Annotated in this window: 51 protein-coding genes and 1 pseudogene (1 of these 52 running past the window's edge); 21 read left to right on the top strand and 31 right to left on the bottom strand. The window is 37.9% G+C overall.

All coding sequences use genetic code 11. The features are described 5' to 3' along the window. A partial coding sequence (locus ACFILH_RS08205; RefSeq protein WP_375667641.1) for a pertactin-like passenger domain-containing protein occupies window positions 1–4,773 on the bottom strand: 4,773 nt, incomplete at its 3' end. A 572-nt stretch (window positions 4,774–5,345) separates the two neighbouring features. Between ACFILH_RS08205 and ACFILH_RS08210 the strand changes: the two genes are divergently transcribed. Then, window positions 5,346–6,635: an MFS transporter gene (locus tag ACFILH_RS08210; RefSeq protein WP_273791063.1), complete on the top strand. Its 1,290-nt coding sequence runs from the start codon at window positions 5,346–5,348 to the stop codon at window positions 6,633–6,635. Here ACFILH_RS08210 and ACFILH_RS08215 read toward each other — a convergent pair. The 3 genes from ACFILH_RS08215 to ACFILH_RS08225 are packed head-to-tail and all read right to left on the bottom strand — an operon-like array spanning window position 6,632 to window position 7,510. After that, entirely contained in the window at window positions 6,632–6,895 is a 264-nt protein-coding gene (locus ACFILH_RS08215) for a hypothetical protein (RefSeq protein ID WP_273791119.1), read from the bottom strand. The two genes, ACFILH_RS08210 and ACFILH_RS08215, sit on opposite strands and share 4 nt — an antisense overlap. Continuing rightward, window positions 6,885–7,064 carry a hypothetical protein gene (locus ACFILH_RS08220; RefSeq protein ID WP_375630745.1) on the bottom strand — a complete coding sequence of 60 codons (180 nt, stop codon included), beginning with the start codon at window positions 7,062–7,064 and terminating at the stop codon, window positions 6,885–6,887. Before ACFILH_RS08220 ends, ACFILH_RS08215 begins: the two co-directional genes overlap by 11 nt. Continuing rightward, entirely contained in the window at window positions 7,064–7,510 is a 447-nt protein-coding gene (locus ACFILH_RS08225) for a DNA polymerase III subunit chi (RefSeq protein ID WP_273791065.1), read from the bottom strand. The genes ACFILH_RS08220 and ACFILH_RS08225 overlap by 1 nt, the downstream gene beginning before the upstream one ends. A gap of 397 nt (window positions 7,511–7,907) precedes the next feature. Between ACFILH_RS08225 and lptF the strand changes: the two genes are divergently transcribed. The 6 genes from lptF to rsmA all read left to right on the top strand — a co-directional run bounded on the left by lptF (window position 7,908) and on the right by rsmA (window position 15,447). Beyond that, the gene (gene lptF, locus ACFILH_RS08230; protein ID WP_375630747.1) at window positions 7,908–9,098 is read left to right on the top strand and encodes an LPS export ABC transporter permease LptF; all 1,191 of its coding nucleotides are present in this window, start codon (window positions 7,908–7,910) and stop codon (window positions 9,096–9,098) included. Next, window positions 9,095–10,186 carry an LPS export ABC transporter permease LptG gene (gene lptG, locus ACFILH_RS08235; RefSeq protein WP_375612925.1) on the top strand — a complete coding sequence of 364 codons (1,092 nt, stop codon included), beginning with the start codon at window positions 9,095–9,097 and terminating at the stop codon, window positions 10,184–10,186. The genes lptF and lptG overlap by 4 nt, the downstream gene beginning before the upstream one ends. Next, window positions 10,187–12,547, top strand: coding sequence for an LPS-assembly protein LptD (locus tag ACFILH_RS08240; RefSeq protein ID WP_375630751.1), 2,361 nt, complete (start codon window positions 10,187–10,189; stop codon window positions 12,545–12,547). It abuts the gene before it with no gap. Between the two features lie 109 nt (window positions 12,548–12,656). After that, window positions 12,657–13,613: a SurA N-terminal domain-containing protein gene (locus tag ACFILH_RS08245; protein WP_375612927.1), complete on the top strand. Its 957-nt coding sequence runs from the start codon at window positions 12,657–12,659 to the stop codon at window positions 13,611–13,613. Then, window positions 13,613–14,626 carry a 4-hydroxythreonine-4-phosphate dehydrogenase PdxA gene (gene pdxA / locus ACFILH_RS08250; protein ID WP_375630753.1) on the top strand — a complete coding sequence of 338 codons (1,014 nt, stop codon included), beginning with the start codon at window positions 13,613–13,615 and terminating at the stop codon, window positions 14,624–14,626. The genes ACFILH_RS08245 and pdxA overlap by 1 nt, the downstream gene beginning before the upstream one ends. Next, entirely contained in the window at window positions 14,617–15,447 is an 831-nt protein-coding gene (gene rsmA / locus ACFILH_RS08255) for a 16S rRNA (adenine(1518)-N(6)/adenine(1519)-N(6))-dimethyltransferase RsmA (RefSeq protein WP_375630755.1), read from the top strand. The genes pdxA and rsmA overlap by 10 nt, the downstream gene beginning before the upstream one ends. A 29-nt stretch (window positions 15,448–15,476) precedes the next feature. On the opposite strand, the gene gmk is transcribed toward rsmA, so the two are convergent. The 7 genes and pseudogenes from gmk to ACFILH_RS08290 all read right to left on the bottom strand — a co-directional run bounded on the left by gmk (window position 15,477) and on the right by ACFILH_RS08290 (window position 21,886). Continuing rightward, window positions 15,477–16,154 carry a guanylate kinase gene (gmk, locus tag ACFILH_RS08260; protein WP_375657717.1) on the bottom strand — a complete coding sequence of 226 codons (678 nt, stop codon included), beginning with the start codon at window positions 16,152–16,154 and terminating at the stop codon, window positions 15,477–15,479. Between the two features lie 299 nt (window positions 16,155–16,453). Continuing rightward, a pseudogene (gene mltG / locus ACFILH_RS08265) lies at window positions 16,454–17,562 on the bottom strand (endolytic transglycosylase MltG). A gap of 96 nt (window positions 17,563–17,658) precedes the next feature. Further along, the gene (gene fabF / locus ACFILH_RS08270; protein ID WP_375637388.1) at window positions 17,659–18,921 is read right to left on the bottom strand and encodes a beta-ketoacyl-ACP synthase II; all 1,263 of its coding nucleotides are present in this window, start codon (window positions 18,919–18,921) and stop codon (window positions 17,659–17,661) included. Between the two features lie 101 nt (window positions 18,922–19,022). Beyond that, window positions 19,023–19,259, bottom strand: a complete 237-nt coding sequence (locus ACFILH_RS08275) for an acyl carrier protein (RefSeq protein ID WP_004860281.1) — start codon at window positions 19,257–19,259, stop codon at window positions 19,023–19,025. 261 nt (window positions 19,260–19,520) lie between these two features. Then, window positions 19,521–20,258, bottom strand: a complete 738-nt coding sequence (gene fabG / locus ACFILH_RS08280; RefSeq protein ID WP_273791075.1) for a 3-oxoacyl-[acyl-carrier-protein] reductase — start codon at window positions 20,256–20,258, stop codon at window positions 19,521–19,523. A gap of 18 nt (window positions 20,259–20,276) precedes the next feature. Then, complete coding sequence (gene fabD / locus ACFILH_RS08285) at window positions 20,277–21,221, bottom strand: ACP S-malonyltransferase (RefSeq protein WP_273791076.1); 945 nt, start codon at window positions 21,219–21,221, stop codon at window positions 20,277–20,279. Between the two features lie 77 nt (window positions 21,222–21,298). Then, complete coding sequence (locus ACFILH_RS08290) at window positions 21,299–21,886, bottom strand: undecaprenyl-diphosphatase (RefSeq protein WP_375625018.1); 588 nt, start codon at window positions 21,884–21,886, stop codon at window positions 21,299–21,301. A gap of 335 nt (window positions 21,887–22,221) precedes the next feature. Between ACFILH_RS08290 and rpsF the strand changes: the two genes are divergently transcribed. The 9 genes from rpsF (at window position 22,222) to ACFILH_RS08335 (ending at window position 31,141) form a co-directional block, all read left to right on the top strand. Continuing rightward, on the top strand, window positions 22,222–22,629 hold the full coding sequence (gene rpsF, locus ACFILH_RS08295; RefSeq protein WP_273791078.1) for a 30S ribosomal protein S6: 408 nt from the start codon (window positions 22,222–22,224) through the stop codon (window positions 22,627–22,629). Next, a complete protein-coding gene (rpsR, locus tag ACFILH_RS08300; RefSeq protein ID WP_012754957.1) occupies window positions 22,629–22,877 on the top strand; it encodes a 30S ribosomal protein S18 in 249 nt (82 codons plus the stop codon). The genes rpsF and rpsR overlap by 1 nt, the downstream gene beginning before the upstream one ends. A 148-nt stretch (window positions 22,878–23,025) precedes the next feature. Then, entirely contained in the window at window positions 23,026–24,006 is a 981-nt protein-coding gene (locus tag ACFILH_RS08305; protein WP_375630761.1) for a hypothetical protein, read from the top strand. A 25-nt stretch (window positions 24,007–24,031) separates the two neighbouring features. Continuing rightward, window positions 24,032–24,628 (top strand): 50S ribosomal protein L9, encoded by a 597-nt coding sequence (gene rplI, locus ACFILH_RS08310; protein WP_273791080.1) that lies wholly within the window; start codon window positions 24,032–24,034, stop codon window positions 24,626–24,628. A 594-nt stretch (window positions 24,629–25,222) separates the two neighbouring features. Continuing rightward, window positions 25,223–26,713, top strand: coding sequence for a replicative DNA helicase (locus tag ACFILH_RS08315; protein WP_273791081.1), 1,491 nt, complete (start codon window positions 25,223–25,225; stop codon window positions 26,711–26,713). A gap of 6 nt (window positions 26,714–26,719) precedes the next feature. Then, window positions 26,720–28,096, top strand: coding sequence for a DNA repair protein RadA (gene radA, locus ACFILH_RS08320; protein ID WP_375630763.1), 1,377 nt, complete (start codon window positions 26,720–26,722; stop codon window positions 28,094–28,096). A gap of 142 nt (window positions 28,097–28,238) precedes the next feature. After that, window positions 28,239–28,820, top strand: a complete 582-nt coding sequence (locus ACFILH_RS08325) for a CvpA family protein (protein WP_273791083.1) — start codon at window positions 28,239–28,241, stop codon at window positions 28,818–28,820. Window positions 28,821–28,895: 75 nt separating this feature from the next. Continuing rightward, complete coding sequence (purF, locus tag ACFILH_RS08330) at window positions 28,896–30,389, top strand: amidophosphoribosyltransferase (protein WP_375630765.1); 1,494 nt, start codon at window positions 28,896–28,898, stop codon at window positions 30,387–30,389. Between the two features lie 2 nt (window positions 30,390–30,391). Beyond that, window positions 30,392–31,141 (top strand): SDR family NAD(P)-dependent oxidoreductase, encoded by a 750-nt coding sequence (locus ACFILH_RS08335; protein ID WP_273791085.1) that lies wholly within the window; start codon window positions 30,392–30,394, stop codon window positions 31,139–31,141. 70 nt (window positions 31,142–31,211) lie between these two features. Here the strand turns inward: ACFILH_RS08335 and pssA are convergent, their stop codons facing one another. The 5 genes from pssA to cysS form a co-directional block, all read right to left on the bottom strand. After that, complete coding sequence (gene pssA / locus ACFILH_RS08340) at window positions 31,212–32,051, bottom strand: CDP-diacylglycerol--serine O-phosphatidyltransferase (RefSeq protein ID WP_375657719.1); 840 nt, start codon at window positions 32,049–32,051, stop codon at window positions 31,212–31,214. An 8-nt stretch (window positions 32,052–32,059) separates the two neighbouring features. Next, a complete protein-coding gene (locus tag ACFILH_RS08345; protein WP_273791087.1) occupies window positions 32,060–32,758 on the bottom strand; it encodes a phosphatidylserine decarboxylase in 699 nt (232 codons plus the stop codon). 117 nt (window positions 32,759–32,875) lie between these two features. Beyond that, window positions 32,876–34,759 (bottom strand): ABC transporter ATP-binding protein/permease, encoded by a 1,884-nt coding sequence (locus ACFILH_RS08350; protein ID WP_273791088.1) that lies wholly within the window; start codon window positions 34,757–34,759, stop codon window positions 32,876–32,878. A 114-nt stretch (window positions 34,760–34,873) separates the two neighbouring features. Then, complete coding sequence (locus ACFILH_RS08355; protein WP_375630770.1) at window positions 34,874–35,545, bottom strand: DUF421 domain-containing protein; 672 nt, start codon at window positions 35,543–35,545, stop codon at window positions 34,874–34,876. A 39-nt stretch (window positions 35,546–35,584) separates the two neighbouring features. Next, a complete protein-coding gene (cysS, locus tag ACFILH_RS08360; RefSeq protein ID WP_375657720.1) occupies window positions 35,585–37,093 on the bottom strand; it encodes a cysteine--tRNA ligase in 1,509 nt (502 codons plus the stop codon). 497 nt (window positions 37,094–37,590) lie between these two features. On the opposite strand from cysS, the gene ACFILH_RS08365 reads away from it, so the two are divergent. After that, on the top strand, window positions 37,591–37,959 hold the full coding sequence (locus ACFILH_RS08365) for a TIGR02301 family protein (protein ID WP_273791091.1): 369 nt from the start codon (window positions 37,591–37,593) through the stop codon (window positions 37,957–37,959). A gap of 419 nt (window positions 37,960–38,378) precedes the next feature. Here ACFILH_RS08365 and ACFILH_RS08370 read toward each other — a convergent pair whose 3' ends face one another. Further along, window positions 38,379–39,707 (bottom strand): dihydroorotase, encoded by a 1,329-nt coding sequence (locus ACFILH_RS08370; protein ID WP_375643101.1) that lies wholly within the window; start codon window positions 39,705–39,707, stop codon window positions 38,379–38,381. A gap of 64 nt (window positions 39,708–39,771) precedes the next feature. On the opposite strand from ACFILH_RS08370, the gene ACFILH_RS08375 reads away from it, so the two are divergent. Next, entirely contained in the window at window positions 39,772–40,644 is an 873-nt protein-coding gene (locus tag ACFILH_RS08375; RefSeq protein WP_375667643.1) for a YgfZ/GcvT domain-containing protein, read from the top strand. Next, the gene (locus ACFILH_RS08380) at window positions 40,637–41,254 is read left to right on the top strand and encodes a YfbR-like 5'-deoxynucleotidase (RefSeq protein ID WP_375630780.1); all 618 of its coding nucleotides are present in this window, start codon (window positions 40,637–40,639) and stop codon (window positions 41,252–41,254) included. The genes ACFILH_RS08375 and ACFILH_RS08380 overlap by 8 nt, the downstream gene beginning before the upstream one ends. Before the next feature lie 592 nt (window positions 41,255–41,846). Here the strand turns inward: ACFILH_RS08380 and panB are convergent. From panB to rpoZ, 11 genes are all read right to left on the bottom strand, one after another. Next, a complete protein-coding gene (panB, locus tag ACFILH_RS08385) occupies window positions 41,847–42,662 on the bottom strand; it encodes a 3-methyl-2-oxobutanoate hydroxymethyltransferase (protein WP_375612945.1) in 816 nt (271 codons plus the stop codon). Further along, on the bottom strand, window positions 42,659–43,519 hold the full coding sequence (panC, locus tag ACFILH_RS08390) for a pantoate--beta-alanine ligase (protein ID WP_375667645.1): 861 nt from the start codon (window positions 43,517–43,519) through the stop codon (window positions 42,659–42,661). The genes panB and panC overlap by 4 nt, the downstream gene beginning before the upstream one ends. A gap of 23 nt (window positions 43,520–43,542) precedes the next feature. Then, window positions 43,543–44,289, bottom strand: a complete 747-nt coding sequence (gene recO, locus ACFILH_RS08395; protein WP_273791097.1) for a DNA repair protein RecO — start codon at window positions 44,287–44,289, stop codon at window positions 43,543–43,545. A gap of 26 nt (window positions 44,290–44,315) precedes the next feature. Continuing rightward, complete coding sequence (gene era / locus ACFILH_RS08400; protein ID WP_273791098.1) at window positions 44,316–45,221, bottom strand: GTPase Era; 906 nt, start codon at window positions 45,219–45,221, stop codon at window positions 44,316–44,318. Then, window positions 45,214–45,921: a ribonuclease III gene (gene rnc / locus ACFILH_RS08405; protein WP_273791099.1), complete on the bottom strand. Its 708-nt coding sequence runs from the start codon at window positions 45,919–45,921 to the stop codon at window positions 45,214–45,216. Before rnc ends, era begins: the two co-directional genes overlap by 8 nt. Next, a complete protein-coding gene (lepB, locus tag ACFILH_RS08410) occupies window positions 45,902–46,714 on the bottom strand; it encodes a signal peptidase I (RefSeq protein ID WP_273791100.1) in 813 nt (270 codons plus the stop codon). Before lepB ends, rnc begins: the two co-directional genes overlap by 20 nt. Window positions 46,715–46,794: 80 nt before the next feature. Further along, the gene (gene acpS, locus ACFILH_RS08415; protein ID WP_273791101.1) at window positions 46,795–47,196 is read right to left on the bottom strand and encodes a holo-ACP synthase; all 402 of its coding nucleotides are present in this window, start codon (window positions 47,194–47,196) and stop codon (window positions 46,795–46,797) included. A gap of 27 nt (window positions 47,197–47,223) precedes the next feature. After that, window positions 47,224–47,832, bottom strand: coding sequence for a DUF2062 domain-containing protein (locus tag ACFILH_RS08420; RefSeq protein WP_375630786.1), 609 nt, complete (start codon window positions 47,830–47,832; stop codon window positions 47,224–47,226). 96 nt (window positions 47,833–47,928) lie between these two features. After that, complete coding sequence (gene pyrE / locus ACFILH_RS08425) at window positions 47,929–48,507, bottom strand: orotate phosphoribosyltransferase (RefSeq protein WP_375659955.1); 579 nt, start codon at window positions 48,505–48,507, stop codon at window positions 47,929–47,931. Window positions 48,508–48,523: 16 nt separating this feature from the next. Beyond that, complete coding sequence (locus ACFILH_RS08430) at window positions 48,524–50,749, bottom strand: bifunctional (p)ppGpp synthetase/guanosine-3',5'-bis(diphosphate) 3'-pyrophosphohydrolase (protein WP_273791103.1); 2,226 nt, start codon at window positions 50,747–50,749, stop codon at window positions 48,524–48,526. Between the two features lie 128 nt (window positions 50,750–50,877). Further along, the gene (gene rpoZ / locus ACFILH_RS08435; RefSeq protein WP_273791104.1) at window positions 50,878–51,276 is read right to left on the bottom strand and encodes a DNA-directed RNA polymerase subunit omega; all 399 of its coding nucleotides are present in this window, start codon (window positions 51,274–51,276) and stop codon (window positions 50,878–50,880) included. Window positions 51,277–51,845: 569 nt separating this feature from the next. On the opposite strand from rpoZ, the gene ACFILH_RS08440 reads away from it, so the two are divergent. Continuing rightward, window positions 51,846–52,514 (top strand): uracil-DNA glycosylase, encoded by a 669-nt coding sequence (locus ACFILH_RS08440; protein ID WP_375630891.1) that lies wholly within the window; start codon window positions 51,846–51,848, stop codon window positions 52,512–52,514. A 48-nt stretch (window positions 52,515–52,562) separates the two neighbouring features. Here the strand turns inward: ACFILH_RS08440 and smpB are convergent, their stop codons facing one another. Together smpB and dapA are read right to left on the bottom strand one after the other, a co-directional pair. Continuing rightward, window positions 52,563–53,039 (bottom strand): SsrA-binding protein SmpB, encoded by a 477-nt coding sequence (smpB, locus tag ACFILH_RS08445; protein WP_012231306.1) that lies wholly within the window; start codon window positions 53,037–53,039, stop codon window positions 52,563–52,565. A gap of 18 nt (window positions 53,040–53,057) precedes the next feature. Next, entirely contained in the window at window positions 53,058–53,942 is an 885-nt protein-coding gene (gene dapA / locus ACFILH_RS08450) for a 4-hydroxy-tetrahydrodipicolinate synthase (protein WP_375630790.1), read from the bottom strand. A gap of 250 nt (window positions 53,943–54,192) precedes the next feature. Here dapA and ACFILH_RS08455 point away from each other — a divergent pair, with 250 nt between their 5' ends. Beyond that, window positions 54,193–56,283 carry a lytic transglycosylase domain-containing protein gene (locus ACFILH_RS08455; RefSeq protein WP_375667646.1) on the top strand — a complete coding sequence of 697 codons (2,091 nt, stop codon included), beginning with the start codon at window positions 54,193–54,195 and terminating at the stop codon, window positions 56,281–56,283. A 1,058-nt stretch (window positions 56,284–57,341) separates the two neighbouring features. Here ACFILH_RS08455 and ACFILH_RS08460 read toward each other — a convergent pair. Beyond that, window positions 57,342–57,671: the 3' portion of an energy transducer TonB gene (locus ACFILH_RS08460; RefSeq protein WP_375667648.1), read on the bottom strand. It continues 441 nt past the right edge of the window; only the last 330 of its 771 coding nucleotides appear in the window; its start codon lies beyond the right edge, outside the window — the gene reads right to left on this strand; its stop codon occupies window positions 57,342–57,344.

Raw genomic sequence — 57,671 nt, forward strand, 5'->3', positions numbered from 1 at the left:
TATATGCTCTGTCGCAATACTCTCTTTAGATTTAATCGCATAGGTCCATAAAGCTGCATTCTTTTTACTTTTATCTAGAATCCCTCTTCCCGCACGCACTGTTTGCATTTCGTTGTGAAACACCATCGCTGGAGCTACAGACATAGACAATACTGCATCTGTAGAGGGCGTAGTCAAAAAGTGAGAAACTGAAAGCGTCTCACTCAATTGTGGAGAAGGTTGTTCTTTATGAACTGGACGCACAATCATCTGATCGGCTAAAGAGTGAGAAGATTCTGAAACAGCAGTTTGTTGCTCTTCAGCAGAAAGAGGATGAGAACTCGCTGGACCTGAGACTTCAATAACGTGACTTCCAAGAGAGGAAACAGTTGAAGAAACAAAAACTGGAGATCTTTGACTCAAGTTTTGGCGGTTTTTTCTTCGACGTGGCAATTTAATAACATGTGCTTGTGGTGCTGCAATCGTTGAAAGAGAAGAAACTGATTGATTTTGATTTAAATGCCGCACAGATCTGCTTCTACTACGTGGTAAACTGTTGAGAAATGAAACATTATCAATAAATACTGCAGATAAATACCAAACTTTTTCACCCCCATCCTCATCAATTCTCTGTTTTAAACCATACGTATAGGTTCCGCCATCAATAGTTTTAACATTTGCACCAGAAAAGCTTCTCAGGGTAAAATGTGCGCCACCACTTTGATCAAAAATTAAATCAAGTCCTGCTGAAGAAGGATCAACAATTTCAATACCAGAATCTACGACACTTATTGTATGAAAACCACTCCCATTCTCAATAAAGAGGTAATCACCTTTTTCTTCTGCAAGGCTAACATTAAAGTTAAAATGTAGACTCCCTGCTAGATTATCAATGTAAAGCTGAGAGTAATATAAATCATCTTCAAAAGAGGTAAAAATGACTTTTCCTACACCGCTTAACTGCTGAATGCGTGTACTTTTGTCGTCAAACCCACGAGCAACGGAGTATAATTGAGCGTCTTCTCCATTTAATTCAATGTTTTCTACTATAGTTTGTTGACCATCGTCTCCAGCATCAAGATGGAGCCCACCAAAATCCTGAACTTTTATTTCTCCTCCTAATATTGCACCAGGAGAAATCCATGAATTAGCATTACCTTCAATCGTTAGATTCTTTACAATTCCACCTGCATAGACTTCTTGAACACCACCAGTGCGTAAAATGACTGTATTTGCTTCACCTCCTGCTAAAACACGCTGCACACCCTCTGAAAAGATTTCAGCATTTACAGCTAAACCGCCGGCTTTTTCTGCAAAGTTATCATCATTAGGAAACCACTTAGCAAGAGTTTGTACTCCTCCACTCATCACTTTTGTTCCCACAGCCATCCCATCATCATATACATTCTGCTGTCCCGGCGTATCACCTTGACCATAAAGTGTCGTGTTATAAGCACTGCTCCCCACAATTCCACCATTTACATAACCATTTCCGAAAACAAGCTGCTCCCCACCATAAACTTCAACTCTCAATGCAGAGCCTCCCCCCTCCACTTTTTGTTTTCCACCCTCGTAAATAATCGTAGATTCTGAGACCCCCTGTTCCCCTACAATCTCAGTACCACCATTTTCAATGGTTGTATTTTTACTGAAACCACCAGCTTCAACATAAAGTCTTCCTGATCCCTGAATTGTATTATTAATAGACTTCTTAAGAACACCTTGCTCTCCATCATCAGAGACATAAACTACGTTATCATCACCGAGCAAAGAGCTTTGTAGAATTCCTCCTCCTTCCCCAATGCTGTAATGAATTACATCAGAGATACTAAAATCTTTTGACGATGTCATATTTTCTTCTTTTTCAGGAAGCTTATCTATAGGCGACTCCACATGAGGTGAAGGAATTACAGGAGCAGAAGTTATTTGTGATGTAGCCAAAGACCAAGTCTTTCCCCCATTATCATCTTTTGTCTTTAAGCCATATATGTAGGCTCCACCATCAATCGTACTCGTCTCTTCACCAGAAAAATCTGTCAGAGTAAAATGCGCATTTCCGCTTTGAACATGAATTAAATCAAGCTCCAAAACTAAATTCTGATCTTGTAGAGGAGAATTGGTCATTTCAACACCAGAATCGATAACACTTATGGTGTGATTACCTGATCCTTGTTTTATCAGAAGATAATCACCGCGCTGTTCTGCAAAATTAGTATGCAACCTAAAATGTAAACTCCCTGAAAGATCATTGATCTCAAGTTTAGAGTAATGTGGATTAAACACGGTAGAAGTAAAAATAACACGACCATTCCCACTCAGATTCTCAATCAAAGAACTTTCACCATCTATATTAGAGGCAATCGCGTACAATTTTGTATCTCTGCCATTTAAGACAATTTTTTCTACTTCAGTACGAGATCGCTCAGCACCAGCATAAAGATAAATCCGTCCAGAATCATGAATCATAGTGCTTCCTTCTAATGTTGCACCAAAATGTAACCACGATTGTGCTTGATCTTTAATTATTAAATCCTTTACATAGCCTCCTAAATCTATTGCTTGGAAAGCATTCCCTTGTAAAAGAACGCCAATCGCGATTCCCCCCGCTAAAATGTGTTGCTCTCCACCAGAAAAGACCTTCGTATCAAATGCAAAACTGCTATAATCGTTTAGATCCTCTTCTACATAAAGATTTTGTATCCCTCCTTCCATGATCTTTGTGTTAAAAACCTCTCCATCATCGTACACATTCTGGTATCCTAGCACTCCATTTTTACCAGAAACGATAGTGTCATAGGCACTGCTTCTTACCATCTCACCTTTGATATCAGACTTTCCTGAAACAAACTGCTCACCACCGTAAATTTTAGCCCCTTCAGCTTTTCCCCCATCTTCAACCTTTTGTTGCCCACCTTTATGAACAATAGTATCCTGTGAAAGACCCTGTGTTTTAATAAGCTCAGTGCCACCTCTTTGAATTGTCGTATACAAGCTAAAACCACCGCTATAAACGGAAAGCTTTCCACCATCTTTAACTGTATTACTAATTGAAGTTTCTCCATTGCTATCAACTTCCTTGCTACTCGTGTCAAAGCTAGGATCTGCAATAGAAACAGTTGTTCCTTGATCAATTGTGAGTTCTGTAAGTAAATCACTTGATGAACCAGTATATGGTTTCAATACACTATCAAAAACTTGAGAAGTTGTCTCATCAATGGTGTGGTTTGCATCTAAGTACCAAACTTTACCAGTACCCTTATTGTTTCTATGTTTCAAACTGTACCGATAGGTTCCGGCATCAATAGTTCCGATTTTTTCACCAAAAGTGTTTGTCAGAGTAAAATGGGCATTTCCGCTGCGATCAGTAATTAATTTAAGCTTTTTGTAAGAAGAATTTGTAATTTCACGCCCAGAATCAGCCACACTTATTGTGTGAGAACCAGAGCCCCTTTTTTTAATCACAAGATAATCACTAAGCTGCTTGGCAAAATTGACATTAAAATCGAAATGTAAAGAACCTGAAAGATCATCAATATTAAGTTGAGAATAGAGCTTATTCGTCCCTAAAGACGTAAAAATAACTCTGCCACTTCCTTTTAAATTCTTAACATTAATCTCAGGTTTTTTGCCGTTATCTTCAGACGCAATAATGTATAGTTTGCTATCTTCTCCATTTAAATTAAGATTTTCTACTTCCGTAACAGCTTCACCATTCCCAGCATAAAGATAAAGACTACCAAAATCATGAACATTTGTATTTTCACCTAATATCGCACCAGCAAAACCCCATGACCTTGCTTGATGATTAATAGTTAGATTATCCGCATATCCAGAATCATATATATTCTGAATAGCTCTATCGTATAAAGTAACTTCACTCGCATTCCCTCCTGCAAAGATATTCTGCATACCATTTTTAAAAAGTTCGCTACTCAGTGCAAAAGCCCCCTCATTAATTGTAAAATCTTCATCTTCTGTATCGGCTGTATCAGCATCTTCTGAGAAGCCGTTATGAAAATTCTCTTCACCATAAAGATTCTGGACACCGCCTCTCATAATCTTTGTGTCAACAGCCATCCCCCCACTATAGACACTTTGTAGTCCTAGTATTCCATCTTCAGCATAAATTTCGGTGTTATAAGCACTACTTGCCTTATCTTTACGCAACAAACCAGATCCAAGACTTCCCTTACCAAAAATAATCTGCTCGCCACCATAAATTTTAGTACCTTCTGCATTTGCACCACTCTCAACAATTTGTTTACCCCCTTTTTTAACAGCGGCATATTCTGAAATGCTCAAGTTTTGGACAAACTCAATCCCACCATGCTCAATTGTCGTATCCCTGCTAACACTTGCTGCATCAATGTAAAGTTTTCCACCCTCCTGAACCGTATTATTGATAGAATATCCAGCGTCTTCATAATTAAAGCTATTTACTTTTTTACCAGAGTCCTCAGAATCACGGTCAGTAATATAAACGGCAATATCATCATAAATTATTGAATTTGTGAGTACTTCAAAGAATAGGTTTTCTAATCTCTTCCTCCCCTCTTCTGAAGGATTACTTCCTTCTGCTCTCTGTTTATTCTCTATCCTTTTTGATCCCCCCTTTTTTTCTTTTAATCCCCTTACTTCCGATAACAACTTTCTTGTCTCTTCTAGATGTTCACTGATACTTACTGGTGTTAATAACTTTTCTCTTGGTGTAGCTACTCCATCTGCACTCGCAATCTTGACAAAAAAACCACTGGTCATTAATGCATAAAAACTTAATTTCATTTTGCGGTGCATTATTCACACTCCATAATTTCAAATTTAAATTCCCCCATTTAGAAAAAAGTGCATAGACAAAAACAACACAACGTAATTGCTCAACCTCATGTCTTTTAAGATAGCAAAGCATACGATGGATTAAGCTCTGATAGACGAAATATACACCTTGTGCTTTAAAATGCATACACAACTAAAAGATTTAATTTATTTTAGATACACTTTAAAAGTGTTGCAATTGCATCCATAAAAAATATTTTTAATATTTTGAGACACTAAATACTGATCTACGAATAAGATTGATCCCTTAATAGATAAAAATGGCATTAAACTTTAAAGGAAACAGCAATGTGAATGAGAGCTGCGTTTATAGCCACCTATTGCCATCTTCTACAGCATTTAAAGCAGCGTCTTTATTTTATTCATTTTGGATAATATCTAGAGCACTTATTCATACTCATCAGTCCATAATCATTGTTCTAATATATAACGAAGTGTCATAATATTGACTCGACACTGATTTGAAATTTCTATACTTATAGTCAGTTAACTCGTTATTTGATTTGTCATATACTGAAAGGGACATTCTATTCATGTCTATAAACTCAGAAATGAAAGCTACAAGCAACAGAAACTCCCCTCGTCGAATTTTATTTGCAAGCCTTATTGGACCAACAATTGAATTCTTCGATTTCTATGTCTTTGGCACTGCCGCAGCTCTTATATTTCCTCATGTGTTTTTTCCAACACAAAATGATCAGACTGCCATTTTACAATCTTTCCTCATATTTGGAGCAGCCTTTTTTGCCCGCCCTTTTGGATCAGTTGTTTTTGGACATTTTGGGGATAAAATTGGAAGAAAAGCAACACTTATTGCTTCTCTTCTCACAATGGGTCTTTCAACAGTCATTATTGGTTTTCTTCCTACTTATGAAATAGCAGGGTGGTTTGCCCCTTTCCTCTTAACCTTGTGCCGTATTGGACAGGGAATGGGATTAGGAGGAGAATGGGGAGGCGCTGTTTTACTCGCAACAGAAAATGCCCCTCCAGAAAAGCGCGGCTGGTATGCGATGTTCCCCCAATTAGGCGTTTCAATAGGTTTGTTTTTATCTATTGCTGTTTATTTAGCTCTGTTGCATTTCCTTGATCGTGCGGAACTTTTAGCTTGGGGATGGCGTATTCCTTTTATTGCTTCAGTTGTTTTTATGATTATAGGATTATGGGTCCGTCTTTCAATTAATGAAACTGTTCAATTCAAAAAAACTCTTGAAAGTAAAGAACATGTCAAAGTTCCTATCATAGATGTCTTTTTAAAATGTCCACGAATCCTATTTCTTGGAGTATTTTCTGGTATGGCAACTTTTGTTTTGTTTTACTTGGTTACTACATATTTGTTAAGCTATTCAACAAACCATCTGCAATTGCCATTTCATCAAGCTCTTCAAATCGAAATTGTCGGTGCTATTTTTTGTGGGATTTTTACTGTCATCACTGGAAAACTCGCTGACCGTATTAGACGTAGAACTTTGATGATTTGGATTACAATCATCACCGGTATTTATTCTTTCGCAATTCCTTATTTCTTAAATTCTGGAGTTATAGGAGTCCTTGCAATGTCTGTTATTGGTTTGTCTCTCATGGGAATGATATACAGTCCTCTTGGTGCTGTTTTGGCTTCACCATACCCAACAGCAATCCGATATACCGGTTCTTCTATCACTTTCAATTTATCTGCTATCATAGGAGCTTCTCTCGCGCCTTATATTGCAGAATATCTGGTGCAACATTTCGATACATCTTATATCGGTTATTATTTGCTTCTTGCTTCTTTTATTTCACTGATTTGCTTCGTCGGATTTACAGATGATGAAATATCCAACTAAAATATAATAACGAAGAATAAAATAAGGACTGGCGGCAAAAATGCTGCCAGTTTTGTTTTTAAAGACAGGGGTTGAGGTATTTTCCACCACAATATTCCCGCAAACAATGCACTCAAAAAGAAAAATAAAAAATCTGCAATATTACTCATATAAGCAACAGCAAACATTTTTGATAAGATATGCGTTGTCCCCAACCACGACACGCAAAAGAAGGACAACATCACAGCCCATAAAATAAGCAAAATTCGATCAATAATCATCATCATGGCGTTTCGTTTTTTTAATTATAGGCCATATCTTTAGCATGCCTAAAAGAAAAATCACAATAAAAACCCAACGCCCTCCCCCTGAACCTTCCGTAATAAAAAGTGCTGGATTTACTATTCCCAGCAATCCTATAAAAATCAGAGCAATAGATACGAGACGCATTAAACCTGTTTTTCCCAGCGACGATCTTCAGTCTGTTGCCAATACGTTAAATTATGATTTTCCATTTTATATTTTTTCCACTGTGCACGAACGAGATTCAACTGCTCTTCACTTCTACCATCAAATATCACGACAAGCCGTTGATAAGCATCAATATCCGAACAAACAGCTCCCTCTATGAGAAAACGAACCTTTGAATCATTCGGATTTTCTTGTCCTGTCGTCAGAAATACAGGCTGAAAGTTTGAATATTGATCACACTCCGTTCCATGTCCAATAAATGATTCATCAGCATAAACCCATAAATGTATATCTATAGAATCGCGTTGTTCTTTACTCACACATTGTATTGTTACTTTACCAAAACGAGCCAATGCACGCTCCACAAGCGTCGGCAAAATATCCTTCAGCGTTGACTGCGTCAAATGATAGAATAAAATATCCAATCTCTTAAGCCTTCATCATTCTTTATAAAAAAGCTAACATCTTTTTAAAAAAACTTCTATATCTCTAATACAAAGGAAACGGTTCAAGATATAAACCCTCTTTTTTGATGGAGATGCATCATCTTTTTGCACGTGTCTTTAAAAGACAATAATTTTTATTTTCAACGTTAATAAAAAAGTTTTTTAAGTTATTTTCTAGATTCTTTGTAGACTATAGTTGAAAATAAAATATAATGTACGGAAAATTTAAAGAGGACCTCATAGGCAATTTTATATTATTTATTTGGTAAAAATATCCAATTCATGAAAGGATATTTTTTCAAACTTTATTACATTTTAACCGAAAGCAGTAAAAATATTTGCTATCGAATTAAAGACTGAGGATTTTCCCCAATTTATGCGTATTATTGAGTTCTACATCCTGAAACGTGTCCTTGTTTTGTTTAGTTCTGTCATGATTGCAGCAGTGGGCGTTAGTTGGACTATACAAATTCTTGCACGGATAAACTTTCTCACAACAAGTAAACAAACACTCCTCACAGTCTTACAATTTTCACTTTCATTGGTTCCTTCTGTTATTTTTCTTGTCATTCCATTTGCATTAGTGATCGCAGTTACAACCATCCTCTCAGCAATGCATCAAGACTCAGAATTTGCTGTCATCAATGCCTCTGGTTTTCCTAAAAGTACTGTTTGGAAACCTATCCTTCTTCTTGCTATTGTTGCATCCTGTATCTCCTTTTCTATAGCTAATTTTGTTGTTCCTCAAGCGCGTCTTCATATGCGACAAATGCTAGCAAGCGCTCATTTTGATCTTATTAATCTATTCATTAGTGAAGGGAGCTTTCAAAAACTCGCCAATAACCTTTACATAGAAATTGGCGAACGAAATCCAAACGGAACACTTGAACGCCTTTTCATTGCCGACCAGCGTGATCCTAAGACTGATCTTTTTTATTATGCAACAGACGCATCCATTGTGAGCAATAAAAACGGCAGTTTTCTGGTTCTCAATAACGGTGAAATAGAAAGAGTCAATCATCAAAATAACAGTGTTTCAATCGTGCAATTTAGCTCATATACTTTTAGCCTAGGAGAGTTTATCCCCAGTGATAAAACACCTACTCTTTATCCAAAAGATCAGTCTCTTTCTTATTTACAAAACCCTGACCCAAAAGATCCCTACTATCAACGAAAACCACTCCAATATAAAGCTGAATTTCACCGCAGATTAACACAATGGCTCTACCCTATTGTTTTTTCACTTATTGCATTAGCAGCGGCAGGAGATGTACGCTCCCATCGACAAGCTCGTCATTCCGCAAATCTCTCGGCAATTGCCCTTTCTTTTCTGGTGTATTGGATAGGATATTTTTTCGCAGAAAAATCAAAAAGCGATCTTGCATACGTTCCTCTCCTTTATATTATACCCATAGGAACAAGTGCATTTGTCTTTTTTATGCTTTTAACGAATCATAAAATTGGGCTTCCCACAAAAGTTAATGAGATACTTCAAATCGCTTTTCAAAAAATAATGAACAAATTTGAACAGCGAAAATCTCAAGATTCCTCGGATAAAATATCATGATTGGGTGGACACTTGGACGATATTTTTTTATACGGTATCTTAAAATAACTTGTTATTTCTGGGGAAGCATTTTTGTTCTTGCTCTTTTAATCGATTTCACAGAGAATTCCGGTAGGCTATCTTCCCTTCCGCATTATACAGCAAAAGATGCATTTTTCCTCTCTGCTTTACGCATCCCTTTTATCATGCAACAACTTATCCCTTTCATTGCACTCTTTTCTGCAATGGCAACGCTTATCTCGCTCAACAAAAAACTTGAACTTGTAGTGACTCGTTCAATCGGTGTTTCTGCATGGCAATTTCTTATGCCAGCTTGTTTTGGAGCTTTTCTTTTGGGATTATTTTCAATTCTTCTCATTAATCCACTTGCTGCATGGGGATTTTCTCAAGCAGAAAAAAAGATGACTGAATGGCGCAATCACAATGTACTAACACCTCTTCACAATACAAGTATCCACTGGTTAACACAACGTACAAATTTAGGCAGAACAACCATTGGCGCCAAATCTATCACCGATCAAGGACTTTCTCTTCTCGATGCAACCTTTGTACAATACAATGACAACGCAACCGTCAAAAATTGGATTAACGCCCCAAAAGCAACCTTGACTAATGGATTTTGGCTATTAACAAATGGAACAATCTATAAAATAGGGCATCCTCCTGAAAAATTTACCGTGTTGCAAATAAAAACCAATCTAAAACCTGAATTTTTAACGGAACGTTTAGTGAATCCCGCAACTATTCCATTTTACCAATTGCCAAAAAAAATTATGATTGCACGTTCATTTGGCTATTCTGCTAATAATTTTGATATGTATTTTCAATCTTTGATTGCATTACCGGCATTGCTTGTGGCAATGACCCTCATTGCAGCAACTGTATCTTTAAATTTTACACGTTTTGGGCAATCTAGAATGTTGATTCTTGGTGGCGTAATAGCTGGGTTTATGCTTTATGTTATTTCCGTACTTGTTCAAGCTTTTGGTAATGCTGGATATATTCCACCAATTATTGCAGCTTGGACACCCGTTGTTATTGCGTTATTCTTAGGAATCTCTTTTTTACTTCATAAAGAGGATGGCTAAGTGAAAGCATTAACACTTAAAAAAACTATTTTAACAAAATTAAGTGCTCTCGCTTTTAAAAGTGTTATAGGGGTTATTTTAGGAAGTGCTTTGTCTTATTGTGCGCACGCTCAAAGCCTTCTATCTCCTTCTCAAAGTCGCATTCAAAATCCGGAACCTCCTCTTTTGCTCTCTGCGGATGAACTCATCTACAATCGTGATGAAAACACTGTTTCTGCACACGGTAATGTTCAAATCGAATATGATGGCAATAAAGTTGTCGCTCAAAAAATTATTTACAATCAAAAAACAGGACGGCTTATAGCACAAGGGAACGTTGAAATTACTCAAAAGGATGGTAATAAAATTTATTCCAACCAAATTGATATGACCAAAGATCTTGGCGAGGGTTTTGTAAACGCCTTACGTATTGATACAGCCAACAATGTTCACTTTTCAGCCCAAAATGCTACACGCAAACACAACCACATAACAGTCTTTGAAAATGCAACCTATACAGCCTGTGAACCTTGCTCTTATAAACCAGATCGAGACGTCCTATGGAAAATTAAAGCAAGAAAGATCATATGGAATAATAGCATCAAAAAAATTCGGTTTGAAAATAGCAGTTTTGAAGTTTTTGGTGTACCGATTATAAAATTTCCAAATTTTGAGATCTATGATCCAACTGTTAGGCGTGCTAGCGGTCTGCTTACTCCTCATTTTTTTTATACTGATTATCTCGGTATGGGGATAAAGAATTCTTATTTCTGGAATCTCGCCCCCCATTATGATTTTACCCTTTCTTCTACGGTTTATACCCAACAAGGGCTTTTAACCGAAGGGGAATGGCGTCAGCGTTTAAAAACGGGACGTTATAACATTCGCTTTGCTCATATATATCAAATGAAACCGCATAGATTTGATAATGATACGATTGATGCCCAACATAAAAACCGTTATATGCTGGCGACAAAGGGGGATTTTCGTATTAATTCACACTGGACTTATGGATGGGATATTCTTGCACAATCAGATCGGCATTTTAGTCGTGCCTATAAACTTGAAAACTATAACAATCCTACACAACTTTCTCAGATCTATCTGAATGGTCTTGCAGGAAAAAATTATTTTGATATGCGTTTTTATCATTTTAAAGTTCAAGATTCAATATTGAATGATCCTCATTATGAACGTCACTCTCGGCAAGCGTGGGTCTTACCACGCATCGATTATTTTTTCACACCAGATGAACCCATTTATAATGGAGAGCTTACCTTCCATAGTAATATGCAATCAGTTTATCGTCGCCATGCTGACTTCAGTTCACCCGACCAGAACGGAAACCCTCTCAACACAGTAAAACTTTCTGGTATGGCTGGAAATAGTTTGCGTTTAACAAACGAGCTTCAGTGGAAAAAGCGCTTCAACACGCACAACGGACTCATCTTAACCCCTCTTCTCTCTCTACGAGCTGATATCATTACAACCAATGCAAGAGAAAATCACACAGATTCTATAGAAAACAATGCCTTATCCGCAATTCATGGTTCAGCAATTCGTGGCATGGCAACAGCAGGGTTGGAACTACGCTATCCCTTCCTCATTACAGCTGATCATTCTACACATATTATAGAACCAACTGCACAAATTTTTATACGCAATAATGAACAATATATTGGACAAATTCCTAATGAAGATGCTCAAAGCTTTGTCTTTGATGCAACCACTCTCTTTCAACGAGACAAATTTTCTGGTTATGATCGTGTAGAAGGTGGTACAAGAGCCAATATAGGTATAAGATATTCTGGAAGCCTTAATGATAATTGGTCTCTTTATGGTCTCATTGGACAATCCTTTCATCTAGCAGGAAAGAATTCTTTTGCAGAAAAGGACTTTATCAATGTCGGTACTCATTCTAGCTTAGAGGCAAAACGTTCAGACTATGTTGCAATGTTTGGTACAACCCATAAAAGTGGTTTTTCCTTAGAAACGCGTGGACGCTTTGACAAAAAAACAGGAAAAATCCGCCGTAGTGAAATCGAAGCATCACAAAAATGGCAAAATTTTTGGGCAGCTCTACAATATGCCTATATCGCAAAGCAACCAGATTATGAATATTCTCAAGAGCGCCAAGAAATTTCTTTTCAAACAGGACTTAAATTGGCAGATTATTGGTCCATTAATAGCAACGCCGGTTATGATTTAGTATCTGGTACATTTATAAAGCGAGGAATTAGCTTGAGTTATATGGATGAATGTTTCGGGTTAACATTCGGTTATCAACAGGTAACGAATCCAGGCAGGAAAGCACCCTTGCAAAACTTTAATTTCTCTCTTTCATTGCGTACGATTGCAGATATCGGAAAAAAGATAGATTAATTTATAAAGGGAATGTATCAGTCATTTAACTTATCATTGTTTTTATGAAAGAAAGCGTGTATTTTAAGTTGTTGATGAGAATTAATAAACAATGCGAAAGCCTATTTACATGAATAAATTGAAAAAGCGTTTTCTTGCTTTATTTTATATTGCGTCTTTGAGCGTAAGTAGCCTGTTAATAAATGGATTTTTGATTCCGACAGTCTTTGCGCAGACTTCTATTGTTGTTACAGTTAATGGCAACCCCATCACAAATTATGATATACAAAGACGCCTTGCTTTTCTCAGATTACAACAAAAGCAAGGCAATTTGGTGGCACAGGCTAAAAAAGAGCTTATTGACGAAAAGCTAAAAAATATTGAAATAAAACGTCTTAATATTGAAGTAAGCAATGATGAAGTTGATAGAGCTTTTGAGAATTTTGCGACACAAAATAATATGACGATTGATCAGCTCAACCAGATTCTGATCCAAACTGAGATCACAGTGCAACACTTTAAAGATTACATCCGTGGACAAATAGGATGGGGGCGTCTTGTTAGCGCACGCTATCAAGCTGAAACAGGTATGATTAGCGAACAAGAAGCTGTACGCAGAATATTAAAAAATGGTGGTGTAAAACCTTCAACCAACGAATATACATTACAGCGAATTGTTTTTGTCATTCCTGCACATCGTCGTTCAGAGATCTTTGAAAGACGTCAAAGAGAAGCAAGTAATTTTCGCGCACATTTCCGTGGATGTGCCAATGCTCACAATCAAGCAAGAGGTATTTTAGACGTTACTATCCGCCACTTAGGAAAGTTTCTGGAGCCACAACTTCCTAATGCATGGGAACAAGCTATTCTTGAAACGCCTGCTGGAAAAATGACAAAATTACAAGAGACATCTGATGGAATTGAAGCAATTGCTGTCTGCAAAATAAAAAGAGTTTCTGATGATTATGTCGCTCGACTGATATTTTCTCTTCAAGATAGTAAAAAAAGAAGCCCGCAAAAACTTGAAGAATTAAGCGACAAATATTTAGGAGAACTGCGGCGAGTGGCACGCATTCAAAATTCATAATGGCTGCTCTTATTGTTAGTGGTGGTGATCCTGCCGGTATTGGTCCTGAAATAGTATTAAAAGCGTGGAATTTGCGTGTTACGCGCCAAATTCCACCTTTTGTACTTCTTGCTGATCCAGATGTTATTCGTTCGCGCGCTCGTTTTTTACAGATTGATGTTGAGGTGCAATCTGTTTTAATCAATAATCCTGCAAAAAATTTTCAAAACGCTCTTCCTATCATCCCGTTAAAAAACAAACAAAGTGATCAATTAGGTATACCTTCATCGAATAATGCCGCTGGAATTATTGAAGCAATTAAACGCTGTGTTCAATTGATTCAAAATGGCCATGCATGTGCACTTATCACTTGTCCTATTGCAAAAAAGAATCTTTATGATGCCGGTTTTCAATTTCCAGGTCATACAGAATTTTTAGCTGATTTAGCCCATAAAGCTTTTCATAAATACTATCATCCAGTTATGATGTTAGCAGGACCTCGATTAAAAACAGTACCAATAACTGTTCATATTCCATTTAAAAATGTTCCTTCACAGCTTACCCGTGATTTAATTATTCAAACGGTACTTATTACTGAATGTGACTTAAAAACACGGTTTAAAATAACGTCACCCCGACTAGCTGTTGCTGGTCTTAATCCTCATGCTGGAGAAGGAGGTGCAATGGGCAAAGAAGATATTGAAGTTATCACTCCTGCTATTGAATATCTTAAAAAGAAAGGACTCAATATTGCAGGCCCGCTACCTGCCGACACAATGTTCCATGAATGTGCAAGAAAGGCATATGACGTTGCCATTTGTATGTATCATGATCAAGCCCTTATCCCTGTTAAGACATTAGACTTTGACAGCACTGTTAATGTCACGTTAGGTCTACCTTTTATTCGCACGTCTCCAGATCACGGAACTGCTTTTGACATTGCTGATAAAGGGATAGCCTCTCCCGAAAGCTTTATTGCTGCTCTTAAACTTGCAAATCAACTTGCAAAAAATAGTTTAATACCATGCCAATAGATAATCTCCCTCCTCTGCGTGAGGTCATTGATATATATGGATTGCAAGCGCATAAATCTTTGGGGCAGAATTTTCTTTTTGATCTTAATTTAACATCTAAAATTGCTCATCAAGCAGGCAATATAGAAGGAAAACCTGTTCTTGAAATTGGTCCTGGTCCTGGAGGTCTCACACGTGCCTTGCTAGCAAAGGGTGCCATTGTAACAGCAATAGAACGCGATGAGCGCTGCATACCGGCTCTCTTAGAAATAGAAAAACACTACCCTAAAAAATTAAAAGTTATTTGTAATGATGCACTAAAGCAAGACTTCTCAAAACTCTTTGAAACAAGCCCAGAAAAACCTCGTATTATTGCAAATCTTCCCTATAATATTGGGACAAAACTCTTATTAAATTGGCTTTTGACTGAACCATGGCCTCCTTTTTATGAATCAATGACATTGATGTTTCAACGTGAAGTTGCCAAACGGATTACAGCTAAACCTCAATCTACTCATTATGGACGTCTTAGTGTCTTAACTGGCTGGCGTACTACTGCTAAAATTGCTTTCGATGTACCCCCTCAAGCCTTCATACCAATACCTAAAGTAACGTCTTCCGTTGTTCATATTATTCCACGAACACAACCTCTTGCCTGCTCTGCACAAAAACTAAGCCTTGTCACAAAAACCGCCTTTGGGCAAAGACGAAAAATGCTTCGTCAAAATCTCAAAACACTTGGAGGTGAAGTGCTATTAGAAAAAGCTGGAATTGATGGAATGCGCCGTGCTGAAACGCTCTCGGTTTCTGAATTTGTAACTTTAGCGCATCTAGTGCTCTAAAAAATGCACTTTGTGTTATGAAACCTTTTTTAATCACAACATTTATCGATTTTTTCAGCAATAAGCCCATCAACAAAAGAGCCAAGATAAGAACAACGCTCACGTTTTACGGTTTCAGCTAAATAAATTGATTTAATAAAAGATAAAGACTGATCTAAATCTTTGTTAATCACAACATAATCATAAGAACGCCAATGCTTTAACTCCGTTCGTGCATTTTCCAATCGCAAATTGATGATATCTTGACTATCTTCTGCTCGACGATGTAAACGCGAAACAAGCTCTTTCATTGATGGTGGAAGGATAAAAACAGATACAGTGTCTCCTAGCATCTTTTTTTGCAGCTGCTCGGTACCTTGATAATCAATATCAAATAACATATCATGGCCAGCATTCAATGCGTTTTCAACAGTTTCACGCAAAGTGCCATAATAATTTCCGTGAACTTCTGCCCATTCAATAAATTCATCTCTATCACGCTTATATTCAAACTCTTCCTTTGAAATAAAGTGATAATGTAGCCCATCTACTTCACTAGGACGCCTTTTCCTTGTGGTCATACTTACGGAAAGCTCTAATTGTCCATCTTTTAGAAGTAATCGAGAAATTGTTGATTTACCAGCACCTGAAGGTGAAGAGAGAATAAATAAAAAACCGCGGCGTTGATTTATTTTTATAGCACTCAATTTACTTTCAAAGACTGTCATTACATCACTCTACTTTGTTCATAAATGTTTCTCCAAAATTTGAATTATACATTATCTCAACCTCTCCCCTAATCAATGTGTTTTCTTAGCAATTCTCAATGTTATTTTGCTCTTTTTTGAGATAAGGTATTAGCAGTATATTCACTTCTTTCTTAAATATTTTTATCCATACGCCAATCCCACTTGTGACAGACAAGAAAATGATTTTTTATCATTCTCATAAAAAGTTTAAATAGAAAAATTTTACTATATTTGGGATTCTCATTTACGATGCAAAAAGATGTGTTATCACTATAAATTCAATGTTTTGCCTTTAATTCTCGCCACTTGCGAACATTCATATTATGTTCCTCTAAAGTTCGAGAAAAAACATGCCCTCCTGAACCATCAGCAACAAAATAAAGTGCATCACTGCTTGGTGGATGTGCCACCGCTTTTAAAGAATCCCGACCTGGATTTGCAATAGCCGTTGGGGGCAAACCATTAATTTTATAAGTATTATATGGTGTTTCCTTCTCAAGATCTGAACGATAAATTGCACGACCGGATGGTTTTCCTTTTCCTCCGAAGAGACCATAAATTACTGTTGGATCCGATTGAAGACGCATATGCTTTGTAAGGCGGTTATAAAATACCGCAGCAACCATTGGTCTTTCTGCTGCAATTCCCGTTTCTTTCTCAACAATTGAGGCTAATATAACAAATTCATCAATTGATTTAATGGGTAAATCAGGTGAACGCGTAGCCCATATAGCATGAATTAATTTTGTCTGTCCTTCACGCAACCTGTTTACAATCTCTTTACGCGTTGTTCCCCGAATAAAACGAACAGTATCCGTCATTAAATAACCTTCTGGAGGCAAAATTTTTGGAAGGTCTCCAATCAAAATTTCATTCGCAGCTAATCGATCGAAAACTTGCTGAACCGTTAAACCTTCAGGTACTGTAAATGTATACTCTATAGATTTTCCTTTCACAAGAATATCCATAATATCCTGCATCGAAGCATGAGCTGGAATTAAATATTCACCAGCCTTCAGATGCGTTGTTTTTTGGTGATAACCAACCCCATAAACAAAAATATCTGATGATCGAATGAAACCACGTTTTTCTAGCAATGAAGCAATTTCACGAATTCCGGTACCAGGATGGATAAGAACAATTTGTTCTTCCTCAATTTTTCCCTTTTCTTCAAAAATACTTTTTCCAATATAAAGAGGAATACTTATGGCAAAAAGAATAATCACAATCAGCATAAGAAAAAAATGACCGAGAATGACCAACGGATTACGGACGATAGATGATTTCTTTCGTTTTTTATGTATTAACATGTCATAACTATCTGCTAAATGATTCGAAGAGGAATCACTTACGTCCTTTAATGATTTCCATTTTTCACATCGGACATAACCCCTCAATAGCGATTAAGGATAATATTATAATTTCTCATTCACCTTATAATAAAATAGAAAACTCAAAAGCAAAAATTAAATAAAAATACTTATTATCCCCTAAAACGTCGCATCACCAACGATGCATTTGTCCCACCAAATCCAAAAGAATTAGAAAGAATCGTATCAATCTTTCGTTCACGCGGTTTGTGTGGTACAAGATCGATTTTCGTTTCAATCGATGGATTGTCAAGATTAAGTGTCGCTGGGGCTATATTATCCCGTATAGCTAAAATAGAAAAAATAGCCTCAGCAGCACCGGCTGCACCAAGTAAATGCCCGATAGATGATTTCGTTGATGACATAGAAACTTGTGGTGCATAACTCCCTAAAACACGCTCAACAGCCGCTAGCTCTATGGAATCAGCCATCGTAGATGTACCATGAGCATTAATATAATCAAGTTCACTCACATTCACTTGTGCACGCTTAAGAGCAGCTATCATACTACGCTGAGCCCCTTCACCACTTTCTGAAGGCGCTGTAATGTGGTAAGCGTCACCAGATAAACCATAGCCAATAACCTCAGCATAAATACGCGCTCCTCGTTTTTTGGCATGTTCCAGCTCTTCTAAAACAACAACTGCCGCTCCTTCTCCCATCACAAAACCATCACGATCAGTATCATAAGGACGTGACGCCCGTTCAGGATCATCATTGCGACAAGTGGAAAGAGCTCTACAAGCTGCAAAACCTGCAAGAGATATCCGATTTATCGGAGATTCAGCCCCCCCTGCCACCATGACATCTGCATCACCAAACATAATCAAACGTGCCGCATCACCAATCGCATGCGCCCCTGTTGAACAAGCCGTTACAACAGAATGATTAGGCCCCCGTAAACCATATTGAATAGACACATAACCAGAAGCAAGATTAATCAAACGACCTGGAATAAAAAAAGGAGAAACACGACGTGGGCCCTTATCACGAAGCGTATAACCAGCTTCAACAATACCCTCAACTCCCCCAATTCCCGAACCAATTAACACACCTGTACAAATCTGATCTTCATCACTCTTAGGAAACCATTCGGCATCTGCAAGCGCTTGGTTAGCAGCAGCCATTGCATAAACAATAAATGCATCAACTTTACGTTGCTCTTTAGGTTCCATATACAAATCAGCATTATAAGTCCCCTCTGTTCCATCCCCTAAGGGGATACGCGCAGCAATCTGGCATGGCAAATCTGACACATCAAACTCTGTGATACGTCGGACACCACTTCTTCCTTCAAGAAGTCGTTTCCAACTATATTCAGTATTACCAGCTAATGGAGATACCAACCCTAAACCAGTAACAACAACACGTCTCATAACTTCTAACCTTGAACTAAACTTCACCTCTCAAAGCTCTCTTTTCAAAAGAGCTCCGAAGAATATAGGCAAAAGCAATTCATGCCTTTGCCCTTTAGTAATCACGCAGAAGCTTTATCAATGAACTTGACTGCATCGCCAACTGTGAAAATCGTTTCAGCAGCTTCATCTGGAATTTCTACCCCAAACTCTTCTTCAAAAGCCATAACGAGTTCAACCGTATCAAGGCTATCAGCCCCTAGATCATCGATAAAGCTTGCATTTTCTACAACTTTATCAGCATTAACCCCAAGATGTTCCACGATAATTTTCTTAACGCGCTCTACTGTATCACTCATGTTGAAATCCTCGAATTTATATTTTCCTATAATTTGGTTAACTATATCGGTTCATCTAATCAAGCAATAGATGCATTACTTTAAAAGATTTTAGTAATGATTTAAAACATCCTGTGGATATCCCCTACAAAATGAACCAATCTGACATTCCGACATCAATTGATCAACGACCATATTAAAGAAATAGATGCATCTATCCATTTCAATCGTTACTATCTAAAATAATACAACTCATAAATCAATGTGGAATAAAACAAATACTCAAATCATTGCCATTCCACCATTGATATGGAGTGTTTGACCTGTCGTATAGGCTGCTTCATCGCTTGCTAAATAAACAGCAGCAGCGGCTATTTCTTGCCCACTTCCCATACGCTTCATCGGAATCGCAGCCATAATGGCTTCTTTTTGCTTTTCATTAAGCTTGTCTGTCATCGCGGATTTAATAAATCCTGGAGCAATACAATTGACAGTGATGTTTCGCGAAGCAATTTCTTGTGCCAATGCTTTAGAAAAACCTATCAAGCCTGCTTTTGCAGCACAATAATTTGTTTGTCCAGGGTTTCCCACAACACCAACAACAGATGTAATGTTAATAATCCTTCCATAACGGCGGCGCATCATAGAATGTATTAATTCACGCGTCAAAAGAGAAGCAGCTGTTAGGTTAACTTCTAAAACATCATCCCAGTCTTTATCTTGCATACGCACAAAAAGACCATCCCTAGTGATTCCCGCATTGTTAACCAAAATATCGACGCCATCCATTTCTCTTTCTGCAACTTCAGCCAATTGTTTAATCGATTGGCGTTCAGAAAGATTAGCGGGAAATACAAAAACATTCTGCCCTAATTCTGCCGCCACTTCTCTAAGCTTTTCTTCGCGTGTTCCATGAAGTCCAACAATGGCTCCTTGTGCATGAAAGCAGCGTGCAATTGCCTCACCAATTCCTCCCGAAGCCCCCGTTACAAGAGCTTTACGTCCTGTTAATCTAAACATCTTTTAACTCCTTATAGATTAAACGCCGAGCATACCTAGCGCTGATTCTATTTCATCAACTGTTCCAATGGTTACCCCCTTTATATCTTTATTAATACGACGCGTTAAACCTGTTAATACTTTTCCAGAACCAACTTCAAAAAGCGTATCAACTCCATTAGCAGCGATCCATTCTATTGTTTCACGCCATCGCACCCTCCCAGTCACTTGTTGGACAAGAAGAGTAGTAATACGCTCTGGATTGCTCTCAGGTGCAACAGAAACATTGGCAATCAAAGGAACAATAGGGGACATTTTGTTAACAGTCAAAAGTGCTTTCTTCATGGCATCAGCAGCAGGTTGCATTAAAGATGAATGAAAAGGTGCAGAAACAGGAAGAAGAAGTGCACGTTTTGCACCTTTTGTTGATGCAATCTCTACCGCTGCCTCAACTGCTTTTGCTTTACCGGAAATAACAATTTGCCCACCACCATTATCATTAGCAATCTGACATAATCCTTCTCCAGAAACAGTTTCGCAAATTTCTTCCACAATGTGCTCTTCTAAACCAATTAATGCTGCCATAGAACCTTCACCAACCGCGACAGCAGCCTGCATAGCATTGCCACGAATACGCAAAAGTCTTGCCGTATCTGTGAGAGTAAATGTACCAGCAGCACAAAGAGCCGAGTATTCGCCTAAAGAATGACCAGCAACAAATCTTACCTTTTCTTCTATACGAAGCCCTAATTGTTTCATCACACGAATGACAGCCATAGATACAGCCATTAATGCCGGTTGTGCATTTGCTGTTAACGTTAAAACATCTGCTGGTCCTTCAAAAATGATCTTTGATAATTTCTCACCCAAAGCATCATCAACTTCCTCGAAAACCATCCGTGCGGCAATAAATTGCTCTGTAAGCGCCTTCCCCATACCAACAAGTTGACTCCCCTGCCCTGGAAAAATAAAAGCTGCACCCATTTATCAACTCCTAAAACTGTACAATTAAATTATTTTCTTTTGACCTTATTCATCCGCACAAATCAAGATAAAGCCCTTTATTTAAAACGAATACCACACTTAAAATTATATTTTAAGGGCGGAATTTGATATAAAAACTTAGGGAAATAGGGTGCTATAAACTGAATAACACCCAAACTTATGAGACTTCCTAAAATTGCACCTGCTAAAATATCAAAGGGATAATGTACACCCACAAAGATGCGCGCCCAACAGATCAAACATAAAAATACCGAAGCAAATTTAAAAGCAACTTTGTATCGGTAAAAATAAAAGTTAGCTGCATAAGATGCAATGGTCAAGGCATGATTACTAGGAAAAGAAGCTGTCGCACGATGTTGAATAAGCGGTGTCGTCAGCCCTACCACGAATGGGCGAGGATGAAAATAAAAAAGAGAAATGAGATAACCTATGAAAAGAGCCGCACAAATACTCATGCAAATGCTTAGCACGACACATCGTTCCCTCTCCCCACCACAAAACCACAACGCACAAAGATGGAGAGGAATAATATAAATTAAAAACTTTGCACAAAAAATACTAAAAAAAACTACAATCGACCAAGCGTGATGATTGCCGACAAACATTTCAAAGAGTGTAACATCAATCTGGTTTAAAAAGTCCATTTTTCCCTCCTTTACCTTTATATTACAGTATTATCTTTTTGTAGAAGAAGGAAATATATCAAGATTTAACAAATCAATTTTTTTATGTGCATAAACTTGCTATTTTAAAAGATAACCTGTAAATGTGAAATGTTCGTTGCCGGCACTTTAGCTGGAGGTTGAACGGAGGGCTGTAAAATATCAGTAGGAAATACAATGTTTCCGGCCTCCCGTGTCTCCGCTCTGAGATGTCTCGAATTGTAAACGCGTCCTTTCTTCTTTGGATTTCCAAAAAAGACAAGTCGCAGAGGCTTTGCGCTAAAGCCGGTGAAATTTAATTGAAGAAAGGCAAAACAATGGCTCTTTATGAACATATGTTCCTTGCCCGACAAGACATCGCACCGCAGCAAGTTGATGAACTTTTGAGTCTCTACAAAGGTGTCATTGAAGCGCATGGTGGAAAAGTTGGGCGTATAGAAAATTGGGGACTTCGTCCTCTTGCTTACCGTATTCGTAAAAACCGTAAAGCTTATTATGTCTTGGTCAATATTGATGCACCAGCTTCAGCAATTGCTGAAGTGGAGCGTCAGATGCGCATCAATGAGGATATTTTGCGTTATATGACCATTCGTGTAGAAAAACACGAAAAAGAAAAATCTGCTATGCTCTCACACCTTGATCGCAATAGTCACATTGGACACGATGAAGAGCGTCCTCGTTTTCCACGTCGTCAACGTGAAAATGCTATAGAAGAGGTAGAATGATGACTGATACTAATCAAAACTCTGCACGTCGCCCCTTTCATCGTCGTCGTAAAACATGTCCTTTTTCAGGGACCAATGCTCCCAAAATTGATTATAAAGACATCAAGTTGTTACAACGTTATATTTCCGAACGTGGGAAAATTGTTCCTTCACGGATTACTGCTGTTAGTCAGAAAAAACAGCGTGAATTAGCTAATGCTATCAAACGTGCTCGCTTTTTAGGCTTACTTCCGTACGTTATAAAGTAAGCGATCAATACGCTATGCAACTGGAGATTTTCTCCAGTTGCTTTTCTTATATGGTTAAAAATAGCTTGTTGTATCCTATGTTAAGCTATTAAATGTCAAAGTTGGGGTATTGACACGCCTCTAACTGCAGAAAGCAGGACAGCAATAAATGAAAAAAAATCGTACTTATGAGATATTAACCGGTATTTTGGCAGGATTATTTGCTGTTGTGATAGGAATGGCAATCATCAGTGTTGCAAATATCGCGCCCTTTTTTTCTCTTCTTCTTGGCTGCTTTCTTTCATTGCCAATTTTTATTGTTGCGTTCGGTCAAGGAACATTAGCCAGTCTCATCGCCCTCATAAGTGCCACTGTTGTTCTTATCATAACCACTAATACCTATATTGCTCTTGGCTCTATGTTCTTATTTTTCCTTCCTGCTGTCTATGCTTCTTGGCTTCTTGGGCTTGCACGACCAGCGCAAAAAGAAAACGAACTGATATGGTATCCATTATCATCGGTTATTTTTCATTTAACTAATTTTATCGCTCTTATAGCAACTTTCATTGGGCTCTATGTTCAAACCCGTCCATCCACACCCGTCATTGCAAAAAAAATCACCGAAAACATAGCACAAACTCTGCAACAATCACAGTCAATAAAAGAAGCCGATATACGCGCTTTTAGTGAGCTTTTAATGACGCATACAGCAACTTTTACTGCTTTTTCTTTGACTATTTATAGTTTGGTTTTTCTCATTGGTAACCTTTACTTTTCCATGATAGCAGCACAACATATGAAATGGCTGAAAAGACCCCGTGATGATTGGAGCCAAACTCTCCGCCTTCCAATTTCTGGAATTATTATTTTCATTATTGTTTGCATAGCATCGATGATTGAGCTGAGCGCTTCTCTTAACTTGAGTACCCGTGTCTTTAGCACTGCATACATTGTCATCATATTAATTAGCGGTCTAGCATATCTGCACAATATTACAAAAGGGGTAAACGGTCGAATTATTATACTTTCTCTTGTTTATATTGCTATTTTTACAATCGTTTTTACTCCACCTATTGTTTTCATGATGCTTTTGATGGGAATTTGGGCTGCTATTCAATACAATTTTCAATCACGCAAAAAACTCCACTAAATTTATTTGTTCGAAAGGAAAAACTATGGATATTATTTTACTTGAGCGCATTCCTCGTCTTGGTCAGATGGGTGATATTGTCTCAGTTAAAGATGGTTATGCGCGTAATTTTCTCTTGCCTCAAGGTAAAGCTTTACGCGCAAATGAAGCTAATAAAAAACATTTTGAGGTACAACGTGCACAACTTGAAGCACGTAATCTTGAACGCAAAAGTGAAGCTCAAAAAATTGCTGAAAAACTTGATGGACAATCATTCATTGTTGTTCGTTCTGCTGGTGAAACGGGACAACTTTATGGTTCTGTGTCAACACGTGATATTGCTGAAATCATAACAGATGAAGGCTTTTCTATTGGAAGAAATCAAATCGAACTTAATCATCCAATAAAAATGATCGGTCTTCACACTATCACTCTTAGCTTACATCCAGAGGTTCAAATTTCTGTGATTATTAACGTTGCCCGTTCTACCAGTGAAGCACAACGCCAAGCAGAAGGTGAAACTCTCACTTCGGCTAAAGAAATATATAATATTCAAGAAGAATTATTAGAAGAAAGTCAGGAAGAATTATTGGCAGAAGAAATTAATGACAACGATATAAACAGTTCTCATCAAGAAGCTTAATTGCTATTTTTTCTTTGTGTTTTATATTTTTTATTCCATTTTAAATATTGTTCATAAAATACTCACACTTTAAAAGTGAGTATTTTATGGCTATCGTACATAAATAATCTAATTTTTATGAAAGAATTAGAAATATATTATTTAAAGGCATTATATGCCGAGAATGATAATATCACTAAGAGGAAATGTCTTTTGTCTTCCAGCATATAAAGCAAAAATAATTTAAAGTCCTACCCTTAAGGCTAAAGTTTGTATGAGCGTTAAGTTGATTATATCCTCACATGATCTGAAATAATTTCAGTTATAAAAAAATAATTCTACTTACACAGATATTGGAATTTTAAGGTTAAGTAACTTAAAAATACTTAAATTTAGAGTAGCAAAACTTCCACTTTAAAATCACATATTATAAAATAAAATAGATAGACGTTATATAAATAATACACAAATGATAAATGAGGAACGAAAAGAGAGTTTTAAAAAATTATATAATTTTAACTTAAAATGAAGATTTGTCGCTCTATTCTTTTAATTATACGATTTTCAATTTATCGCCTAAAGTAGCTAGACTTAGAATTTTAGTGGAAAAATATTATGGAAGAAACTAACGTTGTTAATGTCAGCTCTTCAAAGAAAGAGGATTCTCCTTCTTTTCGGCAACTTCCGCATAATATTGAAGCTGAACAGGCATTGCTTGGTGCCATCTTTATCAACAATGATTCTCTTGACCGCGTTTCAGATTTTCTAAAACCAGAACATTTTTTTGAACCATTGCATCAAAAAATTTATCATGTTTTATCTCACCTTATTAAAACAGGGAAACGTGTAGATCCAGTTACAATCAAGCCCTATATCCAAATGGAAGAAAAAATTGGAGATATTACTGTATACCAATATGTTGTTCGCTTAGCCACAGAGGCAGTCACTATTATTAACGCTGAAGATTATGGACGCGTCATTTACGATCTTTTTATCCGACGGTCTTTGATTAACCTTGGAACTCAAGTTGTCAATACAGCCTTTGATGCTCCTGTAGAGCTTACGCCGACCCAACAAATTGAAACTGTTGAAAATCAGTTATTTGAGCTAGCAGAAAAAGGGAAATATGGGGGTGGATTTGAAAATTTTAATGAGGCTATCAAAAAAGCTATCGATATGGCAAGTGCTGCGAAAAAGCGCTCTTCACAATTATCAGGGATAGCCACCCATATTAAAACACTTGATGAAAAAATGGGAGGATTACAAGCATCTGACTTAATTATCCTTGCGGGCCGCCCTGGTATGGGTAAAACCTCACTGGCTACCAATATTGCCTTTAATATTGCTAATGCTTATAATCGTAATGCCAATATCCAAGAAAATGAAGGCGGCATTGTGGGATTCTTCTCACTTGAGATGTCATCCGAACAGCTTGCAACACGTATTATTTCTGAACAAACAGAAGTCTCTTCTTCTGATATTCGGCGTGGTAATATTTCAGATGAACAATTTTCAAAAATTATTCGTGCGGTGAACCAACTACAAAAGGCACCACTTTATATTGATCAAACTGGGGGAATATCAATTACGCAATTAGCTGCTCGTGCGCGGCGTCTCAAGCGGCAACATGGTTTAGATATCTTGTTTATTGACTATATCCAACTCATGACAAGCAGTTCAAAGCGTTCATCAGAAAATCGTGTCCAAGAGATCACAGAAATTACCACAGGATTAAAAGCATTAGCGAAAGAATTGAATATTCCTATTATCGCTCTCTCTCAACTTTCACGTCAAGTAGAAAATAGAACAGATAAACGTCCACAGCTCTCAGATTTACGTGAATCTGGTTCAATTGAGCAAGATGCAGACATCGTTCTGTTTGTCTATCGCGAAGAATATTATCTCAAAAATGAAGAACCAAAACTAGGTAGCTTGGAACATACAAAATGGCAAGAAATAATGGATAAAGCTTTTGGAAAAGCTGATGTTATTATTGCAAAACAGCGCCATGGACCGACAGGAATCGTGCCCCTTGCCTTTCAATCTGATTTCACACGATTCAGTGATCTTGCCGATAGCAATTATCTTCCAGAGCAAATTGGTTAAATCAACATGGTACGTAATCGTATTCAATTTATCTGTCAAAATTGTGGCACTGTTCATTCTCGTTGGGCAGGAAAATGTAGTGCTTGTGGAGAATGGAATTCCCTTATCGAAGAAAATATAAATGGCGGCATAGGAAGTGGTCCTAAGCAGAATACGCGTAAAGGACGCATCGTTGCCCTTACATCTCTTTCTGGAGATATCCAAGATGCTCCACGTATTTATTCTGGTATTGCGGAACTTGATCGTGTTACCGGTGGGGGCTTTGTCCGTGGATCGGCACTCCTTGTTGGAGGTGATCCGGGTATTGGTAAATCAACATTGCTGACACAAACAGCTGCTGCTTTATCACGTAAAGGATATAATGTCATCTATGTTTCAGGTGAAGAGGCTATTGCGCAAATTTGTCTGCGCGCACAAAGGCTTGAAGCTAACAATACAGAGGTGAAACTTGCTGCTGAAACCAATGTTGAAGATATTCTGGCAACCTTAAGCGAACATAAAAACCTTGATATGGTGATTATCGATTCGATTCAAACCCTATGGTCAGATACAGCAGATTCAGCACCTGGCACTGTCACACAAGTACGTATCGGTGCTCAGGCAATGATCCGCTTTGCCAAGAAAACAGGAGCCGCCGTTGTTCTTGTTGGGCATGTTACAAAAGATGGACAAATTGCTGGTCCTCGGGTCGTTGAACATATGGTTGATGGCGTTCTCTATTTTGAGGGTGAAGGAGGACATCATTATCGCATTCTTAGAACTGTAAAAAATCGCTTCGGACCAACAGATGAAATTGGTGTCTTTGAAATGTCTGATAAAGGATTACGCGAAGTGATAAATCCATCCGAATTGTTTTTAGGAGAACGTAATGAAAAAGCCCCAGGCGCTGCTGTTTTCGCCGGTATGGAAGGAACACGCCCGATACTCGTAGAAATTCAAGCGCTTGTTGCTCCTTCTTCCCTTGGGACACCAAGACGTGCGGTTGTCGGATGGGATGGAAATCGTCTTTCTATGATTCTTGCCGTTTTAGAAGCCCATTGTGGCATTCGTTTTGGACAGCATGATGTCTATCTGAACGTGGCAGGTGGCTATCGCATATCAGAACCCGCTGCTGATTTAGCTGTAGCCGCTGCTTTGGTATCTTCTCTTGCCAATATCGCATTGCCAACGGATTATGTCTATTTTGGTGAAGTCAGTCTTTCAGGAGCTACCCGCGCTGTTGCACATTCAGCACAGCGCATAAATGAAGCCAAAAAACTCGGCTTTCAAGGAGCCTTTCATCCCACAACAACAACCGAAATGATGAAGTCGCTCAACTTTAAACAAAAAACTTTCTCCGACCTTCCCGAACTCGTTGCTACTCTTACCGTAAGTAAAAAATGATCTGCACCACAGATATGATAATATAGAAAAAACTCTATAACATACAAAAGATCCTTGCTATAAGAACAAAAAATGGCATAACAAAAAATATATTTGCACACAGACTTAAAAGAACGCAACTTTATGTATAAGGAACAAACAAATGATCATAACAATCCTTGATGGAATTGTCGTAGTAATCATCCTGTTGTCCGCTTTTCTTGCTATGCTTCGAGGATTTTCACGTGAAGTGTTATCGTTGATTTCTTGGGCAGTTGCAGCTGTTACGACACTGTTTTTATTCAAACCTGTCTTACCTTTCTTTGAACAATATCTCTCTAATAAAATGATTGCATTGATCACAACATTGGTCACAATTTTTATTATTGTTCTCATTATTACTTCAATTATTACAATGAAGATCTCTGATTTTATTATTGATAGTCGAATTGGTATCCTTGACCGTGCTATTGGTTTTATTTTTGGAGCACTTCGTGGTTTACTTATCATGGTCATCGGTATGTTGCTGATTAATGCACTGATTAAACCCGAGCTTCAAGCGAATTGGTTAAAAAATGCAAAAACAAGACCCATTTTAGATTCATTGGGACAAAAAGTTTGGGAAATACTCCCAAAAGATATTGGATCTGTTCTCGAAAAGGCTGAAAATTTGTTTAAAGACAGCAATAAACATACGTATGAGCAACACTCTCATGAAAAGATAATTTTAAAAAATAGAGAATAGTTTTTCATGAGGAAAGAGAACTAAATGATGTACAATGTGATATTAATGATTCCTCCATATCACAACTGAAAGAATATGATGATAAAAAGCGATGTTTTCTGTCAAGAATTTTCATTAGATGATGATACCCTTCATGAAGAATGTGGAGTTTTTGGTATTCTTGGGCATGAAGATGCCGCAACATTAACAGCTCTTGGACTCCACGCACTTCAGCATCGTGGGCAAGAAGCAGCTGGGATTGTTTCTTACCACAATAAAATATTTCATCAAGAAAAGCATTTAGGTCTTGTTGGTGATCACTATACAAACCCTGCAACACTTGCGCGCTTACCAGGAAATCGTGCTATTGGACATACCCGTTATTCAACAACTGGAGAAGTGGCATTACGCAATGTTCAACCCCTTTTTGCTGAATTGAAAGTTGGAGGTATTGCTATTGCACATAATGGTAATCTTACCAATGGTCTCACATTACGCCGTGAACTCATCGCTTCTGGTGCTATCTGTCAATCAACGTCAGATTCAGAAGTTTTTCTCCATCTTATTGCCCGCTCACGTTATGAATCGTCCTCTGATCGTTTTGTTGATGCGATTCGGCAAGTAGAAGGTGGGTATGCTATGTTAGCGCTCACACGTACAAAGCTTATTGCGGCACGCGATCCAACAGGAATTAGACCTCTCGTGATGGGGGAACTTGATGGTAAGCCTATCTTTTGTTCTGAAACTTGTGCTCTTGATATTATTGGAGCAAAATATGTCCGTGATGTTAAAAATGGAGAAATCATCATATGTGAAATACAAAAAAATGGGGAAATTACGAAAAAAATTATAAAACCAGAAAATACAAAACCAGAAAAACTTTGCTTGTTTGAATATGTTTATTTTGCCCGCCCAGACTCAATCGTTGGAGGACGTAGTGTTTATACAACACGCAAAAATATGGGAATCCATTTAGCACAGGAAGCCCCTTGTGAGGGTGATGTTGTGGTTCCTGTTCCTGATGGAGGAACGCCTGCCGCAATTGGCTATGCACAAGAAATTGGAATTCCCTTCGAGCTTGGTATTATTCGTAATCACTATGTTGGCCGCACTTTTATCGAACCAACACAACAAATTCGTGCTTTTGGCGTCAAGTTAAAACATTCGGCAAACCGTCCTGTGATTGAAGGAAAACGTGTTATTCTGGTTGATGACTCTATTGTACGTGGAACAACATCCCTTAAAATTGTACGAATGCTTCGCGATGCAGGAGCAAAAGAAGTTCATATGCGCATTTCTAGCCCTATGATTTTTTATCCTGACTTTTATGGTATTGATACACCTAAAGCTGAAAATCTTTTAGCAAATCAATATCCAGATTTAAAATCTATGTGTGATTTTATTGGAGCGGATTCATTAGAATTTCTTTCAACGGATGGATTATATCTTGCTGTAGCAGGGGAAAAACGGAATAACGCCGATCCACAATTTACTGACCATTATTTTACTGGATATTATCCTACGCATCTGGTTGATCAAGAAAATCTCTCCAAAATTCATCAATCATCTGTTCTTAAAACAAGAGATTAATGATGGCAAAATGTGATTTTAGTCTCCATGGGCGTGTGGCACTTGTTACTGGCGCATCAAGAGGGATTGGCTATTATTTGGCACTCGAGCTTGCTGCACGCGGGGCTCATATTATTGCTCTTGCACGAACAGTCAGTGGACTTACTGAATTAGATAATCAAATCCGAGAAAAAGGAGCTCATGCAACCCTTGTTCCCCTTGACTTGCATCATATGGAAAACATCGATACTCTTGCTATCTCAATTGCCAAACGCTGGAAAAAACTTGATATTATCGTTGCAAACGCAGGAATTCTTGGAACACTCTCACCAATAGCGCATATAGAAAACACGGTATTTGAAGATGTTTTTCAAATAAATCTTTTCAGCCAATGGCGCTTAATGAAAGCCGTTGAGCCTTTATTACGTGAATCTGATGCTGGACGAGCCATCCTGTTATCCTCAAGCGTTGCGCATGCTGCGCGCCCTTTCTGGGGAGCTTATGCAGCCTCTAAAGCGGCTTTAGAGGTGATTGCCCGTTGTTGGGCAGAAGAACTCAAACAAACCCCTATTAAGATTAATTGTGTCAACCCTGGTGCCACACGCACTGCCATGCGCGCTGAAGCTATGCCTGGTGAAGATCCACAAACTCTGCCTTCACCACAAGAGGTCGCAAAAAAGATCGTACATTTGTTATCACCTGATTTAAAGGAAACTGGAAAACTCTTTAATGTCCATAAAAATCGGTTTGTAAATTATCACATACCTGATTGATCATCATATGAGAAGTAAATCGTTTGACTCTCTCTTTTTTCTGTGCTCTTCGACAGAAGCATGAAGCACTTTATGATTCTTGGATAGCTTTAGCATCAGCCTTTTTCTCTTCTAAAGTAGCACGTTTATTATAAGCGATAAAACTACAGGGGAGAAAAATAATATAGCTAACAGCTGTAATCAATAAAGTTTCCCATGTGTAAGTCGCAAGAAAACCGACATAAATAACAATGACCAACATGCACGGTATAACGATATCGCGCCTTAAATTTTGATCAATTGTTTTTGCATTCCATACCGGTAAACGACTAATCAAAAGAAAAGCAATAATTACAGTATAAAGACTAAAAAATAATGCCCACCCCCAATTGGGAACCAAACCAAGAGTGCCTAAATAGGTAGGCAATAAAAGTAATAATGCTCCTGCTGGTGCTGGAACACCAACAAAATAACTTTTCTGCCACTTAGGTATATTGGGGTTATCTAACATCACATTAAAACGTGCTAATCGCAAACAACAAGCAACACAATAAACAAGAGCAGCAACCCAACCAATGTGATTTGCTTGATTCAAGATAAAAGAATAAACAATGAGTGCAGGGGTAACACCAAAATTTATAACATCAGCAAGAGAATCCATCTGTGCCCCAAAAGATGAACTACCATCTATTAAACGGGCAATGCGACCATCAGCACCATCTAAAACTGCGGCCAAAAGCACCATTAAAATAGCAGCTTCATAGCGATGTTCAAAAGCCAAACGAATACTGCTCATCCCTGCACAAATTGCTAAAATAGTAATGATATTGGGAATGACATACCGCATCGATGTAGGTGAACGCCGCCGATTTGCACCTTCATCATGCTGCCCCTCAGGATTGAATGAAGAAAATGGCGAAAAATTTTTCATTGTGAGTCCTAATCGTATCTGAAATCCGTTGTGGCACTCTTATCATCAAAAGAACCCAAAACTGTTTCTCCAGCAATTGCTGTCTGTCCAACTGCAACACGCACTTTCATTTCAGTTGGTATATAAATATCAAGGCGAGAACCAAAACGAATCAATCCAAATCGCTCACCAGTCATAACGGCATCATTTTCTTTTGACCAGCAAACAATCCGGCGTGCAACCATTCCCGCTATTTGTACGATACCGATTTTACCATGTTTGCTATCAATTACCATCCCATTACGCTCATTAAACTGACTAGCTTTATCAAAGTCAGCATTAGTAAATCGACCTGGCTGATAAACGATAGACTCTACTGTACCACTGATAGGAATACGATTAATATGGCATGAAAAAACATCCATAAAAATGGAAATACGGATCATTTCATCTTTCCCTAATCCTAATTCTTCAGGTGGAACACATGATTCCACAAATGAAATACGCCCATCTGCAGGCGACATAACCCAATTTGAATTCAAAGGGATCACACGATCTGGATCACGGAAAAAGTATACACACCACACCGTGAGAATGAGACCAAACCAAAACAACGGACTCCATATCCAACCAAGAATGAGCGAAATAACAAAAAACGCTACAATAAAAGGATAGCCTTCTTTATGAACCGATACAAAGCTATTATGGAAAGATTGCAGAATACTCATATAATTTCCTATTCATCGTAAACTTAAACAAGCAACAAATCTTTTTGTTCCTCTTGTGTCTTTTTATGTATTTAATCAATCACTCCATATAAAGATATAGATTACATTTTGCTCTATTTATTTTTTACGATTAACAACACTCATCTCATCTTCTTCACGCATTTTACGTAACTTTTCTTCAGCTTTCGTTGCTTCAAGCTGCTTATTCCACATTGAAGCATAGAGACCTTTCTTGCGTAAAAGCTCTGTATGCGTCCCATTTTCAATAATACGACCACTTTTAAGAACTAAAATTTCATCAGCATTGATAACAGTAGAAAGACGGTGAGCAATAATCAATGTTGTACGTCCACGGCTTACAATATCTAATGCTTGTTGAATTTCCTGTTCCGTCGCCGTATCAAGAGCCGCCGTTGCTTCATCTAGAATAAGAAGTGGGGGAGCTTTTAAAAGTGTCCGGGCAATAGCCACGCGTTGTTTTTCACCACCTGATAATTTGAGACCTCGCTCTCCTACCATAGACTGAAAACCTTCCGGTAAAATTTCAATAAATTTTGATATTTGTGCCATTTCAGCAGCTTTGCGCATCTCTTCATCTGTAGCACTTGGACGCCCATAGCAAATATTATAGGCAATTGTATCATTAAATAACACCGTATCTTGTGGGACCATGCCAATCGCTTCACGCAAACTCTTTTGTGTTACGTCACGAATATCCTGCCCGTCAATTGTGATAGAGCCCGCATCAACATCATAAAACCGAAAAAGCAACCGAGAAATAGTGGATTTACCGGCACCAGATGGACCAACAATGGCGACTGTTTTTCCTCCCGGAACTTTAAAATCAATATCTCTGAGAATCTGACGTCTCGAATCGTAGGAAAACTTTACCTGATGAAAACAAATGGTCCCATCACTTATCTCTAACGGTTTAGCATCCGATTTATCAACGATCTCCTTCTGAACATCTAAAAGATCAAACATTGCTTCAATATCCGTTAAACCTTGTCGAATATCACGATACATTGACCCAATAAAATTTAGTGGAATAGAAAGTTGCATTAAAAGCGCATTAATAAAAACAAAATCTCCTAAAGTTTGTGTCTTATAAAAAACTTCATAAGCTGACATCAGCATCATGATCGTCATTCCAATACCAAAGATAAGAGTCTGACCAAAATTAAGCCAGCTTAACGATGTCCAAATCTTCGTTGCGGCTTTTTCATAACCTACCATAGAAGCATCAAATCGATCGGCTTCTAGAGTTTCATTACCAAAATATTTGACCGTTTCAAAATTCAAAAGAGAATCAACAGCGCGAGTATTCGCCTCAGTATCCGCTGTATTCATTTTTTGTCGAATGCGAATACGCCAATCACTCGCCTTAATGGTAAATAAGATATATAATCCAACCGTTGCAACAACGATGAGAAGATAATGCCACCCATAACTTATGTAAAATACCAGTGCCGTTAATATAAATTCTAAAACTGTCGGTACTGTACTAAGAATTGAAAATCTTACAATCGCTTCAATTCCTTTTGTTCCACGCTCAATCACACGAGAAAGCCCACCTGTTCGGCGTTCCAAATGAAATCGCAAGGATAACTCATGCATATGTACAAAGGTTTTATAAGCTAATTGACGAACAGCGTATTGACCAACAGTGGCAAACAGGGAGTCGCGTAATTGATTTAATCCAGCCTGCATAATACGCGCGACATTGTATGCCAAAACGAGCATGATGGGAATAATCCAACTGGATGGGAACCATTCAGGTAGCTGAAAGCTTGAATCAAGCACATTCGTAGAATATTTAAATAAATACGGTACAGATATGAGAACGAGCTTAGCCAAAACAAGATAAAATATTGCCCATAGCACACGCATTTTTAGATCACGCCGACCTACCGGCCACATATAGGGCCATAAATTGTAAAGTGTGTGCAGAGTCTTCCCTGTATCTGATGATACAGTTTTTGTCATTTCATTGCGTTTCATAAAGTCCTTACTTCTCTATCATCCGCACAAACAGGCAAAATACCCTCTGTGGTTATTTATAGATTTATCTCTTTATTATACTTCCAATAAGCTATACCTACCCGTTTTTTGAAGTTAGACTGTTTTTGAAAAAGGAACAAGAAATAATCCACTATACAATTTATTATTTTGATCTGTATTTTCATACCACTCTGCTGCGAATAAACTTTCAACTTTTACATGTTTTTTTTTCAATTCTGCCTGAAGCCACTTTTGTGTTTTACCAATCTCTTTAAGTCCATCATCAATAACTTCACCATTTTCTATTAAAATCGTCGATTTCTTTCCCTCTTCCTTTTTAATGACAGTGCAATCACCATTGGTTTCCAAACGAACAAAAGCAGCTTCATGTAAGTGACACCCTTTAAGACGTAACATCGTAATGAGATCATTAATATTGATCCCCAAGTTCTTAATCTTATCCATTTGGAAAACTCCATCTAAAACTAATGTGACATTCCGCCCTGCAATAAGACGACGAAAAAAAACTGAATAACGTGCAATAAAATTAAAAGATGTAATCAGGGTTTGCCAGATGAGTAAAACAAGCAATAATTGAATGCTACTAATATTCTGATTATAAATAACGCCTCCAATAATACCTCCCATAACAAAATTACTGACCAAATCAACTGGTGTCATTTGACTAAGACTCCCCCGCCCCGTCGTTCTTAAAATAAATAAGAAGGCAACAAGACCTACAGCCAGCTTAAGCGCGATATATCCATAATGATATAAAAATTCCATCATATTCTCCTTTTTTATGGAGCTGCTGGAATAGAGACATTAGTGTCGCTTTATTTCCCACACAGTTATGCGCTCACCACTCTGCGGATCCTTACTGTCTTTTAAAAGAACCCCCTCGGCTGCAAGCTCATCACGAATTGTATCCGCAGCTTCCCACTCTTTATTATGGATAAGTCTTAGTCTTTCGGCAATGCGCTGATCAATAAATTTTGTATCAAGGAAAGTTTTTCTTATAAATAATGGGCAATCTATTTCTTTAATCCATTCTTGTCTTAACAGTCCTAATAAATTCATTCCATTTACAAGAGCCAAAGCATTTCCTTCCTTATAAAATTTTCGCAAAAGAGTCAGTGCTTTTGGAGTATTAAGATCATCACTAAGTGCATCTATCAAAGTATCATCAATTGCTTCATTGTTTTTCATCTCACTCTTTTTGCTGCGAAGCCATTCATACCAACGATACAGTTCGCTGCTCGATTGTATTAAACGCTGCGCTGTCCAATTTAGTGGTTCACGATAATGCGTTTGCAACATCGAAAAACGCGCAGACAAACCAGCCCAATTTTGCTTCATTTCATCGGTTAAAATACCATTAAACTCCAAAAAATTATTCTCTAAAACAGAACGAATAGTTATGAAATTGCCAAAGCTTTTCGACATCTTTTTGCCTTCAACTTGTAAAAAACCATTATGCATCCAAAAATTAGCCATTCGCTCCGTCCCAAAAGCTGAACAACTTTGAGAAATCTCATTTTCATGATGAGGAAAAATTAAATCAATTCCACCACCATGGATATCAAAAACATTGGCGGTCGGATCATCACAGGTTAAACCACCGCCATAGGGAGCTAATAACTTTGCCATTGACATTGCAGAACATTCAATATGCCAACCTGGACGACCTAAAACAGGAATTCCGCCCGGTGATTCCCAACCTGGTTCTCCTTCCACAGAAGGCTTCCATAAAACAAAATCCATCTCTTCCCTTTTATAAGCAGCAACATCGATACGCGCCCCCGCCCTCATTTCATCTAAAGAACGATTTGCAAATGCCCCATAATGGGGAGGATTTTTTATGCTACTTACAGAAAACAATATATGGTTTTCCGCTTTATAAGCGTGCCCCTTTTCAAGCAATCTTTCAATTAAAGAGCGCATTTCCTCTAAATGCTCGGTTGCGCGCGGCTGGCTGGTTGGCAAAAGACAACCAAGTGCTATTGTATCTTGCTGAAACTGAGAATATGTACGTTCTGTTAATTGACGAATAGCATCATTCAATGACAAGTTTGGATATTCGCAAGCTGCTCGTGCATTAATTTTATCATCAACATCTGTAATATTACGTGCATATAGAACATGCTCATTACCATAAACATGACGCAATAAACGAAATAAAATATCAAAAACAATGACAGGGCGTGCATTTCCTATATGCGCATAATCATAAACTGTCGGACCACAAACATAAAGACGTACTCTTGTCGCATCTATTGGTGTAAAATTTTCTTTTTTACGTGTCAGCGTATTATAAAATCGCAACTCTTTCATTTATTGACTCCATGAACGATATTATGCACCGATCCTTTTAGATGTATCTTATCTCAAATTATTGTATTACGCTGTTTAGGCTAAAAACTTTTATCTTATAGTAAATTCTTCTTACCATTTTCCCATTGTATTCACGGCTGTATCCATCATTTATCATAAAAATAATCTATTTTATTTGATTGGACAAAAGCGTTCTATCATTAGAAATGCTTTCCCTCCTTAAAGAAAACGAGCTTAGAAAAAATTCTATAGGTAATACAATATAAATCTATGTGAAAAATAGATAGTTTGCAGAAAGAAAATCTTAAATTTTAAACTACACAAAGCTTCATCAGTATTTTCAATATTCCACAATGGGTTCCTTACTGCCTCTTACGCCCTATATTTTATAATCAATAATTGAGAATAATGTAGCAATTAACTCTATTTTTTACACCGTTCTCATGACAAAATTACTTTATCTTACAGAGTTTTATTCAAAGAAAGCAATAAAAATAATGCGTAATAGATTGATGAACATCATTATTTTAATATTTCTTGTCATTTCAATGCCAACCTTTGCACAACAATCTCCACCTTATGAAAAAAAATTACTCCGACTAGCAGAAATTTTGGGATCATTGCATTCTCTCCAAAATCTTTGCGAGCCTCCAACAAACCAATGGTATGACTATATGAATGCACTGATTGAAGCAGAACACCCCATTCCACAAAGACGTGCTTATTTTTATGAAGCGTTTAATGAAGCGTATCGTGCTTTCTCAGAAAATTATCATCATTGTACACAAGAAGCCATTGAAGCCAATCAAAGATACATTGAGGAAGGAAGAATTTTATCTGAAAACCTCCTCATGTATTATAAATAATTAATCTATACAAAAAGTATCTCTCTCAATTTTAGCGGTATCAATGATACTCCTTTCACAAATGCGGGGAGTAATAAACCAGCTCTGAAAATAGAGAGACGTTTAAAGAATAATGTCTCGATACGCTTTTATTCGTATGAGCGCCTTTTTCCCCATACAAAATCGCTCTTTGGCTTCCTCCCCACACCTCAAAGGACGAAGATTTTTAACTAAATTTGCTCTGTAAATAATCTAGGTTCTTGTTGAACAAGGTTCCTCTTGGCTTCTAACGCATGTAACTTGCTGCATAGTTTCTACAAACAAGCCTAAGAATATTCACCACGCATTAAAAAAACACTTATGTATCAAAGAGGCTGACATACCCTATATCACCACTCTAAAGGATGGTATTTTACGGCATACTTATAATTTTAATCTGTTTACACCAAAGTTTCCATAAATTTAACAGGCTCTCCTTGTGAAGGTGTGACAATTTCACCTTCCCACATAACGCGCATACCACGGATAATAGTCCCAACAGGCCAACCTTTAACTTTTTGACCATCATAAGGTGTCCAACCGGCGCGAGAACCAATTAAGCTATTCGTAATAATTTCTTCTCTCTTAAGATCAACAATGGTTAAATCAGCATCAAACCCAACAGCAATGCGCCCTTTACAGCTTATACCAAAAATACGACTAGGGCCATGTGAAGTGAGATCAACAAAACGTTCAAGAGATATTTTTCCTGCATTCACATGTGTCAACATAATTGCTGCTGTTGTTTGCACGCCTGTCATACCTGAAGGTGAAGAGGGATAAGGTTGAAGTTTTTCTTCAAGAGTATGAGGCGCATGATCTGAGCCTAAGACATCAATTATTCCTTGTTGAACACCGTACCAAAGAGCTTCACGGTGGCGCAATTCACGAATAGGCGGATTCATCTGAATTAATGTACCAAACTTCTTATAATCATCAGCCGTGAGTGTCAAATGATGTTGTGTCACTTCAATTGTTGCAACATCCTTATGTTTTTTTAGAAAATCAATTTCTTCTTCTGTCGAAAGATGTAACACATGAATGCGAGCCTTCATCTCATGAGCAATTTTTACCAAACGCTGCGTACATTTTAATGCCGCAACTTCATCACGCCAAATCGGATGTGACGATGCATCACCTTCAATACGCAATATTTTACGCTCTTTGAGCCTCGCCTCATCTTCAGAATGAAAAGCCGCACGACGGCGTGTATTCTTCAAAATAAGGCGTACACTTTCATCATCATCAACCAAAAGATCACCGGTAGAGGACCCCATAAAGACTTTAATTCCAGCCGCACCAGGAAGTCTTTCTAATTCAGACAATTCATGAGCATTTTCACGCGTTCCTCCAACCCAAAATGCAAAATCACAATGCATTCGATGAAATGCGCGTTGAACCTTATCGCTTAATGTTTCTTCTGATGTTGTTAATGGACTGGTATTAGGCATTTCAAAAACTGCCGTAACCCCCCCTAACACAGCAGAATACGAGCCACTTTCCAAATCCTCCTTATATTCATTTCCTGGTTCACGAAAATGCACTTGGCTATCAATAATTCCTGGTAAAATATGAAGCCCCGTACAATCAATGACCTCACTAGCCGATGCACATGTAAGATCGCCTATTTCAGCAATACGACCATTTGTAATACCAATATCACGCTTGCTTCTTCCATCATGATTCACAAGTGTTGCACCTTTAAAAATTGTATCAAATGTTTTAAACATAACCACGCTCCTTACATATTGCTCACTTATCGATTATGTAACTTTGAGCAGAAAGGCAAGAACCATGATTAAAAAACAAAATGCCATTTGCTTAAAAAACCGCGGGCTTATTCAAATTACAGGCGAAGAAGCAACAGATTTTCTACAATCCCTGATCACGACAGATGTAAAAAAAATCAGTCCACAGGAACTTTTCCCTGGAGCCCTTTTATCCCCACAAGGAAAGGTTCTTGCTGATTTTCTTATCGGAAAAAAAGAAGATGGTTACCTGATTGATATCAGGATGCCTTTAGCTGATACGCTCCATAAGCGTCTGTTGCTCTATAAGCTGCGCAAAAAAGTAGAAATTACACAACCATTCCAAGAGCTTGTTACAGTTTCTTTGAATAATGAAACAGATTCTTTAAATTTTGATTCAAGTTTTGTTGATAAACGCTTCCCACAACAAGAAAAAATAATACGAATCTATAGCAAAAAACCTTTTTTAACTTCAGAATATCATGACACATGGAATCGATTGCGTATCCGTTATGCAATTGCGGAAAGTGGTCAAGACTATGAAGTTGGCAAAGTCTTTCCTCATGATATTAATTACGATCAAATCAATGGACTTGCATTCAATAAAGGATGTTATATTGGACAAGAAATTGTTTCACGAATGCACCACCGCCGTGCAGCACGTCGCCGTATTTTTATTGTAAAAGGCCAGTGTGAATTAACCCCTCAATCTAGCATTGAAGCAGAAACAAAAGTTATTGGCTACTTGGGAACATGTGTAGAAAATGAGGCTCTTGCTTTAATGCGTATTGACCACGTCAAAGATGCTATGGATCATAACATCCCCTTTACTGTAAAAAACATTCCTGTCACTATAAGCATTGCTGAAAATATGAATTTTACCTTTCCTGAAAATACTATAGAAAACACTCATGGCTAAAGCTGAATTATTAAAAAATGGAGAAGCCCGCGCTTGGCAAAGAATGCTCTCTGGAAGGCGACTTGATCTTCTCAACCCTTCTCCTTTTGATGTTGAAATTGAAGATATTGCCCATGGACTTTCTCGCGTGGCACGTTGGAACGGTCAAACACGAGGAGAGCATGCCTATTCTGTTGCACAACATTCACTTTTGGTTGAACAAATATTTCAAAAACTTTTTCCACAATCGGGAAGCAACGAATGTCTTTATGCCCTTCTTCATGATGCTCCAGAATATGTCATCGGCGATATGATTTCCCCTTTTAAAGCTGTCATAGGAAAACAATATGAACGCGTTGAAAAACGCATCCAAGATGCTATCCACATGCGCTTTTCTCTTCCCGTTGATCTTTCTCAAAAACTTTTAAAAAAAATTAAACAAGCCGACCGTATTGCTGCCTATTATGAAGCGATTACGCTTGCTGGATTTAATACAGAAGAAGCCCTTCGCTATTTTGGCTCTCCCAATAATATTCTACCCGATGATCTTAATTTATCCCCCTATTCTACACAACACATTGAAAACGCATTTTTAACGCGCTTTAATGACTTGGATGCCCAAAGATTATAGACTCTTCGCATTGTTGATTCCTTGTCATTACAGAATCATCACACTGACTTATAATAATAATTCATTGTTTTTTCATTTTGAATGAGAGCTCCTAATATCGTAAGCTTCACTCATTTCAAATCTGTTTATATTGAATCAATCAAAATCATTCTCTTGCACACCACAAGTGGGGCTGGCGTGTAGATAAAACTTTTTAAAGAAAGAATTAAAATGCCTCTTATGAACTATCTCAAGTGCTAAGCGCTGTCGCAACATTGAAAATTGGCAAAGTGCGTGATGATGCCGGCTTGCTCTCTTATGAAGCGTAAAGACGGGAGTGCTCTATAAATTTTATACACTTCATAAGGGACTTACCACTATACTATTCACGAACGCCGTCGCGAAATAGGATTGGGTACCTTAAGAAAGCTTTCTTTAAAAAAGCACGTGAATTAGCGACCCAATGGCGTTCTGTTTTGCATGAGAGGCGTGACTTCATTAAAGAAATGGAAAAAATCACAGTTCAAATTGCATACAAAATATATCAAAAATGTACATTCATTATCAAAATAACAAATGTTCTCTTGTCAAACCTTTCATCTTAAACTGAAGTTTATTTTAGTTTATAAACTTCATTATCCGCTGGGAAAGCACGAGATGTAACATCCTCTGCATAATTCTTTATTGCAGTTTCCATGGCTTGTTCAAGGTCTCCATAACGGCGTACAAATTTTGGCACATGAGAACCATAGCCCAACATATCTTCCATAACCAATACTTGCCCATCACATTGATTGGACGCCCCTATACCGATCGTAGGGATAGAAAGCTTATCTGTCAGTTTCACCGCTAAAGGTTCAACCATTGCTTCTAAAACAACAGCAAAAGCACCTGCCTCTTCAATCGCTGCTCCATCTGCTTCAATTCTTTGCCAATCATTCTCCTTGCGTCCTTGTGTTTTAAAACCACCAAAACGATTCATTGCTTGGGGTGTAAGACCGATATGCCCCATCACTGGAATGCCACGTTTACACAAAAAATCTACTGTTTCGGCTATATAAACGCCCCCTTCAAGCTTAACTGCACCACACCCCGTTTGTGCAAGAATGCGCGATGCATTTAAAAAAGCTTGCTCTGGACTTTCCTCATAAGAACCAAAAGGCATATCAATAACAACAAGAGCTTTTTGAGATCCACGCACCACGGCTTTCCCGTGTGAAATCATCATATCTAAATTAACAGGAAGCGTTGTCTCAAACCCATACACAACCATCCCAACGCTATCACCAACCAAAAGGATATCGCAATATGGATCAGCAATCCGCGCAGTATAAGCTTGATAAGCTGTTAAAGAAACAATTGGCTGTTGTCCCTTTCTTGCACGTATTTCGGAAGATGTTATACGCTTTACGGTTTTATGTACACTCATTTTCCACTCTTCTCTTGCAATATATATTGATCAATCAGCCTTATCTCACCAAAGCGGACAGTAAGAAGTAAAACTGCTGGTTTATTCAATGTTCCTTTAACCACGCATAAAGTTTCCATATCCCGTAAATCTATCGCTTCAATGATTGCACGCGTTTCTTGTTGTAAAATATCACGAACAGTTTTGCATAATTTATCAACCGACCGTTCACCTTCATGATAAAGCTTTTCAGCAGCTTTTCCACTTTCAGGAATAATTTTGGCAGCTTTACGATCTTCTAATGTTAAAAGCTGATTGCGTGAAGAACAAGCTACACCATCTGACTCCCGTAGAATAGGAACTCCAACGATTTCAATAGGAAAAGCCAAATCTTCAACCATACGCCGAATAATTAAAATTTGTTGAAAATCCTTTTCCCCAAAAAAAGCCTTATCTGGTTGGACAATGTTAAAAAGTTTAGCAACAACGCTTGTTACACCACAAAAATGCCCCGGACGTAATTTTCCCATCAAAATACGTGATAATTTTTTCACTTGTACAATTGTATCATTTCCCAGTGGCCACATTTCATCTACAGAAGGAGCAAAAACACATTCAACACCTGCTTCTTTTAACAAAGCACAATCGCCCTTCAAATCTCTTGGATATTGAGAAAAATCTTCATGAGGTCCAAATTGCTTTGGATTGACAAAAATAGAAACCACTACGCGATCACACATTGCTCTTGCATACTGTACTAATGCAAGATGGCCATCATGCAATGCCCCCATTGTTGGAACAAAACCAATCGAAAAACCTAAACGTCGTTCCTCTGAAGTATATTGGCGGACTTCAGCAATTGTCTTTAAAATTCTCATTTTCCCATTCAATTATCATCAGATCAACCAATTAATGCCTGCACACCAAATTGGCGCTCAAACAATTGTATCATATTCATGCGCACTGACGGCTGCTTTATATCTCGTGGCTCCCAGACATGACGCATAAGAAAAAAACCCGTCAGTATAAAACCATTTATTATGTCACTAAAATCAGCAGGACGAGTCGTTCTTTGTACAAGAAACTGTGGTAGAATGAGAAGCTTTTTTTTCCAAGGTTCCCCTGCTTCTTCACAGACAGCCCGTCCAGATTTTGGTGATACGTAATGAAGCCTTTCCTGACGACCTGTTGCAGCACAACAAGATAAATCAAGACCAAAACCAAGTTCTTCAAGAAGCCGCATTTCAAAACGTACAAGCAATTCTGCATTTACAAATGGTTCATCAAAATTCTGCATAAAAAGGTGTAAAATATCATATAAAATGGGGTGCGGATCACGTTCGGGAAGAAGCCGCAAATGAAAAGCTATCAATTGCAAAGCATAAAGTGCTTCTGGTAGACAGATTAATCGTGCCGCATGTAAATCAAGAGCTTCAAGCCGAAAAAGTCCCAAATGTTCGTCTAAACGAGCCCACCATTCAGCCTCCACAAAATTTCCAGGTTGAAGAAGAGCTGCCATACGACGCGACCGCCCCCCTTTTACCACCCCCATATAACGACCATGTTCACGTGTCATAATCTCAAGAATAACACTTGTTTCACCATATTGGCGTGTACCAAGAATAACGGCTTGTTCTTTCCACTTCATTTTACTTTAATTATTTTTTTAAAATCTTATTTTAAAAAATCCAATCCCATTTCGCGATAACGTTCTGGATCGGTATCCCAATTATCGCGCACTTTCACAAAGAGAAAAAGATGAACCTTTTGATCCATAATTTCCATGAGTTCTTTACGTGCTGCTTGTCCAATCGCTTTAATTGTATCGCCTTTTGCTCCTAAGACAATTTTTTTCTGACTCTCACGCTCGACATAAATAACTTGATTAATTTTAACGGAACCATCTGAACGCTCTTCCCAGCTTTCTGTTTCAACCGTTGAGGAATAAGGAAGTTCATCATGAAGACGAAGAAAAAGTTTTTCACGCGTAATTTCAGCAGCAAGATGACGCATGGGCATATCAGAAATTTGATCTTCCGGATAATACCACGGCCCCTCCTGCATCATATTACTCAACGCATGAAGTAAATCCTTGCAACCAGAACCGTTTAGAGCAGAAATCATAAATGTTTGCGCAAACTTTACACGTTCATTTATTTTAGTGGTTAACGCTAGAAGAGATGATTTAACAACTGTATCAACCTTATTAAGAACAAGAACTTTTTCTTGTTTCAGATTGTTTACAATATCTAACATCATATCAACTTCATCCGAAAGACCATTTTGAGCGTCGATTAAAACGAGTAGAACATCAGCGCTCTTAGCCCCTCCCCAAGCAGCAGAGACCATGGCTCGTTCTAAGCGCTTATGGGGACGAAAAACACCCGGTGTATCGACCAACACAATTTGCACATCATCATGAATGACAATACCGCGGATTAAAGTTCGTGTTGTTTGTACCTTATGCGTTACAATTGAAACCTTTGTTCCAACCAATTGATTAACCAGTGTCGATTTACCGGCATTAGGCATCCCAATAAGCACAACAAACCCAGAACGCGTTTTCATAACGTCACTCATGATCATTTTTTCCCACTGTTTTCCATACACCCTCTCGTCGCAAAATTTTTTCAGCTGCCATTCTTTCGGCATATCTTTTGGAGCTTCCCTGCCCAATCTCTGAAGCAAACCCAGAAATACTGACCTCTACCATAAAAACAGGATCGTGATCGGGACCTGAACGTTTGATAACCTGATAATGTGGTTGTGCATTGCCTTGGATATGCGCCCATTCTTGTAATTCTGTCTTGGCATCACGTCGACCAGCATCCATTTTCTTTGCCCGACTTTGCCAATATTTTTGAATAAAAGGGCGAACACTTTCCAATCCTCCATCGAGATATATCACGGCAATCAAAGCTTCCACGACATCTGCATGCATATTGATAAGTCGACGCCCCTCGAAATTTTTCATCTCAAAACCAACACGAATCATATCAGGAAGCCTCATTTCACGCGCAATATCAGCACATGTCTGCGCATTGACAAGATGATTCAAACGGACTGATAATTCACCTTCACTTGCCTGAGGAAAAAGTTGATACAGCATTTCCGCAATCAAAAGCCCTAAAACCCGATCCCCTAAAAACTCTAGTCGTTCATAATTTCCCTGTTCCGAATCTTGTACACTCGAATGTGTTAATGCCTTCGTTAACCTCTCTTCATCTTTAAAACGATGCCCCGTCAGCTTGAAAAGCTGATCAATCATGAGACGTTTCATCGTTGTTTCCTTGCTTGATAAGCGGCAAATCATGAACCGTATTTATGAAAGAAAACAAACGTTTCCAACGCACATCAAATGGCCAGCGCCAAATCTGCCAAGCACTTGAACCGTTACTGATAGAAAAGAAAATCACGCTCGCGCGACCAATAAGATTTTCTTCTGGAACATAGCCTACATCTAAACGACTATCATCTGAATTGTCGCGGTTATCTCCCATCATAAAGTAATGTCCTTGAGGAACTTCAAAAACTTTTGTATCATCAACTTTCGGGATGAAAGCTAAATCAAGTGTATCATAACTGACACCGTTAGGCATTGTCTCGCGATAAACCTCAACAGGATAGTTAACCTCTGTTATATCAGAATTATTAATCTCCCCCATAAAGTGACGTGAAACAGCCTCATCATTAATATAAAGAACACTTTGACGGACTTGTATACGATCACCTGGTAGCCCAACAACGCGTTTTATATAATCAATCTTCGGATTACTTGGTAAGCGAAAAACGACCACATCTCCACGTTGAGGTTGAGATGCCCAAATCCGTCCAGAAAAAAGAGGGGGAGAAAAGGGGATGGAAAAATGAGAATACCCATATGCATACTTAGAAACAAACAGATAATCTCCCACCAACAAAGTAGGACGCATTGAACCGGAAGGAATACTAAACGGCTGGAAAAAAAGTGTCCGAATAAACGCTGCTAAAAGCAGAGCCTGTACTAAAACAGAAATAAATTCACGAATCCCACCTTTTTTTTCTTTTTTATGCACTTTATCTTTTTGGATCATCACCAACTGCCTTCTCATCACAGATATAATTTTTTTTCATCATAATATTCAAATAACAAAAGCACAATCTCTCACGCCATCTATCCACGTGGAAGTGCTTCGATAATAATAAATGCCTGTGCCCAAGGAAAATCATCTGTTATGCTAAGATGAATAACTGCATCATGATGAGGAGGTAATAACTTTTGAAGTTGCATTTGCGCACGATTTGTTAATTGCATTATTGGTTTACCAGATGGCAAATTAACTACCCCCATGTCTTTCCAATTGATACCACAAGCGATTCCCGTTCCTAAGGCTTTAGCACATGCTTCTTTAGCAGCAAATCTTTTTGCATAGGAAGAGGAGCTTTTTTTGAGATTTTCAGATCTATTTTTTTCAATATCCGTAAAAATACGTTGGATAAAACGCTCACCATAACGAACCAACATTTTCTCAATACGTCGTATATCAACCAGATCATTTCCAAGACCAATAATCATAAGATATTAACCCGATCTTTCTCAAATTTATTTCTGTTTTAATACAGGCGATGAACGCTTCTTTAAACGCCTTTTTTTTATAATCTTTTGATATCGCTTTTGTTTAAAACGAACCGTTGCTCTGTAAACACCTATATAAGATAAACCACCAAAAACAATACCTAAAAGAGTTCCACCTAAAATCATAGGACTCATAATTGTGTCCCATGCGCCTTTAAAGAGGAGAGAGAGATTTGACAATGTCAAACCATTAAATAGAGCACGAATTTGCGAAAGAGAAATCTCTTTGACATCGCTAAAAAGTGATAAACAAAAGTACCCTACTTTATAATCAGCCATGATAATCAATAAAAATGTGAGTGGATTAGAAAAAATCGTCCCAATGATTGCGGCAGCAAAGTTTGCACGCAAAAGCCAAGAAAAAAATATTGCCAAAATAATATGCAGCCCAAAGAAAGGGGAACAAGCTAAAAAAATGCCAACAGCAACCCCTAATGCTACTTCATGCGGTGTTGCTGATATACGCAAAATACGTTTATATATGTAGCAAAATGAGCGAGAAAATGAACGACGTGGCCATAACCAAAGTCGAATACGCGTTACAAAATCTATTGGTTCTCGACGACGAAAAAGCATATGACTCTCAATATACATCTTTTGATAATGAAATAACCTATATCATCCAAATTAATCTTTTTAAGCTTTTGCACAAAAAAAAAAATAGAAAGACAATTAAATATTTCGACTGCCTGGTTTAATCGCTGGAAGAACAGAAAGCTCTGCAGGAAGAGCATCACTAGCATAAGAGGTTATCTCGTATTCAGCAAGCGCAATCAATGGAACTCCAACATTGACCTTACCACCAGAACGATCAAGAATACATGCACTGGCCAATACCTCTGCTCCTGCTGCAACAAGCGCTTCAACAGTCTCACGAATGGAAAGACCCGTTGTCACAATATCTTCAACAATAACAACCCGTGCACCCTTCTTGATTTCAAAACGACGCAATTCAAAGATGCCATTTACACGCTCTACCCAAAGAGAAGGAACACCAAGGTGACGTGAAGTTTCATAGGAAGGAATAAGACCGCCAATTGCGGGCCCAACAACATAATCAATTTTTTCCTCGATAGATTTTTTGATTTTTTCAGCCAATCCACGACATAACTTTTCTGTCAAGTCAGCATGCATGAATACTTTCGCTTTTTGCATATAAGTCGCACTATGGCGCCCCGATGTTAAAATAAAATGCCCTTCTAGAATAGCATTTGCTTGTTTAAAAATATCAATGACATCTTGTGTATTCATTGCTAAATCTTTCTTTTTATCCATGAACCCGCCGTACTGTACTTACTGAACCTGCCTTTTTTAATTGAGAAAAAATACGATTCAAATGTTTTAAATCCCACACTTCCAAATCAATCATAATTTCTGTAAAATCTGGTGCTGTACGGATAAAAGATAAATTTTGGATATTGGCATCGTTAGCAGAAATTATTTGTGTAATTTCAGCCAAAGAACCAGGACTATTTACAACCAAAATATTCATCCGTGCAGGAAAACGTTCATTCATTTGGGCATCAATATCCCAGCGAACATCAATCCATCGTTCTGGCTGATCATCATACGCCATCAAAGCTGAAGACTGTATTGGATAAATAACGATCCCAGCTCCTGGCTGCATAATACCAACAATCCGATCTCCAGGTACTGCTCCTTCCGGTGAAAAACGTACGGGTATATCTCCATGGGTTCCTCTAATAGGCAATGCTTTAGATTGATGATTCTCGACCTTTGCATTCTTTTCATTTTCTGGAACTTTAAAAATCATACCTTGAGCATTTTCAATATTAAACCAACCTTCTTCCCCAGGCCTAAAAGATGACTTTTGTACCACACGGTGATCTTGATAATCAGGATAAACCGCTTTAATCACATCAGCGGAAAACAGCTCTCCACGCCCAACAGCAGCCAATACATCCTCTACATCTTTACGTGCTAAACGTGGCAAAACTTTCTTCAAAAGGTCTTTTGAAAATTGCTTTCCCATATATTCAAATGAACGCTCGAGAATACGATATCCTAAACCCGAATATTGTTTACGTACCGCAGCACGACTTGCTCGTCGAATAGCTGAACGTGCTTTACCTGTGACAACAAGAAATTCCCATGCTGCTGGCGGAATTTGAGCGTGTGAGCGAATAATATCAACCTCATCACCATTTTTTAATTTGGTCATTAAAGGCATAATACGACCATTGATTTTTACACCCACACAAGAATCACCGATGTCTGTATGGACGGCATAAGCAAAATCAATAGGCGTAGCTCCTTTAGGAAAAGCAATTAATCGACCTTTCGGCGTAAAACAAAAAACTTGGTCTTGAAAAAGCTCAAGTTTTGTATGTTCTAAAAACTCTTCTGGATTATCTCCATCAGACAAAGATTGTATCGTTTGACGCAACCATGCATAGGCATTCGTTTCACTTGATAACTTCACAGTCGAATAATTGGAACCGCGCTCTTTATATATGGAATGAGCAGCAACCCCATATTCAGCAACTTCATCCATAGCAGCCGTTCTAATTTGCAACTCAACACGTTGTCTTGAAGGGCCAACAATTGTTGTATGAATAGAACGATAATCATTTTGCTTTGGTATAGAGATATAATCTTTGAAACGACCAGGAACCATTGGCCATGTCGTATGAATGACACCAAGAGCACGATAACAATCATTCACGGACTCAACAATCACACGAAATCCAAAAATATCCGATAATTGTTCAAAAGATAATGCTTTACTTTCCATTTTGCGAAAGACTGAATAAGATTTTTTCTGACGGCTTTTAACATCTGCTTTAATGCCATGCTCCAAAAAAAGTTTTGTCAATTCATTTTCAATTGTGGAAAGCAAATCACGGTTGTGTTTCAATAATTCAGAAAGTCGATTGGTAATCGTACGATAACCTTCTGGATTTAAATAAAAGAAAGAGAGATCCTCTAATTCCTCACGCATATCCTGCATACCCATACGGCCTGCAAGTGGCGCATAGATATCCATCGTCTCTTCAGCAATTCGCCGACGTTTATCATCACGCATAACACCAAGGGTACGCATATTATGAAGACGGTCAGCAAGTTTGACTAAAAGAACACGAACATCATCAGAAATAGCAATAAGAAGTTTACGAAGATTTTCTGCCTGTACGGCTTTCTTTGATACAAGATCAAGCTTATTAAGCTTTGTAAGCCCTTCAACCAACTTCCCAATTTCAGAACCAAAAAGCTGATCAATTTCTGCTCGTGTAGCGCTTGTATCTTCAATTGTATCATGCAAAAGAGCAACAGCAATCGTTGCCTCGTCCAACCGCATATCTGTCAAAATAGCAGCAACTTCTAAAGGATGAGAAAAATAAAGATCACCTGACGCACGCTTTTGATGCGCATGCTTTTTCATTGCATAATCATAGGCCCTGTTTAAAAGAGCCTCATCTACGTCAGACTTGTAACGTTGAACACGTCCAACAAGCTCACACTGACGCATCATACGAGCATATCCTTTATCTTTTCACACCCCTAATCTTTATTGAACACGTCCTATTAATAAAAGACACGAAAAATAATTGCTCCTCACATGACAAAGTATCTTTACTCCTGTAACATAAATTGCTGCAATTAATAATCGTCACTTTTTTCTGGAACAACCAAACCTTCAATACCCGCTAAAAGCTCTTCTTCTGACATATGATCAAATGAAGTACCTTCTTCTTGCGATGACGTATTAAAAACACTTTCAGCTTCACCTGAATGGGTAATAAATTCACTTGCCATTTCTGGCTCATCTACTTCCACATGCTTTTGCAGCGAATGAATAAGGTCTTCCTTTAAATCAGCAGGCGACAATGTTTCTTCTGCTATTTCACGCAAAGCAACAACTGGATTTTTATCATTATCGCGATCAACCGTAATCTGGGCTCCTTGTGAAATCTGACGCGCCCGATGACCTGCTAAAAGTACCAACTCAAAGCGGTTGTCAACTTTATCAATACAATCTTCTACCGTTACGCGGGCCATTTATGCCTCTTTCTCAAATAAAAAAATTTAATAGCGGATAAAGGAGTATATACAATAATCAAAATAAAACACAAGAAAAACAACACAAACTTTTATATTTTTTGATTAAAGAACTTATTTAAGAAAATTCTTGGAAAATTTATAAAAATGTATAACCTATTCATGCTCGTTATCAAAGTTTCTCTTAAAAGCATTCCAATAGATTGACTTCAAACAAAGGACGGTCTTTCTTGACAAAATATTTGTCTGGAGTATTCATCCTTTTAAAAGGAATACCAGCTATTTAAAATCCTTTGCAATAACGGCAGCCTTACGCATACTTTTTATGATAATATCTTTATCTAAAGAGAAAACTTTTTTTTCTTTGAACATCATGTGTATTGCACTCTTATTCATCGAATAAATTACTGAAAGATGACCTCTTACACAATAATTAGCAATAAGTTTATATTAAACTTTCTTCTAAAAAAGTTTATTTATATTCATTATAGATTGTTTATCAAAACATAACCCGTCATATACGCTATAAAAGACTCAAAAAAATAGAAAAACGATTAATGCCTAACACCATGAATAGCCAATTAACATCACTTTGCCCAGAACCACCCCAAAATTGCAATTTATGTCCTAGGCTTCATCAATTTATCGCTGGCTGGCGTGTAAAAGAACCAAGTTGGTATAACGCACCGGTGCGCCCATTCTTTCCTTATAAAGGGCCAGACACAACACGCCTTCTTATTGTTGGGCTTGCTCCTGGATTGCGCGGAGCAAATCGAACTGGACGTCCATTTACTGGTGATTATGCTGGGCACTTACTTTATTCAACTTTAAAAAAGTTTGGTTTTGCCCAAGGAACCTTTGAAGAAAGAGCTGATGATACTCTTGAACTTATTGATGCAGCAATCGTTAACTCTGTTCGTTGCGTTCCACCAGAAAATAAACCCACCGGTGCAGAAATTAACACGTGCCGCTATTTCTTCTCACCTCTTTTAACAAATCTTCCCAAACTTAAAGCCGTTATTACCTTAGGCACCATTGCGCACCATTCAACGATACGTGCCCTTAATGCAAAAGTTTTATCTCACCCTTTTGGACATGGTGAAATCAATAACATCGGCAGATTACGCATCTTTTCGAGCTATCACTGTTCTCGTTATAATACAAATACTGGGCGCTTGACAGACGCCATGTTTCACCAAATCTTTCAAGCAGCAAAAACATACTTAGATCAATGCTAAAACTGTTTTAAAAAGTGCTATAAATAAAGAATATCGAAATTGCATCCATCATCCATATCTTTTTAAAAGTCTTGCTTTTTCACGTCCCCAATCACGTTTTTTTTCCGTTTCGCGCTTATCATGAAGCTTTTTCCCCCGCGCTAGAGCGATCTCCAACTTAACGCGCCCTCGTTCATTAAAATAAAGTTTGAGAGGAACAAGCGTCATTCCTTCACGAGACGTTGCATTAAAAAAACGTGCCATCTCACGTTTTGAAAGTAATAATTTGCGCAAACGTCGTGGTTCATGATTAAAACGATTAGCCTGCGTATATTCAGGAATATAGCTGTTTACTAACCATAATTCCCCATTCTCAAAACTCGCATAGCTTTCAGCAATATTGGCATGATTAGAACGTAAGGACTTCACTTCCGCTCCCTGAAGGACAAGACCAGCCTCGAGATTATTAAGGATTTCAAAATTAAAACGTGCTTTACGATTGTCAGCAATTATTTTCCGTACGGGCGCGTTCTTTTTTTTATTCATGGCTTTGTCAATATCATTTTATGCTTTTAAAAGACCAGCATGACTGAGGGCTTCATCAATAATCTTCTTTGTTCTTTCTGTTAATGGTACAATAGGAGAACGCACAGTATCACCACAAAATCCTAATTTTGCAGCAGCATATTTAATACCTGCTGGACTAGGTTCAATAAACACAGCACGATTAAGAGGCATCAAGCGATCATTTAATTCTCGTGCTGTTTTATAATCACCACGAAAACAAGCTGCTTGAAGTTCTGCACAAAGCTTCGGAGCAACATTGGAGGAAACTGAAATACACCCCATACCTCCATGTGCATTAAAACCTAACGCCGTACAATCATCACCGGAAAGCTGCACAAAATCTTTTCCACACTTTTCACTTTGTTCACTAACGCGCTCAATTCTGCTCGTTGCATCCTTAACACCAATGATATTGTTAAAATCTTGATAAAGGTCTTTCATCGTTTCTACAGCCATATCGATAATAGAACGACCAGGAATATTATAAATTATAATCGGAATAGAAACAGCTTTGGCAATGGAAGAAAAATGCTTGTATAAACCAGATTGATTTGGTTTATTATAATAGGGAGTGACAACCAAAACTGCATCTGCACCCGCTTTTTGCGCGTATTGTGCAAGCTCTACAGCCTCGCTTGTGCTATTTGATCCCGCTCCAGCAACAACAGGAACACGCTTTGCAACCTGCTCAACACACAATTCTATAATCCGCTTATGTTCTTCATGACTTAACGTTGCTGATTCACCTGTTGTCCCAACAGGGCTTACACCGTTAATCCCTTGTGTGATCTGCCATTCAACAAAATCACAAAACGCCTTCTCATCAATTGCGCCCTTGTTATCAAACGGTGTGATAAGCGCAGTTATAGCTCCCTTGAGCATGATAAACTCCCTATAATGTTTGCTTTTATTTTTTTATAATCGCCTTTTATAAATTTTAAATAGAGCATAATCTTGCTCTATCATTGAAGCAAGATGAATTTCAAAAAAAGCCCTCATAAGATGAAAATGCCCCTCCTTAAATGTTGAACAGTTCTTTAAAATAAGCCGTCTATATTAACGCGTTTTTCACGCTTGTGTTCTATAAATCCTTAAGTTTTTACAAAAAGCAAGGTCTCAAGGTCTTTTCTCTATGCGTGTATTCTCCACCTCTCTTTTCGTATCAACCTTTACTGCACTTATACTGGCAATAAGAATTTTATTTTCAAGTGCATACGCGCAAACACCCCTTTTGCAAGGGAAAGCGCCAATCCCTTTGGTTCGCCCTACTCCCTTGACCACAAAAGAAGCTCAAGAGCCTCTTCAACAGATACACACGACATCACACAATACTGCTACACTTCAGCAACTGAAAGCTGGGCTAGATGCACTAGCAAACAACAATATTGCAAAAACAATAAATCTTCGTAATTCAATGGAAAAACATAGCCTTGATCGTCATATTTTGACATGGGCGCTGGGGGTATCAAACCAAGCGAATATACCAAGTTCTGAAATATTTAATGCAATCAACATGCTAAAAGGATGGCCAGGTATAGAAACGATGCAACGCAATGCTGAACGTGCTTTTCTTAACGAAACCAACGTTACACGCGCAATCATCCAAAAATTTTCTCATCACCCGCCCCAAACAGCACAAGGGATGGCTCTCTTCGCTAAAGCACTTATCGAAACCAGACAAACCACTCGTGCTCAACACGTTATTGCTCCATGGTGGCATAAAACACAACTCAGTGCAAAAGAAGAAGTATTTGTTCTTAAAAATGCAAGCGCTGCATTAAAACCTATTGATCATTTGAAACGCATGCAGTTTATGCTGTATGCACATCGTTTTGATTCAGCAGCACGCGTTGCAAAATTAGCCCATGCTCAATCTCTTTTTAATGCTTTTGTGGCCGTTGAAAAAAATGATCCTAGAGCTACACAAAAATTAAAAGCTGTAGAGAGATCATGGCAAAAAGATCCTCTTTTTCAGTTTGCTCGAATACGCCATCTTCGACGAACAGAGCAATATGATGCAGCCGCAGCACTCATGATGAAAACATCAAACGATGCATTTCGCCTTATGAACCCTCATTCATTGTGGAAAGAACAACGCGCCCTTTCTCGTGAAATGCTCGATTTAAACAAACCAAAAATTGCTTATCAACTCGTTGCAATGCACACTGGTATAACATCTGCATTAGCCGTCGATGCTGAGTTTCATGCAGGATGGTATGCACTACGGTTTCTTCATAACCCTAAATTAGCAATGCAGCATTTTTCACGTATTCCTCAACTCTCTTCTTTACCTTTTTATGCATCACGTGGATATTACTGGATGGGACGAACAGCAGAAACGCTAAAAGAACATCAAAATGCCCAGCAATACTTTCATCGTGCAGCTCATTTTGGTGCAACTTACTATGGTCAATTAGCCGCTGCACGACTCAACCAACAAAAGCTTAAAGTTATCTTTCCCAAACCAACAACCGCTGAGCGACAACATTTTAGTGCACGAAAAGCGATCAAAGCAATTCAACGTCTTGAAGCAGCCGGCTATGCTGATTTTGCTAAAATTTTTTATAGAGAGCTCGGAAAAAGAATAGAAAGCCCCGGTGAATTAGCTCTTCTGGCTGTTATGGCAGAAAAAAATGGAGACTATTATACCAGCCTCAAAATTGGAAAAATGGCTGCTTTTCAGGGAAAAAATGTTGGTGCACTCTCTCATCCTCTGGGAGCTATACCAGCTTCTGCTAATATTTCTGTAGAAGAAAAATCGCTTATCTATGCCATTGCACGCCAAGAAAGCGAATTTAATCCAACAGCCATATCAAAAGCAGGTGCACAAGGTATACTCCAATTGCTTCCTACAACAGCAAAAGCACTGGCAAAAAAATACTCAATCGCATGGTCTCCTAAAAAATTTAGCAGTGATGCTCATTATAATGCAACATTAGGTGCCCATTTTCTCAATGAACAATTAGAACGTTTTAATGGATCCTATATACTAACTCTTATTGGCTATAATGCGGGTCCCCGTCGAGTCAATGAATGGATAAAACGTTATGGCGATCCTCGAGGACAATCTCTCGATAACGTCATTGATTGGATTGAACGTATTCCTTATACAGAAACACGTAATTACGTGATGCGTGTCATGGAAAATTATGGTGTCTACAAAGCAAGACTCACTGGGAAAATAGATATAAAAACCGACCTGCTTTCTGGTCGACGGAAATAATATGCCTTAACGTCCCAAATAGCATTTGAAAGCATTCATAAGAAGTGTTTTTATTCCTTTTTAAATAGTACCCACATACCAGCCTTCTTATGATGTATAAGCAAGTAATTTTAATTGATTCAGTATCAATAAATTCAAAATAAGAAAACCCTGCGCTATTCGGGTCTTTTATTCTAAATACAAAATGATGAATTATCATTATAAATCAACATGTCATACAAATAGTTCATTTCTTCTCAACATAAACGACAATATCATAGAGATTACAAATATAAGAGAAGAGTGAAACAAATAGCTCATCCTTTTACTGTTGCTTATTAGTCAATATTCAAATCTTGTGAAACAGCATATTTTAAAACTATTTTTTTCTGCTTATAACATTTCCATACCAAATAGAGAGTAGGTTGTTATATATATCGTTTGGATTATCTCTGATAACAGAAAGACAGACTCATTGAGTTAGAAAGCCTTAAAGACAAACAATTTTCTTCTGCCCCTTCCCTTTCATTCGGTTTTACGACTTTTAAATATGTCAATATCTTTTAATGATGAAGATGAATCTTTGCTTTTTGTTTTTCTCATTTTTACATATAAGTTCACATCCTTCACACAAAAACAGAGCATCCCAAAATAGTATGTTTTTCTTATTGATATTCTTGTTTTATTTTAATGTTTCTAAGTCTATTTCACAACGGTGTATCTGGAAAGTACTTACGAAAATCCTCTCACGAACGGTATAAAAATCGATGAGACACGATTAACCTTTACTTAATTACTTAATAAAAGCTATAGCTCTATCATCCCATAACTCCCAATATCATCCCATAACTCCCAATGTTGCAACAACCCTTTCATTTAGAGCATTCATAAGAAGTATATTCGCTGCTTTTTAGAAGTTTTTATTCATGCTCCCCCTCAACTTATATCATAAGTAAGCGAATGGTTTTGATTAATTCAACGTCAAAAAAATTAGAATAAACTATATTTTAACTTTCATTAAAATTATAAACAATCATTATAAATCAATATATTATAAGAAAAGCGCCCCGCATAAGAAATCAGCTAAATATTAGAGATACTCTGATTGTTTTATTCACTTTTGATGGTGGTGGTGGTGGAAAAGAACCAATGCGTTGAAGTGCCGCCATCGCTAATCGATCAAGTTCCGGATCACCAGCAGAGACTGCTACACGACTAGAAAAAATACTCCCCTGCTCATGTACCATAAATTCTAACTTCACCGTTCCTTTTGTATGACTGGTACGCTGTCCCACAATATAATTTTTTTGCCTTTCTAATTGTGACTGTACCTTTGCTAACCACTCCATTAACAACATATCTTCAGTCCCTGCTGTAACACCGCCCTTATTGGTGGAAGAAGAACGTAC

The organism is Bartonella sp. CL435QHHD, assembly GCF_042195095.1.
Classification (GTDB): domain Bacteria; phylum Pseudomonadota; class Alphaproteobacteria; order Rhizobiales; family Rhizobiaceae; genus Bartonella.

Bases quoted from the DNA above. Each gene is read 5' to 3' on its own strand.
- ACFILH_RS08210 (WP_273791063.1), top strand. From the start codon at position 5,346: ATGTCTATAAACTCAGAAATGAAAGCTACAAGCAACAGAAACTCCCCT.
- ACFILH_RS08365 (WP_273791091.1), top strand. From the start codon at position 37,591: ATGCGTAATAGATTGATGAACATCATTATTTTAATATTTCTTGTCATT.
- pdxA (WP_375630753.1), top strand. From the start codon at position 13,613: ATGGCTGCTCTTATTGTTAGTGGTGGTGATCCTGCCGGTATTGGTCCT.
- ACFILH_RS08455 (WP_375667646.1), top strand. From the start codon at position 54,193: ATGCGTGTATTCTCCACCTCTCTTTTCGTATCAACCTTTACTGCACTT.
- fabG (WP_273791075.1), bottom strand. From the start codon at position 20,258: ATGTTTAGATTAACAGGACGTAAAGCTCTTGTAACGGGGGCTTCGGGA.
- lepB (WP_273791100.1), bottom strand. From the start codon at position 46,714: ATGATCCAAAAAGATAAAGTGCATAAAAAAGAAAAAAAAGGTGGGATT.
- pyrE (WP_375659955.1), bottom strand. From the start codon at position 48,507: ATGAATACACAAGATGTCATTGATATTTTTAAACAAGCAAATGCTATT.
- radA (WP_375630763.1), top strand. From the start codon at position 26,720: ATGGTACGTAATCGTATTCAATTTATCTGTCAAAATTGTGGCACTGTT.
- ACFILH_RS08245 (WP_375612927.1), top strand. From the start codon at position 12,657: ATGAATAAATTGAAAAAGCGTTTTCTTGCTTTATTTTATATTGCGTCT.
- panC (WP_375667645.1), bottom strand. From the start codon at position 43,519: ATGAGAATTTTAAAGACAATTGCTGAAGTCCGCCAATATACTTCAGAG.
- fabF (WP_375637388.1), bottom strand. From the start codon at position 18,921: ATGAGACGTGTTGTTGTTACTGGTTTAGGGTTGGTATCTCCATTAGCT.
- ACFILH_RS08215 (WP_273791119.1), bottom strand. From the start codon at position 6,895: ATGATTATTGATCGAATTTTGCTTATTTTATGGGCTGTGATGTTGTCC.
- fabD (WP_273791076.1), bottom strand. From the start codon at position 21,221: ATGGGTGCAGCTTTTATTTTTCCAGGGCAGGGGAGTCAACTTGTTGGT.
- rplI (WP_273791080.1), top strand. From the start codon at position 24,032: ATGGATATTATTTTACTTGAGCGCATTCCTCGTCTTGGTCAGATGGGT.
- purF (WP_375630765.1), top strand. From the start codon at position 28,896: ATGATGATAAAAAGCGATGTTTTCTGTCAAGAATTTTCATTAGATGAT.
- dapA (WP_375630790.1), bottom strand. From the start codon at position 53,942: ATGCTCAAGGGAGCTATAACTGCGCTTATCACACCGTTTGATAACAAG.
- ACFILH_RS08335 (WP_273791085.1), top strand. From the start codon at position 30,392: ATGGCAAAATGTGATTTTAGTCTCCATGGGCGTGTGGCACTTGTTACT.
- ACFILH_RS08325 (WP_273791083.1), top strand. From the start codon at position 28,239: ATGATCATAACAATCCTTGATGGAATTGTCGTAGTAATCATCCTGTTG.
- panB (WP_375612945.1), bottom strand. From the start codon at position 42,662: ATGAGTGTACATAAAACCGTAAAGCGTATAACATCTTCCGAAATACGT.
- ACFILH_RS08380 (WP_375630780.1), top strand. From the start codon at position 40,637: ATGGCTAAAGCTGAATTATTAAAAAATGGAGAAGCCCGCGCTTGGCAA.
- ACFILH_RS08275 (WP_004860281.1), bottom strand. From the start codon at position 19,259: ATGAGTGATACAGTAGAGCGCGTTAAGAAAATTATCGTGGAACATCTT.
- ACFILH_RS08305 (WP_375630761.1), top strand. From the start codon at position 23,026: ATGAAAAAAAATCGTACTTATGAGATATTAACCGGTATTTTGGCAGGA.
- lptG (WP_375612925.1), top strand. From the start codon at position 9,095: ATGATTGGGTGGACACTTGGACGATATTTTTTTATACGGTATCTTAAA.
- rpoZ (WP_273791104.1), bottom strand. From the start codon at position 51,276: ATGGCCCGCGTAACGGTAGAAGATTGTATTGATAAAGTTGACAACCGC.
- era (WP_273791098.1), bottom strand. From the start codon at position 45,221: ATGAGTGACGTTATGAAAACGCGTTCTGGGTTTGTTGTGCTTATTGGG.
- ACFILH_RS08420 (WP_375630786.1), bottom strand. From the start codon at position 47,832: ATGCTTTTTCGTCGTCGAGAACCAATAGATTTTGTAACGCGTATTCGA.
- rpsF (WP_273791078.1), top strand. From the start codon at position 22,222: ATGGCTCTTTATGAACATATGTTCCTTGCCCGACAAGACATCGCACCG.
- gmk (WP_375657717.1), bottom strand. From the start codon at position 16,154: ATGACAGTCTTTGAAAGTAAATTGAGTGCTATAAAAATAAATCAACGC.
- rsmA (WP_375630755.1), top strand. From the start codon at position 14,617: ATGCCAATAGATAATCTCCCTCCTCTGCGTGAGGTCATTGATATATAT.
- acpS (WP_273791101.1), bottom strand. From the start codon at position 47,196: ATGATTATTGGTCTTGGAAATGATCTGGTTGATATACGACGTATTGAG.
- pssA (WP_375657719.1), bottom strand. From the start codon at position 32,051: ATGAAAAATTTTTCGCCATTTTCTTCATTCAATCCTGAGGGGCAGCAT.
- ACFILH_RS08220 (WP_375630745.1), bottom strand. From the start codon at position 7,064: ATGCGTCTCGTATCTATTGCTCTGATTTTTATAGGATTGCTGGGAATA.
- ACFILH_RS08290 (WP_375625018.1), bottom strand. From the start codon at position 21,886: ATGGACTTTTTAAACCAGATTGATGTTACACTCTTTGAAATGTTTGTC.
- smpB (WP_012231306.1), bottom strand. From the start codon at position 53,039: ATGAATAAAAAAAAGAACGCGCCCGTACGGAAAATAATTGCTGACAAT.
- rnc (WP_273791099.1), bottom strand. From the start codon at position 45,921: ATGAAACGTCTCATGATTGATCAGCTTTTCAAGCTGACGGGGCATCGT.
- ACFILH_RS08350 (WP_273791088.1), bottom strand. From the start codon at position 34,759: ATGAAACGCAATGAAATGACAAAAACTGTATCATCAGATACAGGGAAG.
- ACFILH_RS08375 (WP_375667643.1), top strand. From the start codon at position 39,772: ATGATTAAAAAACAAAATGCCATTTGCTTAAAAAACCGCGGGCTTATT.
- ACFILH_RS08430 (WP_273791103.1), bottom strand. From the start codon at position 50,749: ATGATGCGTCAGTGTGAGCTTGTTGGACGTGTTCAACGTTACAAGTCT.
- ACFILH_RS08315 (WP_273791081.1), top strand. From the start codon at position 25,223: ATGGAAGAAACTAACGTTGTTAATGTCAGCTCTTCAAAGAAAGAGGAT.
- ACFILH_RS08440 (WP_375630891.1), top strand. From the start codon at position 51,846: ATGAATAGCCAATTAACATCACTTTGCCCAGAACCACCCCAAAATTGC.
- cysS (WP_375657720.1), bottom strand. From the start codon at position 37,093: ATGAAAGAGTTGCGATTTTATAATACGCTGACACGTAAAAAAGAAAAT.
- rpsR (WP_012754957.1), top strand. From the start codon at position 22,629: ATGACTGATACTAATCAAAACTCTGCACGTCGCCCCTTTCATCGTCGT.
- ACFILH_RS08355 (WP_375630770.1), bottom strand. From the start codon at position 35,545: ATGGAATTTTTATATCATTATGGATATATCGCGCTTAAGCTGGCTGTA.
- ACFILH_RS08345 (WP_273791087.1), bottom strand. From the start codon at position 32,758: ATGAGTATTCTGCAATCTTTCCATAATAGCTTTGTATCGGTTCATAAA.
- ACFILH_RS08370 (WP_375643101.1), bottom strand. From the start codon at position 39,707: ATGTTTAAAACATTTGATACAATTTTTAAAGGTGCAACACTTGTGAAT.
- lptF (WP_375630747.1), top strand. From the start codon at position 7,908: ATGCGTATTATTGAGTTCTACATCCTGAAACGTGTCCTTGTTTTGTTT.
- recO (WP_273791097.1), bottom strand. From the start codon at position 44,289: ATGAAGTGGAAAGAACAAGCCGTTATTCTTGGTACACGCCAATATGGT.